Source organism: Hyalangium sp. (assembly GCF_045802625.1).
GTDB lineage: Bacteria > Myxococcota > Myxococcia > Myxococcales > Myxococcaceae > Hyalangium.
On record NZ_JBJMQP010000065.1, the window covers coordinates 1 to 57,159 of the forward strand.

The following is a 57,159-nucleotide window of genomic DNA, read 5'->3' on the forward strand; positions in this document are numbered from 1 at the left end:
CTCCGGGCGCGGAGTGCGCGCCGGCCTCTGCTTCGCTGTGAGCGCGGCCAGAGCCCCTCGCACGAGCTTGGAAGCCCGCTCAGCAGTGGCACCGAGTGTCCGGGCGAGCGCCACTCGTCCTCCTTGAGCTGTTCCCAACTGTGTCCGGCTGCCTCCTCAAGATGCCCCCGTGAGCACCTTCACGGAGATGCACCAGCCAGAGGCGTCGTCATGACAGAGCCAGAGAAGAAGTGGGACGCTGCCGAAGAATTCCCCGGGGAGCAGACGCCCAAGGAAGCCCCATCGGACCGCCCGGACACGGAGCCCTCCACCTCGGGAGGGAAGGCCCCGACGGCCCCCGCCGAACAGATCACCCGGTGCGCGACGGACACCATCGACGACGGCGATGGCTCCTACCTGGAGCCGCCAGACTGAGCGGCTTGCCGCTCCTCGGCTGTCCAACCTCGCAGGCGGTACACCCACCGCCCTGCCATCTCCCGCAGCACGTCCGAGCTGGCGCTCAGGTGATAGACCCTCGGCAGCCAGCTCGGAGGCCGCTTCCCAGAAGGCGCCCGGACATCCGCCACGAAGGTGTCCGGCCGGATTCCCAGCGCCGAGAAGCACCCATACGCCCTCGGCAGGTGCGCCGCGCTCGTCACCAGCAGGAGCGTCTTCCACCCCTGCTGTTGGATGATCTGCTGTGAGCCCAGCGCGTTCTCGCGCGTGTTGCGGCTCTTGCCCTCGGTGAAGATGCGCTGGGGCTCGATGCCCCACTCCCGAAGCTGCCGCGCGAGCACATCCGCCTCGATGACAGCCTCCGGCCGCGGATCCAGCGTGCCTCCGGAGATGAGCACGTTGCGCGCGTGGCCCTCCCGCAGCAGCTCGTAGCCGCGCACGATGCGATCCCCGGCTGAGTTGTACTCGACCCGCCCGGACACCTCGGTCGCGTCGAGATCCACCCCTCCGCCCAGCACGATGACGGCGTCGTAGACCACATCAGGCTGGTACGTCGCCTGCACCCCGGCCTCCTGCCACCGGAGCAGCGCCCCGGCCACGGGCTCGATGGAGAAGACGTAGAGCACCGCCAGCCCCAGCACCTGCAGGCCAATCGATAGCCGGGCCCGCCGGCGCAGGACCAGCCCCACGACGATGAACAGCATGGCCCACGTGAGCGGCCCGAGGAACAGATCCAGGATCTTGGAGAGCAGCAGGAACATGAGGCGCCCGAGCGAGGCCCCTCAGCGCTCGCCCCAGTGGAGCTTCTGCCGGAGGATGGTGAAGTAGGCCATGTGCGGGTTGCGCACCAGGTTCACCCGGTTGGGCGAGCGCACCACCTCGATGCAGTCATTGCCCTGCAGCGAGTGGCCCGTCTGCCCATCCAAGGTGAGGAAGGTGTCCGCCGTCTCCTTGCGCAGGACGACGCGGATGGTGCGGTCCGCCGGCACCACGATGGAGCGCTGAGTCAGCGCGTGCGAGCAGATGGGCGACAGGATGGTGCAGTCCACCGAGGGGTGGACGATGGGCCCTCCGGCCGACAGCGAGTAGGCCGTCGAGCCCGTGGGCGTCGCCAGGATGATGCCGTCCGCCTTGTAGGTGGTGATGGGCACCCCATCGATGGACGTCTCGTGGTCCGCGATGCGCGCCAGCGCGCCCTTGTTGATGACCACGTCATTGAGGACCTCGTCCTCCATGACGACCTTTCCATCGCGCACCAGCCGGCAGGCGAGCTTCATGCGCGAGTCCACCTTGAAGCGGCCCGCGAGCACCTCGTCTAGGGTGGAGAACAGCTCGTCGACAGGCACCTCGGTCATGAAGCCCAGGCTGCCCAGGTTCACCCCGAGGATGGGGACTCCTCGGCCCGCCAGCAGCCGCGCCGTGTAGATGAGCGTCCCATCTCCCCCGAGCACCACCACCAGGTCCGCTCGACTGGCCAGCTCGCGATCCTCGACGCGAGTCCAGCCCAGCGCGTGCGCCAGATAACGCTCTCCGAGCACGGTGAGGTGGCCGTAGCGCTCACGGATCTGCCCCGCCAGCGCTATGGCTTCCTGCTTGTCCCTCTTCGCGACGATGGCCAGGGTCTGCACGGTGGCGGATGGTTCTAGTCCAGGCAGGCAAGGGGTGCTGGAGGAAATAGAACCAAGCGATAGGTTCCCGCCATATGGACCTCTTTGAACATGCCGGCCAGAAGGATCAGCAGGCCCAGGCCCCCCTGGCCGAGCGCATGCGCCCCACCACCCTGGCCGAGTTCGTCGGGCAAGAGCACCTGACGGGCGAGGGCCGCTTCCTGCGCCGGGCCATCGAGCAGGATCAGGTGCCCTCGCTCATCCTCTGGGGCCCGCCGGGCACGGGGAAGACGACCCTGGCGCGCGTCATCGCCCACTCCACCGGCGCTGCCTTCGAGTCCCTGTCCGCCGTGCTCTCGGGCGTGAAGGACATCCGCGAGACGGTGGCCCGCGCGCAGGATCGCTGGAAGATGAACCGCCAGCGCACCCTGCTGTTCATCGACGAGATCCACCGCTTCAACAAGGCGCAGCAGGACGCGCTGCTGCCCCACGTGGAGAAGGGCACGGTGACGCTGATCGGCGCCACCACGGAGAACCCCTCGTTCGAGGTGAACGCCGCGCTCCTGTCGCGCAGCCGCGTCGTCACCCTGCGCGGGCTGGAGGAGGAGGAGCTGATCACCGTCATGCGCCACGCGCTGGCCTCTCCGAAGGGCCTGAACGGCAAGGTGCAGGTGGAGGACGAGGCGCTCCAGTTCATCGCCGAGGCCGCGGGAGGAGACGCGCGCCGGGCGCTCACAGCGCTCGAGGTGGCGGCCGCGTACGGGGGCTCGCGCGTGGACAAGAAGGCGGCCGAGGAGGCGCTCCAGCAGAAGATGCTCCTCTACGACAAGGCCGGCGAGGAGCACTACAACGTCGTCAGCGCCTTCATCAAATCCATGCGCGGCTCGGACGTGGACGCGGCGCTCTATTGGATGACGCGGATGCTGGAGGCGGGCGAGGATCCCGTCTTCGTGTTCCGCCGCATGGTGATCTTCGCCTCGGAGGACATTGGCAACGCGGATCCGCGGGCGCTCGCGGTGGCGGTGGACGCGCTCCAGGCGTTCCAGTTCGTGGGCATGCCCGAGGGCGTGCTGCCGCTCACCCAGGCGGTGACGTACCTGGCGCTGGCGCCCAAGTCGAACACGGTGCTCACCTCGTACGGTGAGGCCCGAGCCGCGGTGACGCAGGAGGGCGCGCTGCCGGTGCCGCTGCACCTGCGCAACGCGCCCACGAAGCTGATGAAGAACCTGGGCTACGGGGGCGGCTACAAGTACCCCCACAACTTCGAGGGCAACTACGTCCCGGAGGACTATCTGCCCGAGACGCTCAAGGCCCGGCGCTTCTACAAGCCCGGCACCAACGGGCTGGAGCGAGAGCTGTCCGAGCGCTACCAGGCCATCCAGCGCCAGCTCGCGGACAGGCCCCGCGAGCCGGGAGAGGACGACTGAAGCGCGCGGCTACTGCTGGATCTGCTGGAAGATGACGTCGATCTGATCACCCAGCCCGCCCCAGTGCTCCACGAACTTCCCATCCTTGACGCGCAGCACATCCATGCCCGAGACGTGGATGGGCTTGTTGGTGGCGTTCACCCCGAAGAAGTTGCCCTTGTGGGTGGCGTCGATGGTCCACTGGATGACCACGCGGTCGCCCTCGCCGAAGATCGCGTCCTCGTGCGACACCATGTCCGGGAAGGCGGTCCACACCGACTGCATGAACTGCGTGGTGGGCTCCACGCCCTGAGGAGCGCCATCCGGCAGGGCGTGGCTATGGAAGTCCTTTCGCGTCCAGCTCCGTGGTGCCCGTGCCACAGCCCACCATCAGGCAAAACACCAGCATTCCCAGGACCTGGGTTCCAAGACGAGACATCATGTGGGTACTCCTCGTGTGCGGTTGTAAGAGAGGGGCTCGGCCCCACGGGGCCGCGAGCCATCCGACGCTTCCCTTATAAAGCAGCCCAGCTCCGGACAGCCGTTCCATGTTTGGAACGGCACTTCCCAGAATCAGGAGGGCTCGGACGTGGCGGACTCCAAGCCCGAAGCGCGCGGCAGCCGGGCCTGGAGGCGCTCCTCGAGCTGGGACAGCTTGCGGCTGACGGTGGACTTGGGGAGCCCCAGGGCCCGCGCCGCCGCGCTCAGGCTCTGGTGCTCCGCCACCTGAAGAAAGAGGGCGACCTCGTTGAGATCCGGAAGCGGAGGGGGCATGAGGGCCTTCCGCCGGGGCCCGCTACGCCACCTCTAATGGCGAGTCGTCGTTGCCGTTCTTGCGCTGCTTCATGGTGCGGCCCGCCACCTCGTACTGCTTGAGCAGGCGCCGGAAGTTGGAGCGATCCACTCCCGCGGCGCGCGCCGCGCTGGAGACGTTGTTGTTGTTCTTCTCCAAGAGCGCCGTGAGGTAGCGGCGCTCGAAGGCGCGCATCGCCAGGCGCTTGGCCTGCGCGTACGGCAGGTGCGCCAGGCTGAACACCTCCACCGGCGAGCCCGCCTGCGGCGACTCCTGGAAGCCGGGCGGCAAGTCCTCCACGTCCAGCACCTCGTTGGAGGTGAGCACCACCGCGCGCTCGATGACGTTCTCCAGCTCGCGCACGTTGCCCGTCCACCGGTTCACCGTGAGCGCCTCCATGGCCCGCGGCGTGAACCCCGTCACCTTCTTGGCCAGCTTCGCCGAGTACATCTTCAGGAAGTGGTGCACCAGCAGCGGCACGTCCTCCGGCCTGTCGCGCAGCGGCGGCAGATCAATCGTGATGACGTTCAACCGGTAGAAGAGATCCTCGCGGAACTTGCCCTCGGACTTGGCGCGCGACAGATCCACGTGCGTGGCGGCGATGACGCGTACGTCCACCTTCACCGGCTCGTTGGCGCCTACTCGCTTGACCTCGCCCTCCTGCAGCACGCGCAGCAGGCGCACCTGGGTGGCCGGGGGCACGTCGCCGATCTCGTCCAGGAAGATGGTGCCGCCGTCGGCCGCCTCGAACAGGCCCTTCTTGTTGTTGGTGGCGCCCGTGAACGCCCCCTTCATGTGGCCGAACAGCTCGCTCTCCAGCAGCGTCTCCGTCAGCGCCGAGCAGTTCACCGCCACGAAGGGCTTGTCCTTGCGCGAGCTGCGGTAGTGGATGGCGCGCGCCACCAGCTCCTTGCCCGTGCCGCTCTCCCCTTGAATCAGCACGGTCGCCGTGGAGTGGCTCACCGTCTCCACCAGCTTGAACACGGCGCGCATCTGATTGGACTGGCCGATCAGATCCTCGAACTGGCTGCGCACCGTGAGCGCCTCCTCCAGCGCGCGGGTGCGATCCTTGAGCGCCTTGCGCTCGGCGGCCTTGCCCACCGTGAGGCTCAAGTCATCGATGTTCTCGAAGGGCTTGGTCAGGTAGTCGTACGCCCCCGCCTTCACCGCCTCCACCGCCGTCTCCACCGTGGCGTAGGCCGTCATCATGATGACCTCCACGTCCGGCCGCTCGGCCTTGATGGCCTTGAGCAGATCCATGCCGGACAGGTGGGGCATGTTGATGTCCAGCACCGCGACGTCGATGGACGGGTCCTTCGCCGCCGCCAGCCCCTCCACCGCGTCATCGATGGCGACCACCGGGTAGCCCTCGCGCTGGAGAATCTGGTTCACGGCCTTCAGGACGACGGTGTCATCATCCACGACAAGAATCTTGGCGCGCTTGGGTGGGTTCACGGCAACCTCTCGAGCTGCAGGGGAACGGGGAGATAGACGGTAAATCGGGAGCCCTGACCGACTTTGGTGTCCACCTGAAAGACACCCCCATGGTCCTGAACGATGCGGTAGGCGATGGACAAACCGAGTCCCGTGCCCTCGCCGGGCGGCTTGGTGGTGAAGGACGGCTCGAAGATGCGGTTCAAGTGCCGCTCCTCAATGCCCGTCCCCGTGTCGGAGACCGCGAAGAAGCACCGATCTCCCTCGCGCCCCGTGTCCACCTTCAGCAAGCCCTCCAGCTCGTTCTCGACATGCGGCAGGGCCTGCAGCCCGTTCTGCAGCAGGTTGAGCACCACCTGCGAGAGCTGGGCCGGATCCCCGAACAGCTTGGGCAGCCCGTTGGCCAGGTTCAGCTCCAGCTTCACCTTTGGGTTGGCCTTGAGCTGCGCCTTGAACAGCACCGCCGAGTCCTCCACGCACTTGGACAAGTCGAAGTGGCGCCGATCATCCGGTTTGCTGTGGCGGCTGAACTTCAACAGGCTCTCGACGATGCGCTTGCACCGCAGCGCGCTCTCCTCGATGAGATCCAACGACTCCTTGTCCGCCTCGCTGCGCCCCGAGTCGCGCTTCATCAGCTGCGCGAAGGCGAGGATGCCGCCCAGCGGGTTGTTGATCTCGTGCGCCACCCCGCCGGCCAGCTGGCCCACCGCCGCCATCTTCTCCGTCTCAATGAGCCGCTTGGTGAGCGCGTACTCCTCGGTGACGTCGCGGTAGCTGCACACCACGCGCTTGTCCCCCGGCATCGGGAAGGCGGCCACCACATAGGTCCGCCCCTTCTGCGTAATCTCCCCCCGCGCGCTCTTGCCCGTCTCCAGCGCCTGCGGCAGCGGGCAGCCCTGGCACGGCGAGTCCCGCCCGAACAGGTACTGGTAGCACGTGGCCGCCGAGGCGTTGGCGCCCTCGCCCACCGCGGCCACCTTCAGGTACGCCAGGTTGGCCCGGCGCACCATGTAGTCCGACTGCATCACCGCCAGCGGAGACTCGATGCAGTCGAACGTCTGCTCCCAGTCGCGCTTGGCCTGGCTGAGCATCAGCGTGCGCGACTCGACGCGGGCCTCCAGCTCCGTGTTGAGCTTCTTCAGCTCCGCGTTCTGCTCCTGCGTCACCCGCATGAGCCGCTGGTTCTCGGCCACCAGCGCGTACTGCTCGAAGGCGCTCTTGACGGTGAGCACCAGGTGGCTGTCGTTCCACGGCTTGGAGATGAAGCGGAAGATCTCCGAGCGGTTGATCGCCTCTTCAATGGCGAGCTGATCCGCCTGGCCGGTGAGCATGATGCGCTGCGCCAGCGGCACCTGCTCCTTTACCCGGGTGAGGAACTCCACCCCGTTCATCCCCGGCATCCGGAAGTCCGAGATGACCACCTGCGGCGCGAACTGATCCAGCCGCTTCAGGCCCTCCTCGGCATCCGTGGCGGTCTCGATGTCCCAATCCCCCCGGCGCAGCACCCGCCGGATGGACTTGAGGATGTTCTCCTCATCGTCGACCAACAGCAGTCGCCCGCGGGAACCCGCCTCTTGTGTATGCGCAAGCCCCACTCGCAGCCCTCGCCTATCTTTCCCCGTCAAACATTTGCAATGCTGTGGCCACTGACCCAGGGGGAAACCGGTACGCCAACCTGTTGATTCTTTTATCTTTTCGAATTCGTAGTGACTGGTACTGGAGGGTCATTCTATACCCCCGAGGTGACAAAGGGTCAAGAATGACTCCCACCGCAAGAAGAATGACCCGGGTGATTTGGACTCGGCCACCCGGGCGCTAGAGCCGCTGGGAGCCGGACAGCATGGGCACTGGCGAGTGGAGGCAGATGCGGTTGCGCCCCTCGCGCTTGGCTCGGTAGAGGGCCTCGTCCGCGGTGAGCAGCAGCTGATCCGGCGAGAGCACGGTGCGGTGAGGGAAGCCGGAGAGGCCCAGCGAGGCCGTCACCTGCAAGCGATCGTCCGGTCCCACGCGCAGCAGGCCCAGCTCCTTCCAGATGCGCTCGGCCACGGTGATGGCGCCGGCCAGGGGGGTGCGCGGCAGGAGCACGGCGAACTCCTCGCCCCCGTAACGGGCGAGGATGTCCGTCTCTCGCACGCTCAGCTGGAGCGCTCGGGCCACCTTGCGCAGCACGTCATCTCCCATGGGGTGGCCGTATTGAGCGTTGATCTGCTTGAAGTGGTCCAGGTCCAGGAGGATCAGCGAGAGCGCGTCATCATAGCGCTGGGCCACGCGGAACTCCTCGCGCAGGCGCTCCTGGAAGTAGCGGTGGTTGTGCAGCAGCGTGAGCCCGTCCAGCACAGAGAGCTTTTGGAGCTCCGATACTTGGGACGCCAAGGTCATTAGGATCTGGTGGGCCGAGAAGGCGCGCTGCATGCGGGCCCGCAGCTCCTCGTCATCCCAAGGCTCGGCCACCACCTCCACGCCCAGGCGGAGCGCGGCCAGCCGCAGCTCGCGGGCCTCGGCGGGCGCAATCACGAGCACGGGCGCGCCCCTGCCTGGCCCCTCGACATCCATCAACCGGCGCAGCGAGCTCAGCCCCGTGTCCGTGGAGGGCTCGAGGCACAGCAGGACGAGATCCACCTGCGTGGCGAGCCCTGGCACCTCGGGGCCGGCGGGCACCACCCGGGGAGCGTACTGCTCGGAGCCGAGAGCCCTGGCCAGCTTCGTCGCGGTCGACCGGGAGTCATCCACCAGCAGCAGAACGAAGGGCTTCTCTCCCACAGTCTCCCCATCGAAGGTCGGCGCGGGACCGTAGCATGAGGGCTCCTTAAGGAGCGACCCCGGCGATTGCGCGGGACAGCGCCCTCTGCTACCCAGCCGTCGCATACCGCCCGTCGTGAGGACCGTCCGTGGCCAACTACCCGAGCATCAGCCTCTTCTTCCCCGCCTGGAATGAGGAGGACTACGTCGAGCGCGCCGTCACTCGGGCCTTGGACGTGCTGCCGCAGCTCACGGATGACTTCGAGATCATCGTCGTCAACGACGCGTCCACGGACCGCACCCGGGAGATCGCCGAGGAGCTGGCCGCGCGCATTCCGCAGCTGCGCGTCATCACCCACGAGGTGAACCTGAAGCTGGGCGGGGCGATGCGCACGGGCCTGTCGGCGTCCACCAAGGACATCGTCGTCTACTCGGACATCGATCTGCCGTGGGACTTGAGGGAGCTGGAGCGGGCGCTGCACCTGATGGACTACCTGGAGGCGGACATGATCTGCGCCTTCCGGTTCGATCGCACGAGCGAGGGGCCCAAGCGCATCATCTACTCGTTCGTCTACAACCTGCTGATCCGCTCCCTGTTCGACATCAACATCAAGGACGTGAACTTCAGCTTCAAGGTCATGCACCGGCGCGTGCTCGAGGCGATGGAGCTCAAGAGCCTGGGCTCGTTCATCGACGCGGAGCTGGTGGTGAAGGCCATCCGCAAGGGCTTCCGCGTCTTCCAGATGGGCGTGGACTACTTCCCGCGCACCCGCGGCGTGTCCACGCTGGCCTCACCCTCGGTCATCATGAAGATGGTGAAGGAGCTGGCCAACCTCTACCCGGAGACGCGCTCGCCGCCCGCGCCGCTGAAGCCGGTGCGGCTGCCTCCCTCGGTGGCGCCGCTCCACTCGGCCAGCGCCCCCAAGCGCCGGCACCACGGCTAGAAGGAGCAGGCTGTGGGCCGCGGCACCACGCGCCTCATCGTCAACGCGGATGATCTCGGGCTGCACCCTTCCGTGGACGCCGGCATCCTCCGCGCGCACCGCGAGGGCATCGTCACCAGCGCCACGTTGCTGGTGACGGGCCCCAGCGCCTCCGAGGCCATCTCCCAGGCCCGGGCGCAGGGGTTGGCGCTCGGCGTCCACCTGGCCCTCTCCACCCGGCTGCCCTGCGCGGCGCCTCCGCTCGAGGTGCCCGCGGTGGCTCCGGGCGGAAGGCTGCGGGCAAGCTGGGCGGAGTTTGCTCGCGCGTGGCTCACCGGCCGGGTGCGCCGCGCGGAGGTGGAGCGAGAGCTGGAGGCCCAGCTCGCTCGGGCCCGGGAGCTGGGCGCCGAGGTGGACCACCTGGACGCGCACCAGCACCTCCACCTGCTGCCCGGAATCCGCCCCATCGTGGAGGCCCTGGCGCGGCGCGAGGGCTTGCCCGTGCGCTGGCCGGATCGGCTCCCGAGCGCCTCGTGGCGCCGTGCTCCCGGCCCCGCGTTGAAGACCCTGATCCTGACGGCCCTGGCGCGCACGGCCCCGCGTCCTCCTCCGGGCGTGCGGCGGGTGAGCGCCGGGGGCGTGTTCGAGGCGGGCCGGCTGGATGAGCCCACCCTGCTGACCCTGCTGGACTCGCTGCCCGAGGGCGACTTCGAGGTGGGCTGTCACCCCGGCGAGGGCACTCCCCATGTGCCCGAGGATCCCGCGTGGACCTATGGCTGGCAGTCCGAGCTGGAAGCCCTCACGAGCCCACGGGTGAGGGCGAGGCTCCAGGAGCGCGGCATCACGCTGACCACCTACGGCCACCTTCGCTCCGCGCTCTGAGTTCTGAGTTCCTTCGAGGCACAGCACGTGTATGGGTGGCGCCACACAAAGTCCGCATCCGAGGGCTTGAGGCATGGAGGGCAGTCCTGAAAACGGTGATCTTCGCCTGTGTTCACAACGCCGGGCGCTCGCAGATGGCAGCCGCTTTCTTCAACGCGATGGCCGACCCACGGAAGGCACGTGCGGTGTCGGCGGGGACGCAGCCGGGAGAGCGCATCCACCCGGAAGTGCAGGCAGCGATGGGAGAGGTGGGGATCAATCTGTCGGGCGCGAAGCCTCAGCGGCTCACGGACGAGCTGGCGCAAGGCGCCCACTGGCTGATCACCATGGGCTGCGGGGACGCCTGCCCCTACGTGCCGGGCCTCAAGCGCGATGATTGGCCGCTGGAGGATCCCAAGGGCAAGCCGGTGGAGCGGGTGCGCCAGATCCGGGACGACGTCCGCGCCCGCGTGTCGAAGTTGCTGGAGCGCGAAGGCTGGGCGCCCTAGATCTCCTCTCTGGAGGATCCTTTCCAGACTGGACGCCAAGACAGCGTCCAAACCAGAGTACACACCCGTCCCACTCACCCCACCTTGGGAGACACCATGAGCGATCCGCAGCCCTCTCCTCCTTCACGCAAGCCCCTGTATGGAGCCATCGTCGCCCTCGTCGTGGCGGGAGCCGCAGGCGTTGGCGCCTATGTCCTGCGCGGCCGATCGACGTCCACCCCCCCGACGGCCACTCCCACCGCGCCCTCCGCCACCGCGACGAATCCCCAGCCGTCTGGCAGAACGAAGGAGGTGACGGGGGCCAAACCCCTGCCCTCCGTGGATCAGAGCGACACGCGCACCCGCGAGCTGGTGGGCCTGCTGTCCAACGAGCCCGAGCTCAAGAAGTGGGTCGCCGCCGAGGGCCTGGCCCGGCGCTTCACCGCGGCCGTCGCCAACATCGCCGAGGGAGAGAGCCCTCGCGCCGTGTTGCCCTCGATGGCACCCCAGGGCGCCTTCCAGACCGTCGAGCGCGACGGCAAGCACTTCATCGCTCCCGAGAGCTTCGCCCGCTACGACAGTGTGGGGCGCATCTTCAACTCGCTCGACACGGAGATTACCGTCAACACCTACAAGGCGCTCAGGCCCATCTTCGAGCAGGCCTTCGCGGAGATCGCCCGCCCCGGCCAGCGCTTCGACGAGACGCTCTCGCGCGCCATCCAGCGGATGCTGGACACCCCCGTGCCGGACGGTGACATCGAGGTGGTGGCCACGCAGGGCGTCAACTACGCCTACGCGGACCCGAAGCTGGAGCAGCTCAGCGCCGCCCAGAAGCACCTGCTGCGCCTGGGCCCCACCAACGCCAAGGCCGTCCAGGCGAAGCTGCGCGAGTTGCAGACCGCGCTCGGCCTGCCCGCCGCCGGGCACTGAGCGGCAAAGCGCCCGCAAAAAGAAACGGCGGGCCTCCGTGAGGAGACCCGCCGTCTTCAGCCACGAGCCCGCCGAAGGGCTCGCGCGGCCAGGGAGACTAGAAGCTCTTGGCGCAGAAGCCGGAGCCGGAGTTCACCCAGTTCTGCTGGATGTACCAGTTACGGCCGCCGAACGTCATGTTGTACTTGGCGCCGTTGGAGGCGGTGGACGTAGAGCCGAACGTCCAGGCGCACTTGTCGGCGTTCTCCGCGCCGCTGCTGTCGTACCACGCGTTCAGGTCCGGGTCGGAGGCAGTCTCCTCCAGCTCGTGGGCGATGATGGACGCCATGCCGTCGGCGCCCGCGTTGCTGTTGGGACCCACGCTCTGGCCCTCGCAAGCCGACGGGCAGCGGTCGGGGTTACCCACGAAGCTGTACTTGATGTCCAGGCCCGAGATGGTGCCGTGGGTGTGCCAGCCGCAGTACTGGGTGCAGAAGCCCGAGGACGCCGTCACGTCCGAGGAGGTCAGCACGAAGTAGACGCCGTTGGAGTTGGCCGGCAGGCGGCCGCTGGTGATGGCGCTGGAGACCACCGTCTTGATGGCCGCGTCGCTCAGCGAGGTGCCCTGCGAGTAGCTGTCCGTGGTGCTGCCACCGTAGCTCACCGAGTTGCTGACCGGCGTACCGGCGCTGGTAGTGTAGGTGGTGTTGATATTGAAGTAGGAAGATCCACCGATGCCCGAGAACAGGGAGGGCAGGATCGTGGTCGCGGTGTTGCCAGACCAGTTGCCGTACCAAATGACGTAGGCGGTCTTGGTAGCGGTCATCACCGCGCCACCGTGGAACTGAATTCCGGCCTGGACCACCTGGCCCGTGGGCTTGGCCGCGAAGGCCTCGGCGGTCAGGTTGCCCTTGCCGTTCGGCTGCACATCCACAGACTGCTGCGGCTCATTGGACAGCTCCTCCGCACCGCCGCAAGCGGCCAGGGCCAGGAGGGACGACATGACAGCGAAACGAACTCCACGCATGGGGGAACCTCGTTTTGCCTCGGAGGACCGGTGGGGGAATTGTCCGGTCACGGGCGAGCGCTAATTAACATTCATTGATTCATTGGAAAAGATGTTTCCATTGGTTTCATGCGTTTTTTTGGTTTGCTGGTTTTTATCGCATTGCACAAATCTTTGAGTTCACAGGAGTTTGTTTCGTTCGAACTCACACCCCATTTGCTGATTCACCGCGCCGCATCAAACCTTGAGTCCCGATGTAGTAGTTTGAAACCAAATTTCACACCGGGCTGAAAAGAAAAACGGCGGGCCTCCGAGAGGAGACCCGCCGTCTCTGCTTCAGCCACTCGCCCGCGCAGGAGCGAGCTGGTCTGGAGGCTGGACTAGTTCATCGAGCAGTAGCCGCCGGACGCGTTCACCCAGTTGCGCTGGATGAGGTAGTCACGGGCGCCGAGGTGCACGTTGGCCAGAGCGCCGCCCGAGCTGTAGGTGGTGCCGAAGGTCCAGGCGCACTTGTCGGCGTTCTCCGCGCCCTTGGTGTCGTACCAGGCGTTCAGGTCAGGATCCGTGGTGGCCTCCTCAAGCTCGTGGGCGACGATGGACGCCATGCCGTCCGCGCCCGCGTTGCCGTTGGGGCCCACCGTCTGGTCCGCGCAAGCGGAGGGGCAGCGGTCCGGGTTACCCACGAAGCTGTACTTGATGTCCGAGCCGGAGATGGTGCCGTGGGTGTGCCAGCCGCAGTACTGGGTGCAGAAGCCCGAGGAGGCCGTCACGTCCGACGAGGTCAGCACGAAGTACACCGCGTTGGTGTCCTTGACCAGGCGGCCGCTGGTGATGGCGCTGGAGACCACCGTCTGGATCTGGGCGTCGGTCAGCGACGTGCCCTGCGAGTAGGCATCCGTGGTGCTGCCCGCGTAGTGCACCGCGCCGGTCACGCCGGTATAGGTCTTGTTGATGTTGAAGTACGGAGATCCACCGATGCTGTTGGCGAAGTCGGTGAGGATCGTGGTGCCCGTGTTGCCGGACCAGTTGCCGTACCAGATGTAGTACACGTTGACCGTGCCCGAGATGATCGGGCCGCCGTGGTTGGTGATGCCGTTGGCGCCCGGAGCAGCGCTGCCCACGGGCTTGGCCTCGCCGAGGTAGGTGCTGGCCAGACCGCCACCCTTGCCGTCCGCCTGCACATCCACCGACTGCGACTGCTCATCGGCCTGCTGATCCATTCCACCGCAAGCAGCGGCAGCCAGGAGAGACGACAGAAGAACGAAACGAACTCCACGCATTGGGGGATCCTCGCTGTTGCCTCGGAGGACCGGCGGGGGAAAATTTTCCGGTCACGGGCGAAAAGATTTGTAGCACTTCCTGAGAATGCTGGGAAGCCCTCTATTCAGCCAAGGTGCTTTTTTTATGTTTTACCTGAATATTCATATTACGTATTCATAGTTCGGGGCATTTTGCCCCGAAAGAGATACGCGTTGACCCAGTCCAGACAGGAAAAGGTGAGGAATCCTCTTCCTTCAGCCGCCATGTCTTGTCAGGATTTGAGCACCATGACCCCCTCCCCCCCCCCTTCTCGCTGGCTTCTGCTGGCGTGTTCCTGCGTGGTGCTGCTCGCGGCCTGCGGGAAGTCCACCCCTCCTCCTCCCCCTCCTCCCACTCCCGTCACTGCGGATCAGTTCGCGCAGCAGTACGCCGAGGCCCAGTGTGATCGCCAGGGCCGGTGCGATCTGCTCGCGCCCTATCTGGTGGATCAGTGCAAGGCGAAGACCGCCGACCTGATCCACGCCGAGGATGTGACGCGAGCCATCGCCGCGGGCCGGCTCGTCTATGACGAAGCGCAGGCCCGGAGCTGTCTGGACGGCATCCAGAACACCCGCTGTCTGGCGCAGGCCGAGGATGAAGCGGTGAAGGCTTCCTGCCAGGCCGCGCTCCATGGCACGGTGCAGCCGGGCGCCGCGTGCTCGTTCCTCTACGAGTGCGCCGCGGGGCGCTGTGGCGGCAAGGAGGACACGACGTGCCCCTCCACCTGCCCCGAGGTGCTGAACGCAGGTGACACCTGCTCCACGTTCCGAGGGTTCCCGTGCAATGACAGCGCCGGGCTGCGGTGCTCCGGAGGCATGTGCGTGCTCCCCGGGGACCTGAATGCGGACTGCGTGGACAACAACGGCTGCAAGACCGGGCTGCTCTGCGTGGACAGCAAGTGTGTACCACTGGCCAAGGAGGGCTCGGGCTGCTCGCAGGACTCCTCGTGCGCCGATGGCCTGTACTGCGAGGGTGACGTCTGCGTGGCGCGCAAGCGCGAGGGAGCCAAGTGCTCGGGCTCGCCGCAAGAGGTGGACGCCGCGCTCCGAGGCTCCCAGTGCCAGGAGGGGCTGACCTGCCAGGGCGCCGGGCTGGACAGCGAGGGCAACTTCCTGCCGGGCACCTGCGTCAAGCCTACGAAGGAGGGCGAGGCCTGCCAGAACACCCCCGCGGACGTGCAGGTGTACCTGACGGGCTGCCTGTCGGGGCTCAACTGCACCAATGGCCGGTGCACGCTGCCGCCCAGCACCGGCTCGTGCGACCCGAATGACTATTACTCCTGCCGCCCCGATCAGACGTATTGCTCGTTGTCCGCTAGCACCTGCCAGACCCTGAAGCCGGACGGGGCCGCCTGCGACATTCCGCCCGAGTGCGCGAGCGACAACTGCCCGGACGGTACGTGCGTGCCCGCGCTCGTCTACTGCCACGAGTGACGTAGCCTCCTCGGACGCACCCTGCCAGTGTGGGCGCTCCAAGGGCGGCAGGCCCCCGGGTTGACCGGGGGCCGTCTGCTTCCTCTACACTGCGCCCCCGTGCGAACTCTGCGGAGCCTGAAGCGATTCGGTGCGGCGGCCCTCACGCTGGGAGCCCTGGCGTGTGGTGGCACGGATCCGAACAAGCTGGACGTGCGGGCGGAGGATGGAACGGATCTTCCGCTGCGCGCGGTAACGCCCGAGCTCCAGGCCCGCTTCAACGAGGGGGACAAGCTCTTCGACGTCACCTATGGCGAGGCGGACGGGCTGGGGCCGCTCTACATCCGGGTGGCGTGCTCCTCCTGCCACCAGGGCGCCTCCCGAGGCCCGGGCTCGGTGCAGAAGATGGCGGTGGTGGGCGCGGATGGGGTCACCCCGGCGGAGGATCAGAGCGCGCTGGCCTATGGCCACACGGTGCGCCCCTTCAAGGCGGCGGGGGCCACCCAGGCCATCCAGGCGCCGGCGAACGCGACGAACGTGAAGCTGTCGCTGCGCGTGGGCCCGGCGGTGTTCGGCCGCGGCTACCTGGAGGCCATCGCCGACTCGGAGATCGAGCGGATGCAGGCCGAGCAGTCCACCCGGGATGACGGCATCCACGGGCGGGTGAACCGCGTCACCTACCACTCCCAGGCCAACCCCGAGCAGGCCTTCCAGCACTACCAGCCGGGGCAGACGAACCTCATCGGCCGCTTCGGGGTGAAGGCCCGCATCGCCTCGCTGGACGAGTTCACCGCGGACGCGATGCAGGGGGACATGGGCATCACCTCGCCCATGCGGCCTACCGAGGCGGCCAACCCGGACGGCCTCACCGACGACGGCAAGCCCGGCGTCGACGTGGATCTCACCCGGGTGAACGCGGTGGGTGACTACATGCGCCTGCTCGAGATTCCCAAGCGTGCCGAGCCCAACAGCGACGGGGTCCGGCTCTTCTCGCAGGCCCGGTGCGACGTGTGCCACGTGCCCTCGCTGAGGACGCGGGCGGACTACCCGTTCGCGCCGCTGGCCGGCCGGGACGCTCCTGTCTACTCGGACCTGCTGCTGCACGACATGGGCCCCGCGCTGGCGGACGGCATGGTGGACGAGAGCGCCGGCTCGCGAGACTGGCGCACCGCCCCGCTCATCGGCCTGCGCTTCTTCAATGACTTCCTGCACGACGGGCGCGCCAAGACGCTCCAGGACGCCATCCTCGCGCATCAAGGCCCCGGCTCCGAGGCCAACGACTCGGTCCGCCGCTTCCAACAGCTCTCCAGCGCGGAGCAGACCGCGCTGATCGACTTTGTCTCCTCGCTGTAACCCTCCCCCCAGAGGCTTCATGTACCGCCGGCTCATTCCCCTCCTCCTTGTGTGCGCAACCTCCTGCGGAAAGGACCCGCAGGAGCAGGCCCTGCTCGACGTGAAGAGCTACATCCAGTCCAACCTGGACTCGCTCCAGGAAGCCGTGGTGGCCCTGCAGAAGGATGCGCCTGCTCCCGACGCTGACGGCTGGAGCGCCACCCAGGACGCCGCCGCCGTGCAGAAGATGAAGACGGACTGGAAGAAGGCCCGCACCGCCTACGAGCACGTGGAGGGCGCCATCGCCGTCCTCTTCCCCGAGCTCGATATCTCCACCGACCAGCGCTACGACGGCTTCATCGCCACCGGCCCGGATGATGATCTCTTCGACGACCAGGGCGTCACCGGCATCCACGCCGCCGAGCGCATCCTCTGGTCCGACTCCATCCCGCAGCGGGTGGTGGACTTCGAGAAGGGCCTGCCCTACTACGTGGCCGCTGCCTTCCCCGCCAACGAGAACCAGGCGCGCGAGTTCAAGGAGAAGCTGCTCGTCCGGCTGGCCAACGACGTCCAGGAGATGCGGAACCAGTTCGGCCCGCTCGCGCTGGACAACTCCTCGGCCTTCCGCGGGGTGATCGGCTCCATGAAGGAGCAGGTCGAGAAGGCCAACAAGGCCGCCAGCGGCGAGGAGGAGTCCCGCTACGCGCAGTTCACGCTGGCGGACATGCGCGCCAACGTCGACGCGGGCGTCTACACCTACGAGGCCTTCAAGCCCTGGCTGCTGTCGCTCGACGGCGGCAAGGCGCTGGACACGAAGATCGCCGCGGGCTTCAAGCGCGTGCAGGACCACTACGCCACGCTGCAGGGCGACGCGCTGCCCGAGGTCCCCGCCCACTGGAGCTCCCAGGAGCCTTCGGCGGAGGATCTCGCCACGCCCTTTGGCCAGCTCTACCAGGTGCTGTCCGACGAGTCGGAGCCCGAGCACGAGGGCTCGCTGGTAAGCTCGATGGAAGCCTCCGCCGATCTGCTCGGCATTCCCCGCCTGCCATGACCCCTATGCGTACCCTCCTTCTCCTTGGCATCCTCGCCTCCGCCGGCTGCGGCGGGAGCGATACGACCGATCCCTCTGAAGAGCCGCAGACCTTCATCGCCCTGGAGCGTGACTTCCAGGGCTTCACCTCGTGGGAGCTCTTCCACCGCGAGGCGGACGGCTCCGGCGGCATCCACACGGGTGTGGACCGGGACATCTACCTGAAGAGCCGTCCCCGCAAGGGTGCCAAGGAGTTCCCCATCGGCACCATGATCGTGAAGCACACGGATGGTGTCGGGGACCCGGACATGCAGGGGCCGCGGACCTTCGGGATGGTCAAGCGGGGCGGGAACTTCAACGTGGCGGGCGCGGTGAACTGGGAGTGGTTCGAGCTGGTGCAGACCAACTCGGATGATCCCACCAGCCCCTGGCAGATCGTCTGGCGCGGGCTGGGGCCGCCGATCGGCAGCGGCTATGGCGCTGGCGGCTCCGAGTGCAACAGCTGCCACACCGAGGCCGTGGCCAACGACTACGTCGAGGCCGAGCCGCTCCAGCTCTCCACGCTGGCCAAGTAGCCAGCACGTGAAGCTGGCGCTGCTGGCCCTGGTCCCCTTCGGTAAGCTCGTGCGCGCAACGTAAAGGAGAGACCGTGAGCACCCTCGCAGGAAAAGTCCTGTTCATCACCGGCGCGAGCCGAGGCATCGGCAAGGCCATCGCGCTGCGGGCCGCACGGGATGGAGCGCGGATCGTCATCGCGGCGAAGACGGCCCAGCCCCACCCCAAGCTCCCCGGCACCATCTACACCGCCGCGCAGGAGATCGAGGCCGCGGGCGGCAAGGCGCTGCCCCTCATGGTGGACATCCGCTCCGAGGAGCAGCTCGCCCAGGCGGTGGCGGAGACGGTGGCGACGTTCGGCGGCATCGACATCTGCGTGAACAACGCCAGCGCCATCAGCCTCACCGGGACGCTCGAGACGCCGATGAAGCGCTTCGACTTGATGCACCAGGTCAACACGCGAGGGACGTTCGCCACCTCGCAGGCGTGCCTGCCCCACCTGAAGAAGGCGAAGAACCCGCACATCCTCAACCTGTCGCCCCCGCTCAACATGGCGCCCAAGTGGTTCCAGAACCACGTGGCCTACACCATGGCGAAGTACGGGATGAGCATGTGCGTGCTCGGCATGTCCGCCGAGTTCAAGGACGAGGGCATCGCCGTCAACGCGCTCTGGCCGCGGACGACGATCGCCACCGCGGCCATTGAGATGCTCGGCGGCGAGGACATGATGCGCCAGAGCCGCAAGCCGGAGATCATCGCGGACGCGGCCCACGCCATCCTCACCAGCGACAGCCGCACCTGCACCGGCAACTTCTTCCTGGACGAGGACCTGCTGCGCTCGCGCGGCGTCACCGACTTCGAGCCGTACGCCATGGTGAAGGGCGCGGACCTGCTGCCGGACTACTTCCTGGACTGACAGGGCCGGGGCTCGGCGGCTCGGGCCTACGTGGCCTCCGCCACATAGAGGATGTGCGGGGTGGTGTAGCCCGCATCCAGCTCCACCGTCTCGCGCACCGTGAAGCCCGCGTCTCGCAGCAGGGCCTCCGCGGTGCTCCGGGGCTCGAGCACCAGCCCTCCGCCCGCCTTCGTCCGGCCGAGCATCTTCACCATCACCCACTCCTGCGCGAGGCACTTGTAGTGCTTCCAGGAGCGGTCCCCCTCCGCCTCCTTCAGCAGGAACCGCCCGCCGGGACGCAGCACGCGCCGCACGGTGCGCAGGAACTCCGGCCACCGCTCCCGAGGCAGCAGGTAGAGCACGTCACACACCACCGCGGCGTCGAACCCGCCCGGGTGCTGCTCCGCGAGGCGCTCCACCGTGCCTATCTCGAAGCGGGCATTGGGGAGCCGGCCGGGCCCCTGGGAGGCCCACATCACCTTGCGCGGATCCGGATCCACCCCCTGCACGGTGCGGCTCGGATCCTCCAGCGCGAGCAGCGCCGAGAGCAGCCCATGACCACAGCCGATGTCGGCGACAGTGCCTCCGGAGGGCACTCGCCCGGCGACGGCCTCCAGCGGAGCGGAGAAGGCTCGGGCGCGCACGTGGAAGCGCTCGGCGGGCGGGAGCTCCGAGAACAGGGCCAGCGTCTTGTCGAGGAGGGCGCTCACGAGATGTACAGCTCCCGGCCAAAGGCCCACGAGAGGAGGACGACGCCCACCGCGCTCACGGCCAGAATCGCCTGGCGCAGGCGGGGGCGCTCGCGCAGCAGCAGCGCGAGCGTGAGGAACAGCGGGAAGGCGGCGATGAGGTAGCGCCCCATGCCCATGAAGTCCTTGGTCCCCACGGCCGGCAGCCCGACCACCGCGAGGATGAACAGCCCGTACCCCCACCCCAGCAGGCGGATGGTTGGCCTCACCAGCAGGAGCGCGATCACGGCCAGCAGCGCATGGCTGGTGTAGCGCAGCACCACCTCCGCGTTGTTGCCCTCCATGAAGACGACATGGAACCAGTGCACCTTGAGCCACGTGTTCCACCCGGGCGCCTGATCCCACCCCGGAGCCCCCTGCGTCTCCACGAAGGCGAAGGGCGCACCGAACTTCTGCCTCAGGTAGAGCACGTAGCAGGCAAAGCCGAGCCCGGAGAGCACGGGCAGCAAGTCCAGGAGCGTCCAGCGCTCGCCCCGGGCGTGCTTCCACTCGAGCCGGCGGGCCAGCAGCCCCAGCACCACCGCGGGCGCGATCGGCCGCGCCGCCGTCGCCATGGCCCCGAGGATCACCGCGGGCACCAATTGCCCCTTCTCCAGCAGCAGGAAGGCGCTCACCACCAGCAGCAGGAAGAGCGCGTCCGAGTACATGACGCCATACAGATAGAAGGAGAACGGATAGAGCGCCAGCAGCAGCCCGGCTTGGAGCGCGGTGCGTTCATCCACCCAGGTGCGCGCCCAAGCCGTGAAGAGCACTACCGCCACGGGCCCGCAGAGCAGCGTGACGAGGATGCCCCCGGAGTAGACGGAGGCGCCCAGCGCCATGAGCGCCCGGATGGCCAGGGGATAGAGCGGGAAGAACGCCACCGGGCTCTGCACGCCCGGCGTGTACGAGTACCCCTGCTCGGCGATGAGCTTGTACCAACCTGAATCCCAGCCCACCCAGCCCATGGAGAAGTAGTCGGCGAGCCGCAGGACAGCCCCCCCCGGCACCTTGAGATGCAGGCGCCAGGCCCCCACCGCGGCGGCTGCCGCGCAGAGCGCCACGACGGGGACGAGGATGAGGGCCATGACCCGAGGGGCGGAGCGCGACATGTGGGGTGTGGAATCGTTCACCCTCCCGCTCGGGTCAAGCGCCTTCGGGCCACGCTGCATCGCTCCTTCGTGGCGAGTCCATGTCGTCCGAGTGCGTCATGCAAGGGCCAGCAACCATCAGGAGACGTACTCCGCGGCGCCGTAGGCGAACGCCAGCAGGAGCATGAGCCCTCCGCTGGTGGCCATCACTCCGAGCCTCAGCCGTGGCCGCTCGCGCAGTATGAGCGCGAGCGTGACGAAGAGCGGGAACGCGGCGAGCAGGTATCGCCCCATGCCCATGAAGTCCTTGCTGGAGAGCGCGGGCAATCCCACGATGGCGGCCGAGTAGAGGCCATAGCCCCAGCCCAACCTCCGCGCGGTGGGCCACACCAGGGCGAGCGCCCCCAGGGTGACGGCCGCGTGACCGGCCAGGCGCAGGAAGTCCCCCGGCTTCATGGCCGCGTTGAAGCCCTGGAGCCAGCGGACCTTGAGCCACGTGCGCCAGCCCGGCATTTGATCCCACCCAGGCGCGGACTGAACCTTCACGAAGGCGAACGGCTCACCGAAGGTGCGCCAGAGATAGAGCATGTAGAGCAGGAAGCCGGTGGCGGCGAGCACCGGGAGCAGATCCACCCCACTCCAGCGCTGACCGCGCTCGTGCTTCCACTCCAGCCTGCGCGCGAGCAGCCCCAGCACGAGCGCCGGAGCCACCGGGCGCGCGGCGGTGGCCACCGCTCCCAGCAGCACGGCGAGCCCGAGCTGGCCGCGCTCCAGCAACAGGAAGGCGCCCACGACGAGCAGCAGGAAGAGCGCGTCCGAGTACATCGCGCCATAGAGGAAGAACGTGAAGGGATACAGGGCGAGCAGCAGGCCCGCATCCCGCGCCGTGGCCTCGTCCGTGCGAGTGCGCGCCCACGAGACGAAGAGCACCAGCGCCAGCAGGCCGCACACCATGGTGAGCAGCACCCCAGCCAGGAAGGTGTCCAGGCCGAGCGCCCCCAGCCCTCGCACCCCGAGCGGATAGAGCGGGAAGAAGGCCACGGAGCTCTGCTGCCCGGGCGTGTAGCTGTAGCCCTGGGTGGCGATATGCGCGTACCAACCCCCGTCCTCGCGCACCCAGCCCAGCGGCGCGGGCAGCGTGGGCCAGGTGGCCCGTGCCGGGCTGTAGCCCTCGGGAAACGCCCTGGAGGCCACCGCCACCGCCGCCGTGCACGCCAGGAGCGCGCCCACGGCGGCCAGGGCCACGATACGAAGGGCGGAGCGGTTCATGGCGCTGGGACTTCGTCCAGAACCGCTCCGGGGTCAAGTCAGCGCGAGTGGAACCCCTTGCCCTCCTTCACCATGTCCACCAGGAGCGGCGCCGGAGTGAAGCGCTCGCCGTACTTGTCCTGGTAGTGCTCCAGCCGCTTGAGCAGCACCGCGGGCGTGAGGCTGTCCGCGTACCGGAACGGGCCGCCGAGGAACGGGGGGAAGCCCAGGCCGAAGATGGCGCCCACGTCCCCATCCCTCGGGCTGCGCAGGATGCCCTCGCCCAGGCAGCGGATGGCCTCGTTCACCATCTGCAGGGCGCACCGCTCCGCCATCTCGGCCCGGTCGAAGCGCTTGCGCTCCACTCCGCTCGGCAGCAGCGCGTAGACGGTGGTGTCCACCTGCTTCTTCTTCCCGGTGTACGTGTAGAAGCCCTTCTGGTTCTTGCGGCCCAGGCGTCCATCCTCGATGACCTTGTCGAGCGTCTTCGGCGCCGCCAGCCGCTTGCCGAACGCGGCCTCCATGATGGGCCCCACCTTGTGCGCGACGTCGATGCCCACCTCGTCGAGCAGGGTGATGGGGCCTACCGGGAAGCCGAACTCCACCAGCGCCTTGTCCAGCTCGGCGATGTCCGCGCCCTCGGCCAGCAGGTACGCCGCCTCGTTCATGTACGGCGAGAGGATGCGCGAGGTGTAGAAGCCCACCCCGTCGTTGACGACGATCACCGTCTTGCCCTGCTTGCGGCCCACCTCCACGCAGGTGGCCGTCACCCACTCGGCGGTGCCCGGGTGGGTGATGATCTCCAGCAGCGGCATCTTGTGGACCGGGCTGAAGTAGTGCATCCCGATCACCTGCTCCGGCCGCTTGCTGCCCTTGGCCAGCTCCGTAATCGGCAGGCTGGAGGTGTTGGACGCGAAGATGCAGTCCTCGCGCGTGACGGCCTCGGTCTCGGCGATGACGCGGTGCTTGAGCTTGAGGTCCTCGAACACGGCCTCGATGACGAGGTCCACGTTCTTGAAGCCGCTGTAGTCCGTGCCCGCGGTGATCAGGGCCTGCTTCACCGCCACCTCGCGCCACGTCAGCGAGCGCTTCTTCACCCGCTCATCCAACACGCTCTGCACCTGCTTGAGCGCCCGGCCCACGCCCGCGTCGTCCTTGTCCTTCACGCGCACCGGCACGCCCTGGAGCGCCGAGGACACGTAGGCGATGCCTCCGCCCATCAGCCCGCCGCCGAGCACGCCGATCTTCTTCACCTCGCGCGCCTTCACGCTCGGGTTGGAGGTGCCGTTCTCCTTCTTGAGCGCGGTGGTGGCGAAGAAGATCTCCACCAGCCGCTTGGAGACATCCGACACCACCAGCTCCCCGAAGAGCCGGGCCTCGGCCTCCAGGCCCGCCTTGCGGCCGGACTCGACGCCCACACGGATGGCCTCCAGCGCCTTCTCGGGTGCGGGGTACTTGCCGCGCGTCTTCTTCAGCAGCTGCTTGCGCGCCTGATCGAAGAGGATCCTCCGGCCCAGCGGGTTGGCCTCCAGCGCCACCTGGGCCCACAGCTCCTTGTCGGCCAGGCTTTGCAGGACACCCGCCAGCCCTTTCTTCGACTGCGCCGTCACCGCCTTGAGGCGCTGGCCGTGCGGGCGCTCCACCTTCAGCGCTCCGGCCGCCAGCTCCCGTGCGCGCTGGAGTGCCACCGAACGGAGGATGGGCACCGGCACCACCTCGTCCATCAGGCCCAGGCGCTTCGCCTTGGAGGGCTTCACCGTCTTCCCGGCGAGGATGAGATCCAGCGCCGCCTGGATGCCGATGAGCTCCGGGAGCCGCTGGGTGCCGCCCGCGCCCGGGAGCAGGCCGAGCTGTACCTCGGGCAGGCCGAGCGACGTCTTCGGGCTGTCCGTGGCCACGCGGTAGTCACAGGCCAGCGCCCACTCCAGGCCACCGCCGAGACACGCGCCGTGAATGGCCGCCACCACCGGCTTGGGGAACGCGTCCAGGCGGTCGAAGCCCTCCTGCCCCTGGCGGGAGATCTCGGTGGCCGCGGCCGCCGTCTTGATCGTCTGCAGGAAGTCGATCTTCGCCCCGGCCACGAAGTTGTCCTTCTTGCCGGAGGTGAAGACCACGGCCTTCACGGCCGGATCCTTCTCCGCGCGGCCGAGCAGCTCGACGAACGCCGCGCCCGTCTCCGGCGAGAGCGTGTTCACGGACTCGCCCTGCTGATCGATGGTGAGGACGGCGATCCCGTCCTCGACCTGGTAGGTGAAGCCCTGCTTCGCCTCGAGCTCTTCCAGTTTGATGGCCATTACGCACGCTCCAGGACCACGGCGGCTCCCAGGCCGCCAGCGGCGCAGACGGTGCACAGCACCGTGTTCTTGTTCCGACGCTTCAGCTCGTTGAGAGCCTGGGTGACGATGCGCGCGCCCGTGGCCCCGAACGGATGACCGATGGAGATGGAACCACCGTTCACGTTGAGCCGCTCGCGGTCCACCTCGCCCACGGGAGCGCTCCAGCCGGCCTTCTTCGCGAAGGCGGGCGAGGCGAGCGCCTGGAGGTTGCTGGCCACCTGGGCGGCGAACGCCTCGTGCATCTCCACGAGCTCGATGTCCGCCAGCGTCATGCCCGCGCGCCGGAGCGCGACGGGGACCGCATAGGCCGGCCCTTGCAGGAGCTGGTCGCCGGGGTCCGTGGCGGCGTAGGCATGAGCGCGCAGGTAACCGAGCGGCTCGTACCCGAGCGCCTTGGCCTTCTCCTCGCTCATCAGCAGCAGGGCGGCGGCGCCATCGGTGAGCGGCGAGGCATTGCCGGCGGTGATGGTGCCGTACTTGCGATCGAACACCGGCTTGAGCTGGCCGAGCGCATCCAGGCTGGTGTCCTCGCGAACGATGTTGTCCTTGGTGGCCACGTCCTCGAACTTCGGCGGGACGACGACGTGCATCACCTCGCCCTCGAAGCGGCCCTCCTTCCAGGCGCGAGCGGCGTTCTGGTGTGAGGACAGGGCGATGCGATCCTGCTCCTCGCGCGAGATGCCATTCTCCTTGGCCATCTTCTCGGCGCTCTCGCCCATGGTCTGGCCGGTGGAGTACTCGGCGATGGCGGGCGGCACCGGCAGCAGATCCTGGGCCTTGAGCTTCTGGAAGGGCTTGAGCTTGTCCGGCAGGCGCTTCGCCTTGGAGGCGGCCACCAGCGCATGAGCCAGCGGACGGCTGGTGAAGATGGGCGCGTCCGACATGGACTCGGTGCCGCCGGCGATGACGATGTCCGCCTCACCCACCGCGATGGCGTTGGCCGCCGTCGTCATGGCCTGGATGGAGGTGGCGCAGGCTCGCGCCACGGTGAACGCCTCGATCTTGCGAGGCAGCCCCGCGGCGAGCACCACCTCCCGAGCGATGGAGGTAGCTGTCAGCGAGGGGATGACCTGTCCGAAGACGACCTGGTTGATCTCGTTCGGATCGAGCTCCGCGCGCTGCACCAGTTCCTGGACCACCATCCGTCCGAGATCCAGCGCGGTGAGCCCCCCGAAGACGCTGCCCGCCTTGACGAAGGGGGTCCGCAGCCCGCGGACGATGGCCACCCGTCGGTGACCGTTGTTCTGTGCCATGTGCCTCACCCTCCTGACATCGAGTGAGGTTCTTCTAACGGCCTCTAATGCAGCGCGTCAACGAAAATTGATTCTAGAGTCAACCGGCGAACTTCAAGCCGGGTTGCCCGGGTGCTGAGGCTGCGAGCCCCCAAGCAAGTCAGGTGCTGCTATCGCTGGGGCACGGCGCTCCGACGAAGCGCGATGCCGTGACGGTGCACCGCGTCCACCAGGAACTTCGCCGCCTCCGGATCCGTGGGCGGGAGGATCCCGTGGCCGAGGTTGAAGATGTGCCCCACCGGCCCGGCGCGGTTCAGGATGTCCACCACGCGCGCCTCCAGCTCCTCGCGCGGCAGGAACAGGTGCAGCGGATCCAGGTTGCCCTGCACCGCCACGTCCGGCCCGAGCACGCGGCGGGCGTCGTCCATCTGGATGCGCCAGTCCTGGCCAATCACATCCGCGCCCGTGCGCTTGAGCAGCGGCAGGTGCGTGGACATGCCCGTGCCGAACAGGATCACCGGCACGCCCGTGGCCTGCAGCTCCTTCACCATCCGCGTGAGGTACGGGAGGCTGAAGCGCTCGAAGTCGTACGGGCCCAGCTCTCCGCCCCACGAGTCGAAGATCTGGACGATCTTCGCCCCCGCCTCCACCTGCATCTTCAGGTAGGGAATGAGCGTGTCCGTGAGCTTCTGGAACAGCGTGTGCGCCAGCTTGGGCTGCTCGAGGAGCAGGCGCTTGATGAGGATGTAGCTCTTGGAGCCGCCGCCCTCGACCATGTACGCGGCCAGCGTGAACGGCGCGCCCGCGAACCCAATCACGGGCACCGAGTCATTCAGCGCCTTGCGCGTGCGCCGGATGGCCTCGGCCACGAAGCCCGTGCCCTGCACCGGATCCGGCACCCCGAGCCGCTCGATGTCCGCCGCCGTGCGCACGGGGTTGGGGAAGTGCGGCCCCTTGTCTCCCAGCTCCAGGGCAATGCCCATGGCCTCCACCGGGATGAGGATGTCCGAGAAGATGATCGCCGCGTCCACGCCCAGCCGGGTGACGGGCTGCACCGTCACCTCGGCCGCCAGGTCCGGGTGCTTGCACAGATCAAGGAACGCGATGTTGCCGCGGATGGCGCGGTACTCGGGCAGGTAGCGGCCAGCCTGACGCATCAGCCACACCGGAGTGGTGTCGGTGGGCTGGCGACGCGCCGCCTTCAGGAGTCTGTCGTTCATGGAGGAGCCCTCCGGCGCCACCGGGCGCCGTCATGCCGCCCATACCGGACTTCGCCGCGGAAGTCCTGCCTCTCGCGCCGGACTGCCGCGCAAATGACGAGGCCGGACCCGCCTCCTGGGCAAGTCCGGCCCCTGGCGCCAGGGGAAGCGGCCTTACGCCCCCCGAGCCGTGTCACCCCTGCCCTACTTGGCGATCAGCAGCAGCAGGCCTCGGCCGCACACGCTGTAGTTGGTGAACTCGCCGCCGATGAGCCCCTCGGAGCCGGGGGCCGCCACCTGGCTGGGCCCTTCCGCCCAGGTGCAGGTGTCCGTCACCCGGTACCAGGTCTTCCCATTGCCCGGCCACGGCAGCACGAAGTTCACCGCGCCCGACCAGCCGTTGTAGGCCACGTAGAGGGCGCTGGCCGTGTCCCCGAGCTCGGAGCCGTCCACGCGGAAGGCGATGGCGTGGTTGTTGCCATCGTTGAAGTACGTCGAGTCCGCCACGTTGCCGTCGGGCTTGAACCAGCGGTGCTGCTCCATCACGTTCGCGTTGTTGTCCACCGTGCTGTAGAAGTTCGCCGGCCGCAGCGCCGGGTGGGCCTTGCGGAACGCGATCAGCCCCTGGGCGAACGACTTGAAGTTCGTCTGGTTGGAGTCCAGCGTGTAGTTCAGCCAGTTGGCGCTCGAGTCCAGGTTGTACGCGTTGTTGTTGCAGGACTGGGTGCGCAGGAACTCGTCGCCGCCGGTGAGCATGGGCGTGCCGGCGCTGAGCATCAGGAAGGCCAGGCCGTTGCGCGCCGCCTTGCGCTGATCCGCCGCCACACCCGCCTGGTCCCAGCTGTTGTTGTTGTCCTCGCCGCCGTCCGAGGGCCCATACGGCCACGCCTGGGTGTTGTTCTTCACGTTGCAGGAGTAGAGGTCCTTCATCGTGAAGCCGTCGTGCGCCACCATGAAGTTGATGGAGTTCTGCGGCTTGCGCCCATCATCCCCGTACAGGTCCGACGAGCCCGTGAAGCGCGTGGCGAGCTGCCCGGGCGTCACCACCGCCGAGCCCAGCTTGTTCTGATCCTGGCGGAACGTGTCGCGGAAGATGCCGTTCCACTCGCCCCAGGTGCCCGGGAAGTTGCCCACCTGGTACGAGTTGCCGCCAATGGCCCACGGCTCGGCGATGAAGTCCGTGCCCGAGCCGCCCGCGGCCGGCCGCGGCGCCAGGTCGCGCATGATGCGGTTGATCGCGTTGGCGCTGTTGGTCTTGTCGTAGTTGTAGCAACCGTGCTGGCAGGTGTTTCCGAGCACCGAGGCCAGATCGAACCGGAAGCCATCCACCCCGAGCGTGTCCCGCCAGTACGCCAGCGAGTTGACGATCAGATCCTGCGCCACCGGGTTGAAGGTGTTGTAGTTGCCGCCCACGCCGGTGTTGTCGTAGTTGAACTGCATGTCCGACGTGAGGCTGTAGTACGTGGGGTTGTCCAGGCCGCGGAACGACAGGACGTTGTAGGTGCTCGAGTCGTTGGCGTTCCAATTCCCGCCCTCGCCCGTGTGGTTGTAGACCACGTCGATGAAGACCTTGATGCCGTTGTCGTGGAAGGCCTTCACCATCGCCTTGAACTCGCGCGTGGGGCCGCCCGCCGTCTTGTCGGACGAGTACCGCCGATCCGGCGCGAAGTAGTTCAACGTCATGTAGCCCCAGTAGTTGTCTCCCGCGGTGCTGGCCACCAAGTCGTTGGTGTCGTTCTGCGTCTCCTGCACGGGCAGGAACTCCACCGCCGTCACGCCGAGCGCCGCCAGCGCCGCGGCCTTCTGGCCCGCGCCCTGGTAGGTGCCCTGGGAGGCCGCGGCAATGCTCGGGTCCTGCTTGGTGAGGCCGCGGACGTGGACCTCGTAGATGACGTCATCCTTGAGCGAGCGCGTGGGCTTGGTGCCAATGGACTGGGTGTCCCCGGCCAGCACGATGCCCTTGGGCGCCTTCGCGCCGCTGTCGAGGTTGCGGTAGGTGGGCCCCGAGGCGAACACCGTGCCGTCCGTGTTGCTGGCGTTCGTCGGATCGTGGCTCATCTCCAGCGCGTAGGGATCCAAGAGCAGCTTGTTGGGGTTGAAGCGGTTACCGCTCGCGTCGACGTCCGAGATGAAGCCGACACCCGAGCCCTTGGTCCAGCTCGTGCTGTACGGCCAGTTCGGGCCCCACGCGCGGTAGCCGTAGTACACGGTGCCAGTGACGCCGTAGGTGGTCTGCAGCGTGGAGACCGAGACCGTCTTCGACCAGATGTTCGTGGTCGTGTCCTTGGTCATCACGTAGTTCACCACCTCCTGGGCGCCGTACGCGGTCTTGTAGATGTAGAGCTCGATGCGCGTGGCTCGCGAGGAGTAGACATGGAAGTTGATGTTGGACTTCGTCCCGTCGTAGCTGGCGCCCAGCGTCCAGGTCACCGCGGCCTGTTGCTGGACGGCGGGGTTCGCCAGCTCGTCGGCGAGCAGGGAAGCGTTGGGATCCGAGGTACCGCAAGCTGCCAGCACCACGGCAATGCTGGCGGCGAGGAGGGGGCGCCACCGCAGGAGCCCAAAGGCCCCTCGGGGGATGTCAGTGGCAGTTCGCATGGGTTCAGCTCCGGCGCGGCTCAGTCGGCGCTACGAGCGGGCCCGCGCTTGCCCGTAGAGCGACCTTCCAGCACTTCCGAGGCAACGGAGTCAACGCGTCCAGCCTGGGAAGAGCCGAATTGTCATGCGGGGGGTTCCATGGTCGTCTGGGACCCAGGAGGCATGGCGCAGTGCGTGGGGAATGATCGAGCCTCGAAAAACGTAGGCTTGACAGTGGCGGGAGCGGTCGATACAAGGCCGCCTCGTTGAAACGGCGGACGCCCAGGGCGGATAGCTCAGCGGTAGAGCGTCGCCCTTACAAGGCGAGGGTCACAGGTTCGATCCCTGTTCCGCCCATGGTTGTGGGGAGTTAGTTCAGTTGGTTAGAACGCCGGCCTGTCACGCCGGAGGCCACGGGTTCAAGTCCCGTACTCCTCGCCAATAGAAGGGCCTGGAATCGAGAGGGAAACCTCAAAGATTCCAGGCCCTTCGTCTTTTCAGCGCTCGGGCTTCTCCTTCGGCGCGATCTCCGTCTCCAGGATGTCTCCAGAAATCCGGGAGGCCGCCTCATCGAGCAGGCTGATCGCCGCGTCCTTCGCTGCCGGGCTCAGGTGCATGTAGCGCTGGGTGGTGGAGAGGTTCTCGTGCCCGGCCAGCTCTTGGATGGCCTTGGCGGGCGCTCCTCGCATCGCCAGCCGTGAGCAGAAGGTGTGCCGGAGGACGTGGAGCGCTCGTGTCACCTGGCCGACCAGCCAGGACGTCAGCGGGGATGACCGCCAAGATCCTTATGCCGAGAAGCGTGCAGCTTTAACGGGTGACACTCACGGAGCAGAAGGTGAAGGCGCCGTGCCGCGAGCACACGCCAGTCCCCCTCCGGCAGGACGAGCAGCAGGCGCGAGCTGAGGCCCAGCAATGCCAGGAAAAGAAGGCTCGTCTCCAGGCCGAGTGCAGAGCATAGGCGGCATTGAGCATAGGCGGCATGGGAGCCCTGTTGTGGGCGAGGGCCGGGGTAGGTGGTCGTCCAGGAGGGCCGCGCGACACGCATTGGACGGTGCAGGAGGGCTCGGAGGAGGCCCGCCCGTCGCGCTCCAGACATACCCCTCCCCTGCGCAGGCAACCGGTCGCCTTGGGCTCCGCGAGAGAGTGCATCCCTCAGCCGTGCGTCACTCCTACAACGCCTGCTGGGCTGGCCCGATGGCAGGTGCCTGGGGTGGGGGCAGCTCGGGCCAGGTGCAGGTGGCAAAGAATGCGCCGGATGACGCTGCCCTGGGTGAGCTACGCCAGCACCCGCCGCCTTCCTCCGCACCTCGGGCAGTAGAAGACGTCCACTGCGAACGTCTTGCGCAGCAACCCCGCCCAATCCAGCCTCCAGGCGCGCTGACGCTTCCGGCACATGGCCCGAGCTGACGCATCTGAAGCTGGTGCCTCCTCCTCGCCCGGGGCCGCCGCCGCAGAGAGCAGATCATCTTGATATCCATGGCCGTCTGGGTCGACAAAGCTGTGCGTATACATGAAGCCGTAATCCTCCGGCTTGTCGTAGGTCGAGCTACCCCCGGCGACCGCTCTGGCGACGAGATCATCTACCTGCTCACGGCTCTCGCAACTCAGCGTGAGCAAAACCTCGACGGCCTTGCTTGTATCGCAGATGTCTTTGGGCGTGAAGCCACGAAACTTGGCGTGCGTAAGCAACATAACAAGACAAGAATCGTGTCGCTGACGAGACCGGGAGGTTGATGATGATTTGTTTGCTCATGGATTTCTCTGTTGTGTCGTAGGTTATGATATGTAGCTCACCGCGCTCCGACAAGGAACCGGGCAGGTAGGATGCCCCTTGCCTACCTGCGACGGCAACCTCAGGGGCGGGAGCAGAACCGGAACTGGGAACGGGCCCTGAAGACCGAAACAGACACACTGCGGCGCAAGTGCACGAACTCTCTCTCCTTCTGCTCTCCGCAACCCCTGACTACGAATCAGGCCTAGCCTGTCACCCCGGGTGCTGCTGGTGGAGAGAGTCAGCCAAGCCCCCGTCACGGATGCGAGCGCCCATGGGCAGCGTTGTGAGCCCGCGGTGATTGCAATAGGAGCACATTGGAGCGAGCATGGACCGGCGTGCAGGGCTGTCTGTATACTGAGGTCTCCGCTTCCCAGATGATCGCCACAGGACGCGGGCCTATTGCGCTTGAAAGGGGCGCCAACCCAATGCCCACCATCAACAAGGCAGTCAATATCCAGCAAGTCCTCGTGCGTCTCCTTGAGATCCATTCAGAGACGAAGGAGCTGCTCAATGATTTTTTGGACGCGAAGAAAAAGGATGCGAACGTGGACAAGCTCGTTCAGAAAGCCAACGCATGGGTCACTGAGCTTGGCGACGCGATGGATAAGATCAACAACCTCGGCAAGGGGAACTCGGAGGCGGCGATCTGCGAGGACGTACTCGGGGGCAGCGTGGCAACGCTGCTGCACATCCGGGATACCTACAAGCCCAAGGGGTTGTTGCAGAATAACAATGTTCTCAACGTCAGTCCGATCGATCTATCGCCCCGCATGCAGGACTTGATTGCGGCCTACAAGGAAGACACCGCGGAGGACCGGGTCTGGGGTGGCGACCTCGAGGCGCACACGGTGGCTGACGTCCTCCAGTTCCGATGCAAGGTCTTCACCGTTTCGGACCAGAGGTTCACCTACGTCACGACGGTGGGCAGGCCGGGCGACGAGATGGCTTATTGGAGTCTGCTCCACCGGGGCAATCACTATGACGTGGTAAAGAGAGACATCCAGGGCGACGAGGCCTTTAACCTAACCTGGGTCGAAGACATCGCGCCCGACGGTAACTGCCTGTATGCCTCAATGCAGCGGATCTACATCCGTTGTTTCCGCACAGCCTCGCCGGATCTGGCGCACCTCCGGCAGGCGGTGAGGGCACGCATTTCCGACGAGGACGTGCGAATCGCCATCACCGCGATCGCCATCAGCCGGGAATGGAGCGGCGTCGGCCCGCGGCTGGGAGCGCTTCTCGACGAGATTGCGGGCAAAACCATGAACCATACCAATCAGGCCCCGCGCCGCGCGGAGTTGCTTTGGGCTCTGTCTGTGATGATCCTGGCTTTTGCCAAGAAACAGGGAGGCAAGGCAGAAGAAGTACAGGCCATGAACCTCGACGGTCAGATCGTGGTCGCATCGAACAGCGCGGTCGAGGTCGGTGCCATCGCCGATGCACTCATGCCGAAGAGGCGCGAGGAGGTGAAGATTGAGAAGCAGTTCGACGAACTATGGAATGAACAGAACGTGGAATCGCTGCAGAAGGGGGTATTCAAGGGTTTCACAGAGCGGCTGAAAGTGGTGCTCGATGCCTATTCACGTGAATGCCCAATGGTTCATTCTAAGAAGGACCCCAAGAAAGCGCACGAGTGGTTCCAACCGGGCGACCGAGAAGCGCTGTACATTTTGGAAATCCCTGATGGAAATGCATATATCAAAGTGCATGCGGAGCAAAAGCTGCTCGTGGCGCTCGCAACCCGCCTGAAGAACGGCCAAAGACCCAGGCGCAATGTGGTCTTCTGGGGAACCAAGCCCCCGTGCGACGCCTGCCGCAAGGTATTCGAGAAATTCCAGGAGGTGTTCGCGAAGGAGCTCGGGCCTGCAAGGCTCATCTACAGCCCCTACGCGGGCCGGAAGACCGAGGGTATCGACATCGGGGAAGAACTCGAGAAAGGCGACAAGAAGGTCTATGCGTTGGATGTTGAGAAGCTTGCGAAGGACTGACCGGAACGGACTCGTGCTGGCTGCGAGCCGGTCCAACTGACGTTCCAGGCGTTCATGGAGCAGTTGCTCTCAGCAACTTCCGACAATGAATCAGGCCTGCCCTGCATCCCTTGCGTCGACACGATCATCCGGGGCGCGTGCTGGGTGTACGTGGGTGCCATGATGCCCCCTGCGGCAACAACGCTTTCGACTGGGAGGGCAAGTGCTACAACCCGCCTCAACAGCCCACCTCGAATCCGCCGGATTGAAGAACTGCTTGGACGGTCCCCCGCCCTGGCTTCCGGGGCCCGGTAGCGAAGCAGGCATGCGTCAGCTCCGACCCTTAGTTCGAGTTTCGCAGTTTTGAAGCCGGTCACGCGGCCACCGCCCGCAGGGTATCAGGCAGCAGGACCAGGAGGTTTTGACGCTCCAGGGTGCCGGCCGGGGTCGCAGAAACCGGCGGCCGCAGGCATGCGTAACGAAGGGTGGCAAGTATGTCGGCGAAGGAAGGGCGCACCTTGTGGTAGTACCAAGGAGAAGGGCCCGGAATCGCAAGGTTCCGGGCCTTTCGCTTTTCCCTAGCACACCATCCATCGCCTCGGCCTTCACGGCAAGGTCGGCGCTTGCCTCGTCAGCGCCCACCCATCAGCGGCCAGGCTTCATGGGACGACGCGGGGCTACCCGCCCACTGTCCTCGGCGATGGGAACGAACCCACCGCCGGGCGGAATGGAGCCCGCGCAAGACTTCCCGCAGCGTCTCCTGCTGATTGGCCAGGTGGAGCAGGTAGCGCCACGGCGGCCCTCCCCGGCGATTCAACAGGGCGTAGGCAAAGGATGTGGCGTGTTGATGGACGTGGCTCGGAACGCGCTCGAACCACTCGGCGCTCATGCGCGCCGCATTCTGCAGAGGGTGCAGCGCCGTGCGCCGCTCCTCGTCATAGGCCTCGAGTGCGGCTTGAAGGTCCGCGCTGTCCCGCAGCTTCCCGGCGAGCCCAATCGCATCCTGGATGGCGAGCTTCGTCCCTGAGCCAATCGAGAAGTGCGTCGTGTGGGCCGCGTCGCCCATGAGCGCCACATTGCCGTGGTACCAACGCTCGTTGGTGAGGCGCCTGAAGTTGCGCCACTGCGCCTTGCTGTGGCCACGCATCTGGTTGATCAGCGAATGGCCCGCGAGGTGGCGCTGGAAGATGTCCTCCAAACGCCTGAGGGTCTCCTCGGAGCCGAGCGCGTCGAAGCCCAGCCCCCTCCACGTCTCCGGCGAGCACTCGACGATGCAGGTGCTGGTCTCGCCATTGAAGCGGTAGGCATGGAACCAGATCCAGCCGGCCGCGGTCTCCTCGAAGGCGAACGTGAAGGCATCAAACACCTTGTCCGTGCCGAGCCAGATGTACTTGTTCCTCCCCTCCTCGATGTTCGTCTGGAAGTGGGGGCCATGAAGCTGGCGCACCTGGCTGTTGGCGCCATCGCTCGCGATGATCAAGTCAGCGTCAGCGAACTCGGACAAGTCCTGGGCCTCGCACTGGAACCGGACGTCCACGCCCAGGCTCACCGCTCGCCGGGTCAGGATCTCCAACAGACGATCGCGCCCCAGGCTGAACCCGAATCCGCCGACGTATGACGCCTGCTGGCCTCGGAGATACACCTCCTGCGTATCCCAGCGGGCCGCAGCTTGCGCTATCTCCCTCGCACTCGCGGGATCGTTCCGGAAGAGAGCGTCCAGCAGGTCCTCCCAGAACACGACGCCCCAGCCATACGTCACCCCGGCCGGATTGCGCTCGAGCACGGTGATGTCGTGATTGCGATGGGACAGCTTCGCCAGGATGGAGAAGTACAGCCCCGCGGGGCCACCACCGACACAGACGATTCTCACGGGCTCTCCTCCTGCTTCCGCGGCTGGCTGGCAGCGCTCCGTGCAGCGCGGGCGGCCAAAGGTTGAGCCTCTGACGCTGAGGATCAACCTGCCCCCGAAGGAGGGGGCGGTGTTCGCCAGTGATGACGGCCCGGTCAGGCGCCGCGCCGCGCGCTCCCCCCGGCCAGCAGGGGGACGAGATCGACACCGCGCCAGAGCCGCTCGCGCATCTCTCGCGAGTCCGCCAGCGCACGCGCTCCCCGGGGAGTGACGGCGAACAGCCGCCGGGAACCTCCGGCGCCCGCTTCGCCTCGCTCCGACGCGGCCAGCCCCTTCGCCTCGAGCCGATCCAGCGTGGCGTACACCGCGCCGATCGTCACCTCGCGGCCCGTCACCTGCTCCAACTCCCGGCGAACGGCCATTCCGTAGGCGCCGCCTTCGTCGGGCGCACGCCCGGTGCGCACCACGGCCAGCAGCACCTGCTCCTCGAAGGTGCCCAGGGGCGCGTCGGACGTCGTGCTGGATGGGGACGGCACGGGGGTTCCTCCTCTTGCGACGACGGTCAACAGCGGGTGGGACGGGCGGGACTCTATCCCTCGCGGAACACGGCGGCGGGATCCAAGCGGCTGGCGCGCAGAGCGGGCAGCAGCGCCGCGGCGACGCCGACGGCCAGCAGCGCCAGGGTGGCCCCCGCGAGCGACAACGGGTCCACCGCGCTCACCCCGTACAGGAACGCGGAGAGCAACCCCGCCAGGACGAGCGCCGCGGCGGTGCCGATCACGCCTCCCAGCAGCACCATCGCTCCCGCCCGGCCCACCACCTGTGCCACCAGGCGTGACGGGCGCAGCCCCAGGGCGATGCGGATCCCGATGTCACGCTGGCGCCGGCGGACGAAGTGGGAGGTGACGCCGTAGACACCGACGGCGCCGAGCGCCACCGCGAGCGCCGTGAGGAGCGCCAGGACCGTCATCACCTGCCGCGCGGGCCCGATCGCCTGCGCGAGCACCGCCTCCAGGGTGGTGGTGCGCTGCACGGCCACAGCGGGAGCGATGCGGCCCAGCTCCCGGCGGGCGTCCTCGAGCAGCGCCGCGGGCTCGTGGCCCGGCTGCGCCCGGAGCACCAGCGTGTGCCGCGTCGGCGTGTAGTCCGCCATCTGCGAGTAGAGCATGTAGCGCGCCGGGACCGGGCCATCCGTGAGCCCCGCCTCCGCCACGTCCTCCACGACTCCGACGACCCGCGGCCACTGTCCACTCCCCGAGGCGATGCGGCGCCCGATGGGGCTCTCTCCGGGGAAGTACTTGGCAGCGAGCGCGTGGTTGATCACCACGACGAACTCCGTGCCCTCCCGGTCGTCGGCGCTCAGCAGACGGCCCTCGAGCAGCTGGATGCCCATCGTCTGGAAATACCCGGGCGTCACCAGCCGCACGTAGGTGGTGCTGGACGGCAGGTCTGGCTTGTCCTCCAGCGCCATGCCCCAGCTGTCGCCAGAGCCTCGCAGGGGCAGCTTCTGGGTGGCGCCCGCCGCTCGGACTCCCGGCAACACCGAGAGCCCCGTCTCCAGATCCGCCACCAGCCGCCGCCGCGCCTCCGGGGCGACGTTCCCCTCCATCACCACATCCAGGACGGCCACGCTGTCGGTGTCCACCCCCGGATCGATCGCGCGCAGGTTCGCCACCGAGCGCACCAGCAGCGCGGCCCCCGCCGTCAGCAGCACCGCGAGCGCCACCTGCGCCACCACCAGCGCTCCCTCGGTCCTTCCCCCGCGTGCGCCAATCCCGCCGGTCCGCGAGCTCGCCAGCGCGCGCTGCGGGTTGGACTTCCGCAGCGAACGAGCCGGCAGCAGCGCCACCCCGAGCGCCGCGGCGAGCGCCAGCACGAGCGCGGCGAAGAAGATGCCCCAGTCCAACGAGCCGTGGGGGGCCAGGGCTCCTAGCGGCAGCGCCTCGGTGAGCACCCGGAAGCCCTGGGCCGCGATCACCGCGCCCACCCCGGAGGCAGCCAGCCCCAACAGGAGCGCCTCGGAGATCAGCTGCTGCGTCATCCGGCGGTTGTCGGCACCGAGCGCCATGCGGACCGCCAGCTCCGTGGAGCGGCTGTCCACCTGCCCCAGCATCAAGGCAGCGACGTTGGCGCATGCGATGAGCAGCAGCGCCGCCATGGCCGCGAGCGTGGCGAGCAACGGCAACTGGAGGGGCCCCAGCAGGTGCTCGCGAAGAGGCGTCAGGGCGGGCGCTCGCGTCTTGTCCCATTGCGCCGGGTAGTGGAAGCGCTCGCCCAGACGCGAGGCCAGGCGCTGCATGGCCAGGCTGAGCGCGGGGCCCTCTGTCCCAGGCGCGCGCCGTCCCACCAGCGCGTAGTTGCCGGAGCCGTCCTCTTCGTTCTGTGGCTCCGCCACCCAGGCGCGCACCGTCGGGTTCGGGAACCAGAAGTCCCTCGGCATCACGCCCACCACCGTGTACGCGCTCCCATCCAGCTCCAGCGTGCTTCCCACCAGCGACGGCTGGCCGCCGAGCTCCTCGAAGAGCGCGTGGCTGATCACCACCACCGGCGCGGCACCCGGGCGATCCTCGTTGGGCTCGAAGCCGCGACCGAGCTCGGGGCGCCTGCCGAGCACGTCAAAGAGTCCGGCGGTCGTGCGCACGGCCGACACCAGCTCTGGAGATGCCTCTGGCCCTCGCCGCAGCGGGAGCTCCTGTAGGTAGTAGGCCGCGACGGAGCTGAAGCCGGACCAGTCGGGCGACAGGTAGAGGAACTCCCGCTCGGACCAGTCGCCATTGTCCCAGAACAGGCCCAGCTGCTTCTCGGCGGCATACGGCAGCTTCGTCAGCAGCAGCCCTCGCACCAGCCCGAACGCCGCCGCCGTCCCGCCGATGCCGAGCGCCAGTGTGAGGATCGCCAGCAGCGCGTAGGTCGGACGCGAGCGCAGCCGGCGCGCCGCGTACCGCAGATCCATGATGAAGCTCTCCATCCGAGGCCCTCCAGGCCGAAGACGGCTGGAGGCAGGCTCGAAGCCCGTCCAGCCGCGCGAGAACGTCCGCCGCACCAGCGGCGGCACCGAGCCGAGCACCTGCCTCCACAGCCACGCGCGCGCGGCCCGGCGGCCCTCTCGGGCCTCCCGAGCCGTGAACTCGGCGGAGAGCTCGGCCAGCACCTCGTCCCGCTCGGCGTACGGAAGCCACGCCCGCAGCAGCACCAGAGGCAGACGGGGCACCTGCTGGGGGCCTCCCTTCCTCGGGATGGACTGCGACACGCGCACCTCCACTCGCTGGCGGGACCCTGATTACTACAATGTAGAATACGGGGCCAGCGGAGGACGATTGCGTGGGGATTTCGAGAGCCCGACTTCTCAGGACTCTGGCTGAGGAAGTCTAGGCGACCGGCTTGCCCTCATAGGCGCGCTTGAGGGCCGCGATGTCGATCTTGCCCATCTGCATCATCGCCTTCATGACGCGGCCGGCGGCCTCTTGGTTGGCATCCTTCAGCAGCCTGGGGAGGATGCGCGGGACGATCTGCCATGAGACACCGAACCGGTCCTTGAGCCAACCACACGGCCCCGGCGAGCCGCCCCCTTGCGTCAGCGCCCAGATAAGCAGGCGGGGCGTTGAGCCTCAAGCCGTGGGCTCGCTACCGGCGTTTGAGGGCCACGAAGGTGTCGTACTGCGTGCCTTCGAGCGTCCTCGGCTCCAGGCGCGCCTCCAGCCCCACCTCCTGGAAGAGCCGCAGCCACGTGGCCCTTGAGTGCAGGCCGCAGTGGTGCGTGTCGTGCACGGAGCGCACGCTCCCATCCCGCTCCTGCAACAGCATCGCGAAGTGGGTCACCGAGAAGCTCGCGCCCGGCTCCGGTGGCAGCGTCCACATCAGGTAGCGCAACGAGCGCGCACGCCCCTCCGGGCTCGCCGGCTCGTCTCCCCCCTCGATGTGCGCATCCGCCGCGAAGGTCTCTCGCGTGGCATCCGGTGCCACCAGCGCCACCCCGCCGGGCCGCAGGTGCGTGGCCACCGTCTCCAGCGCCGCCCGCAGGTCCGCCTCCGTGGTCATGTACTCCACGGCATCGTGCACGAACACGGCGTCGAACTCGCGGCCCAGGCGCACCGTCCGCATGTCGCCCGGGAGGTGCTCGCACTCGGGGTTCAGCGCGCGGCTCACCTTGCGCATCCCCTCGGAGGGCTCCACCAGCGTGAGCGTGAACTCGCTCTTCAGGTGGCTGGCGTTGTTGCCGCCGCCACTGCCCAGCTCGAGCACGTTCTTCAGCGGCCCGGCCGCGGCGGACCGGAAGAGCCGGAGATATTCGTCCGCCTCTTCGCGATAGTCGGCCGGGGCCGAGACCAACGGCCACCACTCGGCCAGCTCTTCATAGAGTTTCATGACAGCGCCCCTCGAGCGTGCTCACTCAGAGCTGGCCGCATCCTCGGATGGCTCCTCGGCCTCGCGCTGCGCCTCGGCCTCGCGCTGCGCCTGAGCCTCGCGCTGCTTCGCCTGGGCGGTGACCTTCTTGCGCTCCAACATCTTCAGCTGCCGCTGCTCCTTCCGGCGTTTGCGCAGCTCCTGCAGCGCGTCCAGCCCACGGATGAGCAGATCCCTCCAGGTGGAGTGCCGGGCCCGAGGCAGCTCCCGGCTGTTCAGGCCCCACTTCTGGCGCGCGAGCATCTTCGCGTCGTAGCCGAAGAGCGCCTCGTAGAAGCCCTCCCAGTGATCGCCGCTGTAGGTGCACACGAACTGGCGGATCGCCCCCTCCTCCAACCCCCGCAGGCGCATGGAGCGCAGCATCTGCTCCACCTGGCTGATCGGCGGCCGGCGCTCGGCCTCCACCTTGCGGTCCACGAAGACGTAGAAGCCGATGGCGAACAACAGCCCCAGCCCCAGCAGGAACACCGTGGGCAGCAGCAGCTGGAAGTGCGAGAGGCCATACAACACGCCTCCCAGCACCAGCGCCCAGATCCCCCACGTCACCAGCGGCGCCTGGAAGACGTACTGGCGGAAGCGCAGGAAGAGCGCCCCCTTCTCGAACAGCCCTCGGGTGACGAAGGAGCCCACCCACGCGGCCGCGGTGAAGCCCGCCACCGCCACCCCGAACGGGGAGAACTTCCACTCGAGCAGCCCGGTGACGACCGCCGACAAGGCCGTGAACAGGAGCACCAGCCACCGGCGCCGCCGCGCCCAGCGCGCCTCGTTGTACTCCTGGACGCACTGCTCCAGCAGGTTGGCGTGCTGCTCGCGCGGAGAGAACGTCGAGGTGCCCTCGAAGCCCAGGAACGACTCGAGCGCCTGGATCACCTCGCCCATGCTCTGGAACCGCTCGTCGGGGCGCTTGGCCATCATCCGCATGACGATGGCCGACAGCGTCTCGGGCACCTGCGCGTTGCGCTTGTTGGGCGGCACCGCCGGCTCTTTGACGTGCATCTCCATCACCGTGGACACCGAGTCCGCCAGGAACGGAGCCCTCCCGGTGAGCAGGTGATAGAGCGTGCACCCCAGCGAGTAGATGTCCGCCCGCGAATCCACCTTGGACGAGTTCTCCACCTGCTCCGGCGCCATGTAGGCCGGCGTCCCCATGGCGTACTCCTGGGGATTCTTGCCGATATAGGTGACCGGGCTCTGGCTCCCGGACTGGGACCGGCGAGAGCGCGCGCTCTTGGCGAGCTTCACCAGCCCCATGTCCGCCACCTTGACGATGCCGTTGTTGTTGAGCAGCAGGTTGTCCGGCTTGATGTCCCGGTGGACCATGCCCCGCTCGTGGGCGAACTTGAGCCCGCGCGCCGCCTGGAGCACGTAGCCCGTGGCCTCCTCGGGCTCCAGCGCGCCCGCGCGCTTGAGCAGCGTCTGCAGGCTCTGCGCGTCCACGTACTCCATGCTGAAGAAGTGGTACTGCTTGTCCGAGCCGCAGTCGTGGATCTGCACGATGTTGTGGTGGATGAGCTGCGCGGCGGCGAAGGCCTCCTGGGTGAAGCGGTAGACGAACTGCGGATCCGTGGCGAAGCCGGGCCGGAGGATCTTCACGGCCACCTCGCGATCCAGCGAGAGCTGCGAGGCCAGCCACACGGTGCCCATGGCCCCCGCGCCGATCCTCTTGATGAGCTGGTAGCCGCCCAGCTTCATGCCCTCGGCCAGCTCGTTGGCATCCTCCGACTGCTGGACGATCACCGCCGGCTCGGGCTCGGGCGGCTCGGTCTTCAGGGAGCCTGGCAGGGTGGTGGAGACGCCTTCCCAGTCGCCCTCGCCTTCCGGCTGCGCTTCGGGCTCCGGCTCCGGCTCCGGCTCCGGCTTCAGGCGAGGCTGGGGCGCCTTCCCCCCAGAGGCCGCCGGGAGCCGCGCCTCCTGCCGCGAGCTCGCCACGGGGAGGGGCTCGGGGACCCTGGCGATGACCGTGGGCTCGACAGGGGGCGTGGGCAGCACATCGTCCGTCTCCTCGAGCGTGGGGAAGGGCACCATGACGGTGCGCTCGACAGGCACCAGCCCTTCGTCGTCCTCGTGGGGATCCCCCGGCAAGGTGCTGAAGGGGGACTCATCGGCGGCGTTGGCTCCCGGCCGAGAGGCGGTGGGAGCGCCAGGCTGGGTGGACACCGCGGCCGCCGCCTCCTTCCCCGCCTGGGAGGGCCGGACGGCCAGCTGCGAGGAGGTGAGCTTCCTCTCACTGGGTTGAGCCTGAACGGCCAGCTGCGAGGAGGTGGACCTCCTCACGTCGGCGGAGGACTCCGAGGCTTTGGACCGGGCCGACGTGAGCTTGCGCTCGCCGGTCTGGGTGCGAGCCCCTCCGGCCTGCGGCGGCTTGGCGGGCGTGAGCTTGCGCTCGCCCGTCCGAGTACGCGCGGCGCCCTCCCTCGGCTTCTCAACCGGGGCGGGGGCAATGAGGGTCTTGTCTTTCGCCTCGGGGGGCGGCTTCTCCTCCTCGTCCATCGGGGCGGGAGTCTCCTCATCATCGTCCGAGGCAACCACGCGCTCGGAATTGCTCAGGCACCAAGTCCTGAAGATCTCTGCGGCAGGAGTTGGAGCCTAGCACAGCCCTCCCGGGCATCGCCCAGCCACCCCTCCTGCCCTCCGGGCCGTTCCTTCGTGCTCAAACGAATCCAGGTGGGATAGATCCTCGGTGGATCCTGGGGCGTCGACGTGCCAACAAAGGGCCTGGGCCCGCTCGGAGGACGAGTCGGAGGACGATGGACTGGTGGAGTCAACACGGGGCGAAGACACGCCTCGTCATGCTGGGGTTGCTGCTGGCGCTGCCGGGACGGGCCTCCGCCGAGGAGCCGGCTCGCCGCAACCCTTCCCTCGTGTTCAGCGGCAACGTCGTCATGATCGACGAGGTCTACCTGGCGATCCTGGATCTGCCGCCGGACTTCGTGGCCGACAAGAGCGGAGCGGCCCTGGTGCGCTCCCGGCTGCTGACGTTCCTGCACCGCGCGGGGTACGAGCTGGCGCGCGTGGAGACCGCGGCGGAGGACGGCCGCATCATCGTGGACATCGACGAGGGCCGGGTCGAGAAGATCGTCCTGCGCGGCCAGAGCTCGCTGCGCACGGTGCAGGTGCTGATCCGGCTGAGCCTGCCCCAGAACGTCTTCAACCGCCCCTACCTGGAGCGCCAGCTGGCGAACCTGCGCGCCGAGAGTGGTGTGGAGGTGGAGCACTACGAGCTGGTGCACACCACCGAGGTGAAGCACATCGGGCCACAGGTGGAGGACCTGGGCCCGATCGTCAATGAGCTGGGCCAGTTCGTGGGCCACCCGCTCATCCCGCCCCAGGCCGACTATGAGCTGCACATCGTCTTCAAGCAGCGCGAGTGGTCCACGGGGCTGGGCCTGGTCGCCGTGTTGAGCGGCGTGGACGGGCTGCGGCTGGGGCTACAGTACCGGGGAGCGAACCTGTGGCGCGCCAATGATCGCTGGAGCGCCAGCGCGCAGGTGGGCTCGAAGATCCGCTCGCGCATCGCCGATGGGCAGGCCTATCCGGCGCTCACCCGCGCGCTCGCGGAGGTGCAGTGGTACACGCCTCCCCTGGCCCTGGGGCTCAGGCCGCTGCTGTTGGCGCGGGGGGATCTCTCCAGCCGCCAGCGCCCCGACATCAACCTCGAGAGCTACATCGCCACCCGGGTGCAGCTCACGGTCGGGTTGAGCTACGACATCTCCCGGAGCGCCACGGTGGCGATCGGCGTGGGAGGGGAAGAGCTGGATGTCTTCGCGCTCCAGCCCGTGAATGGCCTGAGCCTGCCGGCCGGAGTGGGCATGAGCTCGACGCTCAAGCCCTACTTGAGCGGCGGGGCCCTGTTCGTCTTCGACGCCGATGACATCCGCCGCGACCGCCACCATGAGCTGGAGTTCACCGGGCGGCACTACCCGGGGAGCTCCACCCGCGGCTATGGGCTGACCACCTTCCGCTATCAGCACGTGTCCGAGATCGGCTGGCATGACTTGTGGGTCACGAGCAACGGCGCCTGGCTCTGGGGCAACGCGCCCTTCATCGAAGAGCAGCCGGTGGGTGGACAGTACGTGCGCGGCGTCTTCGGCGATCGCTTCTACGCCCGGCATGTCGCCAGCGGCGGGCTCGAGGCGCGCTTCTCGCTGACTCGCGACGTCTACAAGGTCGGCGGCTTCGCGGATGTGGCCGTCTTCGGCCAGCTCGACCGGGACGGTGGCCATGAACACCCCGCGGTGGTCGCCAGCACCGGACCGAGCTTCCACGTGCTCATCGCCGACGCCTTCCAGTTGGATCTCTATTACGCCATCGGGCTCACCGGCGACGGCAAGGTCGACCGGGGCTTCACGGCGTCGCTCAAGCAGGCCTTCTGACATGCCCCCCAAGCCCCGCGTCTGGCGCGAGCGCGTGCTGTTGTTCGCCGCCTACGTGGCGATCCTGGCGGCCTTCCCCGTCAACACGCCGTTCGACTCGAAGCTCACCCCGCTCACCACTGTCTCCCTGCTGCGCGAGGGCAACCTCACCCTGGACGAGTACGCCCCCACCTTCGAGAAGTACCACCACGGCGTCTACGAGCAGGACGGCCACGTCTACAACTTCTTCCCCCTCGGGCCCTCCCTGGCGGCGCTGCCGCTGGTGGGGCTCACGGAGCTGACCGTCCGGGTGTGCACGCCGCTCGGCCAGCTGCACCCGTCGCTGGCTCGGCCCCTGGAGCGCTGGCGCTCGCTCTACGACACCACCGGGGACATCAACCTGGAGACCTGGAACGATGCGCAGCGCCTCATCGCCTCGGTGCTCGTCGCGCTGGCGGGCGTGGTGATGTACGGGGTGGGCACGCTGAAGCTGTCCCGCCCTCGCGCCCTGCTGCTGGCCACCGTCTTCATCTTCTGCACCCCTGCCCTGTCCACGGCCAGCCGCGCGCTGTGGCAGCACGGGCCTTCCATTCTCTGCCTGTCGCTGGTGCTGCTGTGTCTGGTGAAGGCCCAGATGGAGCCTCGGTGGGCCGGGTGGGCCGGGCTGCCGCTCGCGCTCTCCTACGTCATGCGGCCCACCAACAGCCTCTCGGTGCTGCTGCTGTCCGCCTATGTCCTGTGGACCCATCCCCGGCAGGCGCTGAAGTTCTTCGCGGGCGCGCTCGCCGTGGCCGTGCCGTGGTGCGCGGTGAACCTGGCCCACTATGGCGAGCTGCTGGCGCCCTACTACCACTCGGATCGCCTGGAGACGAACACCGCCCTCTTCAGCGAGGCGCTCGCCGGCAACCTCGTCTCCCCCGCGCGCGGGCTGCTGGTGTTCACCCCCGTGGTGTTGCTGAGCTTCTGGGGCCTGGTGCTGGAGCTCCGAGCGCGGACCTTCACCCGGCTGCACGCGTTCCTGCTGGCCGTGGTGGTGCTGCACTGGCTGGCCATCTCCACCTTCCCCCACTGGTGGGCCGGGCACTCCTACGGGCCGCGCTTCTTCACGGACATGGTGCCCTACCTCGTCTTCTTCCTGGTGCCGGTGGTGCGCGCGCTCGGCTGGAGCGGAGCGGGGGCGCGGCGCTCACTCACGGCCACCTTCGCGGTGCTGGCGCTGGTCAGTCTGTCCATCCACATCCATGGCGCCAGCTCCCGCAAGGTTTACCAGTGGAACAGCACTCCCGTGGACCTGGACTTCCACCCGGAGCGGCTGTGGGATTGGACGGATCCTCAGTTCCTGGGCCGGCGACCTTGAGCTCACCATGCGTCCCTTCTCTTTCTTGCTGTGCGTGACCCTGCTGGCGGGGTGTGAACGTGGAAACGATCTGCACCGCTACTCCGGGCGGGTGCTGCGGGTCGGCATCACAAACTCCTCGGGAGGGTTTCTGGCGACGCTCGTCCGGAACAAGCCCGAGTCGGGCTGCCTCCAGCTCCACCCCGAGGTGACGGCCACCTTCGACGGCATTCCCCTCCAGGTGTTCCCTGGAGCTCCCATCATCGATCCGGATCTCTGCAACAGTCCCGACTCGCCGCCGGCCTTCACCGGCAGGCTGGATCCCCAGCTGTTCCTCGGAGCGCCGAGGAATGGGGTGATGGAGATTCGTGATGGCGACGAGAGCATCATCGCCGAGTTCCGCAACTTCTTCGGGCGGCACACCTTCGCGCAGCTCAACCCGCCTCCGTCCGTGAAGCCGGGCGAGGAGCTCTTCCTCCCGTGGGATCCGCCCACGGATGATCTCTCGGTCATCGAGAAGGTGACTTTGCTCGAAACGGACGTGCCGGCGAGACCTGAAGCGGGCGGGGTGCGCTTCACCATCCCCTCGGACACACCCACGGGCCGCGTGAAGGTCATCGTCCGAGGCTCGGACATTCCCGTGGAGCGCTGCGAAGGCGTGGCCGGCTGCACCGCGGACTCCCTGCTCATCCTCGACAGGTCCACGCTGGTGAACGTCCAGCCCTGAGCCTGGCGGCCACTGCCGAGTCAAGTGGATCCTGGGGCTCGGGATTTCCTGAAGAACCGGCAGCAAGATCCCTCCTCGCTGCCTGGCCGCTTCATTCCCGTGCGATCGTTCCGCTCCATTGGAAAAAGGAACTGCCGGGTCCTGGTTCCCGCCCGCCGCGCCGCATGACAGACTGCGCCGCTCTCCGCAGCCGACTCGCGGAGTCCCGGGTGACCTTCCGAATGAGCGAACAGGCCAACGCGCGCGGGGAAGTCTCCAAGAGCCCCTCGAAGCGGGACATCCTCGAGCGAGCCTGGTCCAAGTACTGGTACTTCGCGCAGGAGGCGCTGCCGGCCCGGGTGGAGGAGCTGCTGCGGCTGCTGCCCGCCGCGCGGACGTACGGCATCGCCGCTCCGCTGGAGAACTTCCTCAAGCGCCACACGGGCGAGGTCGTCTCCATCACCATCGACGCCTCCACCGTGAGCCCGGATCGCGGGGCCGACTCGCTGCGGTGGACGCGCAAGCTCATCTCCGCGTGCACGGCGGATCCGCACGGCGGCGAGCAGTTCTGCATCCCCGCGCTCCCGCAGCCGTACATGGGGTGGCTGCAAGGAGACTCGCTGCTGCGGGGCTTCTCCTCCTCGTGGGAGGGCTCGCTGTACGGCGCGTGGCTGAACCAGTACCTGGATGATCCGTTCGCCTCGCTCGGCTTCGTGCGGGCCCGGGTGCTGCTGGAGAAGCTGCACCGGCGCCCGGTGCGCCCGCCGGACTTCTCCCGAGCGCTGCGCCGGTTCCGGGCGTACCTGCGGCTCACCCTGCCCAAGGGGAGCCTCATCCCCACCACGGCCCAGCTCGAGCGGTTCGCCGACGAGCACCTGGAGCCCCGCTTCGATCAGTACCGCGAGTTCCTGATGCCCATCGCCGAGCGCGACAGCGGCGTGTTCACCTGGGAGTCCAAGTACGGGTGAATGGGCCGGGCCTGGGCGCTACGGCAGCTGACACAAGGGTTGCGGCCACACCGGAACGAAGAGTCACGCTGCGTCCGTGCCGCAGTTGGATGCTGCGCCGAGCTACACCTCCTTGAACTTCGCCCCCGTGGTCCCTATGCGCTCTAGGGCCTCCTTGATCTCCTCTGCGACAATGAGGGCCACGGTCCATCCCCAGGTGCGGAAGACCTCGGCGTCACCCACCTTCGAGGGGTCGATCCCCATGCGATAGACGGCCCGGTACTGCCCCGTCTTCTCTGGTCGACCGTCCTCCGGCCTCCAGTACCGAACCTCTCCAGAAGCCTTGTCATCAATGCACCGGACAAGGCGGGTGGCGTTCAGGATGCAAAACTGATCCGGTTGCCCATCGATCCCCACGGGGATGATCTCCACGTCGTTCGGAGCCATCTCCGCGAGAAGGGATGCCACCCTGACGTGGACGACGGGGATACTGAAGGCTGCGTGCGAGAAGCCGAGGGGAGTGCCGGGTTTCTTGATCGGGATCTGAACATGGCCCTTGAACCGGGCAGGCTCTCCCACCCTGAACTGCCAGGGGTCTTCGAGCGGATGGCCGTTCTGGTCAAGGGGATGGCCCAACTCCCAACGCCCCGGCAGGTAGACATCGTCTGCCAGATCGAAGTACCGCTTCGGCATAGGTTCCCTCTTACCGTCATAGGTCCCGGGTCACCAGCCGGTTGAGCCATGTACCCGGTGTGGAGATCTCCTCGGCCAACGCGCGAAGCTCTGCTTCCAGTGCCTGCCTGCACCTCTGAACAGTCCGGCACCCGGTCGTTGCTTCATCCAGCCGCCTGTAGACCTCCTCGTGATACTCCTGTGGGTGGGGACCAACGTGGCCCCTGACGCGCACCTTGTTCGCCGGATCGTCCAACGACATGCCTGCTCGGTCGAAGATGTCCTGGAAGCGGGGCGTCCATGGTCCACCACTGTGGGTGGCATCAGTCCACTTGTCGGTGGCGATGTGGTGCTCGGGCCCCTCCACGTCCACCGGCCTGAAAGCCGCCCCGCTCAGGCTCTGGGCTGTCGCAGCGACCGCATTGGGGGCCAGAGCGATGGAGACCGTATCGGCCGTCACGGCCACCACTTCCACCTGCGCCACCTCCGTCAGTTGGATTCCCACCCGTGCCGCGCCCGCCACTGATGCTTGTGCCGAGCCGGGCAGCGTGGGCACCTTGGCCGAGAAGCTGGCGGCCGTCTGACCGATGGCGACCGTGAGCAGCAGGGCGAATGCCCGCGCCGCATTCTTCCCCATCACCTTGCCGTACTTCTTCCCGGCCTCGCGGATCGCCGCGAACGCGGTGGCGTGATCCAGTTCCTCCACCAGCCGCCGCCAGCCCTGGATGAGCGTCCAGAACGTGTCCACTCCGATGTAGCAGACGAAGCTGGCCGTGAGCACCGTCGCCAGCCCCTTGGAAAACACCGGTTCGGGCACCAGCCACATGGCCGCGTAGATCGCCATCGTCCAGTAGAGCGAGGCCTTGATCGCCTCCGGGTCGGCCATGTCCTTGAAGGACTCCATCATCTCCGGGACGATCTCTTCGATGGCGAAGGACATGCCGAGGGCATAGCGGCCATCCCCGGTGAGGATGGGGCTGTTCATCAGCGCCTTCCGGCAATCCCCAGGCTTCCCGAGGGCCGCGCAGAACCGCAGGTACTCCTGGGTCACTCGCGCATCCACCTCGGCCCACTGCGAAGCCGAGGGCGGCCCGTCCAAAGGAACGACACCCTCGCGCTGAGTGTACCGGTACCAGCCATTGCGCGGAGGGACCTCGAACAGTTCCCTCGCGGCCTTTTCGGGGTTGAGCGAGGGCCTCTTCTGCCGAATCTCCTTCGCGATGGCTCGTATGAACTCTTCCTTCTCCAACTCCACCGGCTTGACATCGTCTGTGCGGGGGACGTGGATGAGGGGCTGGCCCTGTCCCGTGTCGAGGCGTACCACGCGCGAGGGGCTGCACGTGGTGGACAGGGCCAAGAGCAAGGCCGCGACGACCAGACGCCGAGGAGCCACGAGACGCCCTCCAGTTCGAAGAGGGTTCGAGTCTACGGGCAGGGCACTCCAGAGACGATGACGCCCCAGGTTCTATACGCATCCCACCATGGGAGAGTGAGGCTGCCCGGCATACCCTTCACGGCGCTACGGCAGCTCGGGCAGCCGCTCCTTCAGCGAGGGGAGCCGGATCCGCTCGTCCCTCATTCGCTGATCGAACACGAAGTCCTCCGTGGGCTCCACCTGCCAGCGGCCTCCGTGACGGGCGTTGAGCGCACGGGCGATCTCGTAGAAGGTCCACCGCTCGTTCGAGTCGAGCATGTAGAGCCCCGGCTCGGCCTGGGAGAGCGCGTGCAGGGCCCGCACCGTGTCGTCCAGCATCGAGCAGGCCGGGTACCAGCGCGTGCTCACGCGCGCCCGGCCCTCCTGGCGCATCTTGTCCTCCAGGAAGGCCACCATGTTGTTGCCCGTGGGCTCCTCGCCAATCTGCCAGCCCAGCCGCACCACCCGCGCCTCGGGGTTCTGATGGAAGACGCGCTCCTCGGCCCGGCGCTTCTCGTAGCCGTAGCCCTCGGCGGCGTCCGGCTGTGAGTCCCGCGTGAAGGGGCCTCGCGCATCGTTCGAGAACACCATCGCCGTGCTGGAGAACACGAAGCGGATGCCCAGCGTCCGGGTGATCCACGCCAGCTCACTGGGCCACTCGTAGTTGATCAGCCAGGACTCCCCGGGCCTCCCCGTGGGCCGCGAGGCTATGGCCAGGTGGAAGAGCACCTCCGGCGCGGACTCGCGCACGAAGCGCTCCATCGCCGCGTAGTCATCCACCGGGACCCGGCTCCGGTCCCACGGAATCACGTCGAAGCCCTGCTGCCGCAGAAAGTGGGACAGGCGTGCGCCCACCGTGCCGTTCGCGCCCGTGATGATCACCCTGCTCGCCATGGTTCGCGCCTGCCGCCTCGCCGAGCGCTACCGCAGACGCCAGACAGCGGTGGAGTACGCGGGGATCGCCAGCTTCCAGGAGCCCTTCTTGCCGGGCTCGGCCGTCGCCGTCACATCCGGATCCGCGAAGAGGAGCTCCCGGGGCGCTGCGGCGAGCGTCTGGCTCACCGTGGCCGGCTCGGCGCCAAGGTTGTGGACCACGAGCACCCGCTCTCCCTCCGTCTCCCGGAGGAAGGCCACCACGGAGGGCGCCTCCTTGCTCCGAGGCAGCATCCGGACCGTGCCCAACCTCAGCGCGGGCGAGGCCCGGCGCACGTGGATGAGCAGCCGGTAGCGGTGCAGCAACGAGCCGGTGTCGCCCAGCTCCGCCGCCACGTTCTGCTTCTTCCATCCCTCCACGAGCGGCGCCCACGGCTTACCCTGGGTGAACCCACCCTTCTCCGAGCCATCCCACGGCAGCGGGCGGCGCTTGCCGGGATCGCCCTCTTCCTTCGGGCCGTTGGGCAGGCCGAGCTCCTCGCCGTAATAGAGGAAGGGCGTGCCGGGCAGCGTCAGCAGCAGCGAGGAGGCCAGCCGGATCTTCCCCTCCTGTCCATCGAGCTGGGTGGCGACGCGGAGCTGATCGTGGTTGGCCAAAAATGGCGCCTCCAGCACTCCCGGGGGATAGGCGGCGCTCAGCTCCGCCAGCTGCGAGCCGAGGCGGGCCGCATCGCCCGACTGGAGCGAGCCCAGCATCGCCTCGGCCATGGGGAAGTTGAAGAGCATGGGCAGCTCATCTCCGCCGGGCAGCCGCGCCGTGGAGCCGTAGTAGGGCACGATGTGCTGGGTATCGCTCCACACCTCCCCCACCAGCAGCGCGTCGGGGCGGACGCTGCGCACGTACGCGGAGAACTCCCTCCAGAAGGCGTGCGTCTCCGGGGTGTCGTTCTGCTGATCGCCCGGGCCCTTCTCCACGATGTGGCGGGCGGCATCCAACCGGAAGCCGTCCACGCCGCGCGAGAGCCACAGCGAGGCCAGCCGCTTCACCTCCGCGCGGACCTCGGGGTTGCGGAAGTTCAGGTCCGGCATGCCGCCCCAGAAGATGCCGTAGTAGTACGCGTCTCCCTTCTGGTGCCACGTGGCATGGCTGCCGCCCCACGGCTGCGTCCAGCCCGGATCATCCTTCCGCCACACGTACCAGTCGCGCTTGGGCGAGCTGGGCGACGACGCGGACTCCACGAACCACGGGTGGTCCACGCCCGTGTGGTTGATCACGAAGTCCAGCACAATGCGGATGCCTCGCCGGTGAGCCTCGCGCACCAGCCGATCGAAGTCCTCCTGCGTGCCGTACTCCGAGTCCACCTTCTCGTAATCCACGGTGTCGTAGCCGTGGTAGCTGGGCGACTCGAAGATGGGCATGAGCCAGAGAGCCTCGACGCCCAGATCGCGCAGGTAGTCCAGCTTCGAAGTGAGCCCGTTGAAATCCCCCACCCCATCGCCGTTGGAGTCCGCGAAGCTGCGGACGAAGACCTCATAGAAGACGGCGCCGCGCGCCCACTCGAGCTGCCAGCCACCAGGGGCCGCCGGAGCCGGTTGAGCAGGAGGAGCCGCGCTCGCGACGAATGCTCCACACAGAAGGGCCAGGGTACAGAGGGCAGGAGACCGGATCATGAGCGCGCACCTTACCCCCTTCAGGCGTAGGTGGCCGAGGTTCCGCCATGCCGTGGCTCATGCGAGGCTGCCGCGCCCATGAGCGTCCAGATCGAGAAGAGCGGCCCCATCACCACCGTCATCCTCCACCGCCCCGAGGTGCGCAACGCCGTGGACGGCCCCACCGCGCAGGAGCTCGCGGAGGCCTTCCGCGCGTTCGACGCGGATCCGGACGCGAAGGTGGGCGTCTTCTTCGGAGAGGGAGGCACCTTCTGTGCTGGCGCGGATCTCAAGGCCGTGGCCGAGGGGCGACTGCCACGGCTCTCACCCGAGGGGGACGGGCCCATGGGCCCCTCGCGCATGGTGCTGAGCAAGCCGGTGATCGCCGCCGTCTCGGGTCATGCCGTCGCGGGCGGGCTGGAGCTGGCGCTCTGGTGTGATCTCCGCGTGGCCGAGGAGGATGCGGTGCTCGGGGTCTTCTGCCGCCGCTGGGGCGTGCCGCTCATCGACGGAGGGACGGTGCGGCTGCCGCGGCTGATCGGCCTGTCGCGCGCCATGGATCTCATCCTCACCGGGCGTCCGGTGTCCGCGCAGGAGGCACTGGGCATGGGGCTCGTCAACCGGGTGGTGCCCCGCGGTCAGGCCCGCCAGGCGGCCGAGGCCCTGGCCCGGGAGCTCGCCGCCTTCCCCCAGGCGTGCATGAACGCGGATCGCCGGTCCGCCTACGAACAGTTCGGCCAGCCCCTGGAGGCCGCGCTCCTCCAAGAGTTCGCCGGAGGCATCCAGGTCCTCCACTCGGAGTCCATCGCCGGCGCCCAGCGCTTCGCCCAGGGTGCGGGCAGGCACGGCTCTTTCGAATAGGCCCGACTGGCGCTCCAAGGCCCCTTGCAACCTTGGCACCCCACATATACTCTATATGCCGTAGACCTCATGAACTTATATAAATAAGGTCTTCGGCCACATGGACAGTCTCGATTACCGCATTGTGGACATGCTGCAGCGCGACGGGCGGGCGACCCAGTTGGAGATCTCCCGCTCGATCGGCCTGTCGCAGCCCGCGGTGGCCGAGCGCATCCGCAAGCTCGAGGAGCGCGGCGTCATCCTTGGCTACACGACCCGGGTGGACGCATCGAAGCTCGGCAAGGACATCACCGCCTTCATCGGGGTGACCATCGAGCACCCCAAGTTCTTCGAGGGCTTCGCCAAGAAGGTCATGGCCTTGCCCGAGGTGCTCGAGGCCCACCGCGTCGCCGGGCAGGACTCCTACATCCTCAAGGTGAGGACGGCGAACACGAAGACGCTGGATCAGCTCCTCGTGGAGACGCTGCGCACCATCTCCGGGGTGACCCGGACGCACACCACCATCGTTCTGACGTCCATCAAGGAGGAGACGCACGTCCAGGTCTCCGCCGAGTTGCTGAAAGGAGACTGATCGTGACCCTCGCCACCAGCACGAAGCTCGTAACTCCTCCCGTCTCCCTGCCACTGGCGCAGCGCATGTCGCGGATGAAGACCTCCGCCGTGCGGGAGATCCTCAAGGTGGCCGAGCGCCCCGACATCCTCTCGTTCGCGGGCGGGCTGCCGGCCCCCGAGCTGTTCCCGGTGGAGGCCATCGCCCGGGCGCACGCCGAGGTGTTCGCCAAGGAAGGCCCCGCGGCCATGCAGTACAGCACCACCGAGGGCTACGGCCCGCTGCGCGAGTGGATCCGCGAGTACAACGCCGAGCGCGGCCTGCACACCTCCGTGGAGCAGGTGCTGATCACCGCCGGCTCGCAGCAGGGCATCGATCTGGTGGCCAAGGTGATGCTGGATCCGGGCGACGTGGTGGTGGTGGAGAACCCCAGCTACCTGGCGGCGCTGCAGAACTTCGACGGGTACCAGGCCCGGATCGAATACGTGGGCAGCGATGATCAGGGCATGCGGGTGGACGAGCTGGAGGCGCTGGCCGCCAGGTGCAAGCCCAAGCTCATCTACATCGTCCCCAACTTCCACAACCCCAAGGGGACCACGCTGTCGCTGGAGCGGCGGCACGCGCTGGTGCGCTTCGCGCAGCGTCACCGCGTGCTGATCCTCGAGGACAACCCGTACGGCGAGCTGCGCTTCCGGGGCGAGGCGCTGCCGTCGCTGGCCTCGCTGGATGACATGGGCGTGGTGGTGCAGCTGGGGACGTTCTCGAAGACGCTGGCGCCCGGGCTGCGCATTGGCTGGGCGGTGGGCTCGCGGGAGCTGACGCGCAGCCTCACCATCGTCAAGCAGTCCACGGATCTGCACACCGCCACGCTGGCGCAGCGGGCCACGGCGAAGCTGCTGTCCTGGTTCGACTACAACAGCCACCTCGCCCAGCTGCGCGCCACGTACGGGCAGCGCTGCCAGGCGATGATCGACGCGCTCGAGGCGCACATGCCCGAGGGCATGCGGTGGACGAACCCGGATGGCGGCATGTTCCTGTGGGCGGAGCTGCCTCGCGGGCTGAGGGGAGAGGACATTCTCCCGCGCGCCATCGAGCAGAAGGTGGCGTTCGTGCCGGGCAGCCCGTTCTTCGCCGCCAACCCGAAGGCCGAGTGCATCCGCCTGAACTTCTCCAACCGCCCGCCCGAGCTGATTGAGGAGGGCATGCGGCGGCTGGCCTCGGTGCTGGCGGCGCAGTAGGCCACTGCCCTACCCCCAGTCGTTCCAGGCAGTTGCGAGCGGGGGGCCGTTGCTCACTTCCCGTCGACGAGAAGTGAAAGCACGGTTTCGTTGGCCGGAAGTCAGCCATCCCGCCTACTGGCTGAAGTGGTGAGCCCGGCCTCTTGACTGGTGCACAAACGCCTCTGGCTCCTCTTCCAGAAGAGGAGCAAGTTCGTTAGCTCCGCGCGGACACTCCCTGAGCAACAGGGGCCAGTGCTCACGGGCAGACGGTGGCACTGCCGCTGCGCTGCTCTTCATCTCGCCTGGAGGAAGTCATGAGCCGTACCGAGTCCACCGGGGCTGTGCCCTCCCTGGCTGAGCGGGTGGCGTCGCTGAAGACCACCGCGAAGCCCTCCTCGATTCAGTTCGAGCCTCCCGTGGGACGCGAGGTCCTCGCGTGGGACCCCGTCAGTGGCTGGCGTGGACAGGTCCTGATGTTCGCCTCGAACAACTATCTCGGCCTCTGGGCGCACCCTCACGTCAGCGAAGCCGTCCAGTCGGCCATCAGCCGGTTCGGCACGGGGGGAGGCGGCTCGCCTCAGGTGACCGGCCGCTACACCCCTCAGCGAAGGTTGGAGGAGAAGTTCTCGGAGCTCCGCAAAGCCGAGGCCACCATGCTCTTCAACAGCGCCTATGCCGCCAACCTGGGGCTGGCCAGCGCCCTGGTGGGCGGGCCGGATGTGGCGCTCGTGGACGCGGACATCCACACCTCGTTCATGGATGGGCTCCTCCTGGGGAGAGGCACCACCCTCAAGCTGGCGCACAACCAGGCGGCTGATCTGGAGGAGAAGCTCCGGCTGGCCAAAACCCGCTCGGGCGGAAGCGTGGTGGTTGCCGTCTCGGGGCTCTACGGGCTCGATGCCACACTGGCGCCGCTGAACCGGATCGCTCCGGCCTGTACCCGGGCGGGGGCCTACCTCGTGCTCGATGATGTGCACAGCATGGGCACCCTGGGAGAGCATGGCCGAGGTGCCGCCGAGCACTTCGGCGTGGAGGAGCAGGTGGCGCTGACCGTCACCTCGTTCAGCACCCTCTTCGGTGTCGCGGGAGCCGCCGTCTCCGGGCCCGCGGATCTGATCGAATATCTGCGGCTGCGGGCTCACTCCTTCACCAACTCGACGGCGCCTTCTCCGCTGGTGGCGGAGACGGTGCTCGCGGGCCTGGAGGTGATGGAGCGGGAGCCCGAGCGGTTGCGGCAGCTGAAGCAACACGCCGCGGCCTTGAAGGCCGGCCTGGCCGCACAGGGCATCGCCGCCACCGTCGCGGGGGGCATCGGGATCATCCGCGTGCCGCCCGGAATGGACGTGGACTGGGCGCGCGAGTTCTTGCTGCGCGCGGGTCTCTACGTCCACTACCTGCCGCACCCGGCCGTCCCACGCCATGAGGAGCGCTTCCGGGTGAGCCTGTCCGCCATGCACCGCCCCGAGGATATCCAGCGGCTCATCGCGTGCATGGCCCAGGTCTGGCGCACCGCCGCGCCCGCCAGCGCCCCCCACTGACGCCCTGGGAAAGAGGGGGAGCTCGTTACGCGCGCCGTGGGAAGGGCGGCTCCCGATAGGTCGCGGAGATCGCGTCGAACTGCTCGAGGATGGGATAGGAGGGCAGCTTCGCGGAGCCCATGATGCGGCCCAGGTTCTCCGGAGCAAAGAACTCGTAGGTCATCAGCGTGTCGCTGTAGACGGCCGCGAAGTCATCCGCCCACTCCTGGTTCGTGCTGAGCGCGGCGATCAGCTGCAGTTGCTCGCGCTTCATCGGCTGCATGGTGGCCATGTCCGTCACGAAATCGAAGTACGGCGCGGAGTCGGCATGCCGCCTGGTGGCGTACTCCTGGAGCGCCGCGTCGAGCGGCTTGGCGCCGCTGAGCCCCTCGTGGACCGTGGCCGAGAGCAGCTCCGCATCGCGGAAGGCGTGCGTCATGCCCATCGCCGTACACTGGTCCTTGTTGTACGCCGCGTCGCCCGCCAGCAGCCAGCCGGGGCCCGCGGCATGCCGCATGTAGTTGGGCTGGTCCGCGGTGCCCATGAAGCGCTCTTCGCGCTTGCCCTGGGTGCGGGCCAGCTCGGCGATCTCCGGCGAGACGAACGCCAACCCCTTGAAGTAGTTCTCCTCGATGTCCGCCTTGAAGTCGCCGAACCACGCGGCCGGGCCGAAGACGAGCAGCTGCATCAACCCGTCGCTGGTGGGGAAGAACGAGAGCGACATGCGCCCGCGCTGCTGCATGGTGGCGGGGTGGGGGATGCCGCTGAAATAAGCGTAGTACGCGAACGTGCAGTCGGACTTCTCGGCCAGGTTGGGGACCTTGAGCGTTCGGGCGACGAACGAGTGCCGTCCATCAGCGCCGATCACCACGCGCGCCTTCTCGGTGACGGGCGCTCCGCTCACCACGTCGCGCCCCTTGATGCCCACGACGCGGTCGCCCTCGAACAACAGCTCGTCGACGGTGAACTCCGTTCGCACCTCGGCTCCGGCCTCGGAGGCGGCTCGGAGGAGGATGTCATCCAGGACGACGCGGCGCGGCGCGCAGAACTTGCGGATGGCGTGCGCATCCCCCTCGCCGTGGGCCTGCGCGAAGCGGCGCCGGATGCGCTCCAGGGTGGGCGCGCCGCCGCCGGGGATCCCGTCGATCAGGGTCGCGACGCGATCGAACGAGGGCGTGCGCGAGAGCACCTTGTCCAGCACGCCCCAGCGATTCAGGTACGACGTGCCTCGCGGGTGGAAGAAGTGCGTGGAGAGGGTGTCGCTCGGGAAGCGTGCGCGATCGACGAGCAACACCTTGTGGCCCTTCCGGGCGAGGAGCATGGCAGCCGGTGAACCCGCGCAGCGCGCGCCGATCACGATAGCGTCGTACATCTTTGGGGCCTCCGCGAGTCTAGGACGGTGCTCGCGGCGGCATTGTCGAGCGCCACGCGGCCCACCGCAAGAGGGGCGCCTCTCGGTCAGCGTGCCGCGGCCAGCTGTCGCAGCGCCTGCTCGAAGGCCTCCGGCGGCTGGCCGCCCTGGAGCACGTGGC

General features: G+C 67.7%; 50 protein-coding genes and 2 tRNA genes (1 of these 52 only partly in view). 22 read left to right on the plus strand and 30 right to left on the minus strand.

Annotated features, from left to right (window positions below; translation table 11 throughout):
* Positions 1–210 precede the first annotated feature (210 nt).
* Positions 211–414: a hypothetical protein gene (locus ACJ8AT_RS13150; protein ID WP_407738050.1), complete on the plus strand. Its 204-nt coding sequence runs from the start codon at positions 211–213 to the stop codon at positions 412–414.
* Here ACJ8AT_RS13150 and ACJ8AT_RS13155 read toward each other — a convergent pair.
* Positions 393–1,196, minus strand: a complete 804-nt coding sequence (locus ACJ8AT_RS13155; protein WP_407738051.1) for a YdcF family protein — start codon at positions 1,194–1,196, stop codon at positions 393–395. The two genes, ACJ8AT_RS13150 and ACJ8AT_RS13155, sit on opposite strands and share 22 nt — an antisense overlap.
* A gap of 21 nt (positions 1,197–1,217) precedes the next feature.
* Positions 1,218–2,063, minus strand: coding sequence for an NAD(+)/NADH kinase (locus ACJ8AT_RS13160; RefSeq protein WP_407738052.1), 846 nt, complete (start codon positions 2,061–2,063; stop codon positions 1,218–1,220).
* 74 nt (positions 2,064–2,137) lie between these two features.
* Between ACJ8AT_RS13160 and ACJ8AT_RS13165 the strand changes: the two genes are divergently transcribed.
* Positions 2,138–3,469, plus strand: coding sequence for a replication-associated recombination protein A (locus ACJ8AT_RS13165; protein WP_407738053.1), 1,332 nt, complete (start codon positions 2,138–2,140; stop codon positions 3,467–3,469).
* 9 nt (positions 3,470–3,478) lie between these two features.
* On the opposite strand, the gene ACJ8AT_RS13170 is transcribed toward ACJ8AT_RS13165, so the two are convergent.
* The 5 genes from ACJ8AT_RS13170 to ACJ8AT_RS13190 all read right to left on the minus strand — a co-directional run bounded on the left by ACJ8AT_RS13170 (position 3,479) and on the right by ACJ8AT_RS13190 (position 8,435).
* Positions 3,479–3,754, minus strand: coding sequence for an ester cyclase (locus ACJ8AT_RS13170; protein ID WP_407738054.1), 276 nt, complete (start codon positions 3,752–3,754; stop codon positions 3,479–3,481).
* 267 nt (positions 3,755–4,021) lie between these two features.
* A complete protein-coding gene (locus tag ACJ8AT_RS13175; RefSeq protein WP_407738055.1) occupies positions 4,022–4,222 on the minus strand; it encodes a LysR family transcriptional regulator in 201 nt (66 codons plus the stop codon).
* A 22-nt stretch (positions 4,223–4,244) separates the two neighbouring features.
* A complete protein-coding gene (locus ACJ8AT_RS13180) occupies positions 4,245–5,696 on the minus strand; it encodes a sigma-54-dependent transcriptional regulator (protein ID WP_407738056.1) in 1,452 nt (483 codons plus the stop codon).
* Positions 5,693–7,270 carry an ATP-binding protein gene (locus tag ACJ8AT_RS13185; RefSeq protein WP_407738057.1) on the minus strand — a complete coding sequence of 526 codons (1,578 nt, stop codon included), beginning with the start codon at positions 7,268–7,270 and terminating at the stop codon, positions 5,693–5,695. The genes ACJ8AT_RS13180 and ACJ8AT_RS13185 overlap by 4 nt, the downstream gene beginning before the upstream one ends.
* 220 nt (positions 7,271–7,490) lie before the next feature.
* The gene (locus ACJ8AT_RS13190) at positions 7,491–8,435 is read right to left on the minus strand and encodes a diguanylate cyclase (protein ID WP_407738058.1); all 945 of its coding nucleotides are present in this window, start codon (positions 8,433–8,435) and stop codon (positions 7,491–7,493) included.
* 128 nt (positions 8,436–8,563) lie between these two features.
* Here ACJ8AT_RS13190 and ACJ8AT_RS13195 point away from each other — a divergent pair, with 128 nt between their 5' ends.
* From ACJ8AT_RS13195 to ACJ8AT_RS13210, 4 genes are all read left to right on the plus strand, one after another.
* Positions 8,564–9,358 (plus strand): glycosyltransferase family 2 protein, encoded by a 795-nt coding sequence (locus tag ACJ8AT_RS13195; protein WP_407738059.1) that lies wholly within the window; start codon positions 8,564–8,566, stop codon positions 9,356–9,358.
* A gap of 12 nt (positions 9,359–9,370) precedes the next feature.
* Complete coding sequence (locus tag ACJ8AT_RS13200; protein WP_407738060.1) at positions 9,371–10,219, plus strand: carbohydrate deacetylase; 849 nt, start codon at positions 9,371–9,373, stop codon at positions 10,217–10,219.
* 86 nt (positions 10,220–10,305) lie between these two features.
* Positions 10,306–10,707 carry a low molecular weight phosphatase family protein gene (locus ACJ8AT_RS13205; protein ID WP_407738123.1) on the plus strand — a complete coding sequence of 134 codons (402 nt, stop codon included), beginning with the start codon at positions 10,306–10,308 and terminating at the stop codon, positions 10,705–10,707.
* 96 nt (positions 10,708–10,803) lie between these two features.
* Positions 10,804–11,616 carry a DUF3014 domain-containing protein gene (locus ACJ8AT_RS13210; protein WP_407738061.1) on the plus strand — a complete coding sequence of 271 codons (813 nt, stop codon included), beginning with the start codon at positions 10,804–10,806 and terminating at the stop codon, positions 11,614–11,616.
* A gap of 97 nt (positions 11,617–11,713) precedes the next feature.
* Here the strand turns inward: ACJ8AT_RS13210 and ACJ8AT_RS13215 are convergent, their stop codons facing one another.
* Both ACJ8AT_RS13215 and ACJ8AT_RS13220 read right to left on the minus strand, forming a co-directional pair.
* The gene (locus ACJ8AT_RS13215) at positions 11,714–12,598 is read right to left on the minus strand and encodes a hypothetical protein (protein WP_407738062.1); all 885 of its coding nucleotides are present in this window, start codon (positions 12,596–12,598) and stop codon (positions 11,714–11,716) included.
* 383 nt (positions 12,599–12,981) lie between these two features.
* The gene (locus tag ACJ8AT_RS13220; protein WP_407738063.1) at positions 12,982–13,821 is read right to left on the minus strand and encodes a hypothetical protein; all 840 of its coding nucleotides are present in this window, start codon (positions 13,819–13,821) and stop codon (positions 12,982–12,984) included.
* Positions 13,822–14,148: 327 nt separating this feature from the next.
* Between ACJ8AT_RS13220 and ACJ8AT_RS13225 the strand changes: the two genes are divergently transcribed.
* The 5 genes from ACJ8AT_RS13225 to ACJ8AT_RS13245 all read left to right on the plus strand — a co-directional run bounded on the left by ACJ8AT_RS13225 (position 14,149) and on the right by ACJ8AT_RS13245 (position 19,145).
* Complete coding sequence (locus ACJ8AT_RS13225; protein ID WP_407738064.1) at positions 14,149–15,333, plus strand: hypothetical protein; 1,185 nt, start codon at positions 14,149–14,151, stop codon at positions 15,331–15,333.
* A gap of 99 nt (positions 15,334–15,432) precedes the next feature.
* Positions 15,433–16,665 carry a di-heme oxidoredictase family protein gene (locus ACJ8AT_RS13230; RefSeq protein ID WP_407738065.1) on the plus strand — a complete coding sequence of 411 codons (1,233 nt, stop codon included), beginning with the start codon at positions 15,433–15,435 and terminating at the stop codon, positions 16,663–16,665.
* 100 nt (positions 16,666–16,765) lie between these two features.
* Positions 16,766–17,695: an imelysin family protein gene (locus ACJ8AT_RS13235; RefSeq protein ID WP_407738066.1), complete on the plus strand. Its 930-nt coding sequence runs from the start codon at positions 16,766–16,768 to the stop codon at positions 17,693–17,695.
* Between the two features lie 5 nt (positions 17,696–17,700).
* Positions 17,701–18,249 (plus strand): hypothetical protein, encoded by a 549-nt coding sequence (locus tag ACJ8AT_RS13240; protein ID WP_407738067.1) that lies wholly within the window; start codon positions 17,701–17,703, stop codon positions 18,247–18,249.
* Positions 18,250–18,323: 74 nt separating this feature from the next.
* Entirely contained in the window at positions 18,324–19,145 is an 822-nt protein-coding gene (locus ACJ8AT_RS13245) for an SDR family oxidoreductase (RefSeq protein ID WP_407738068.1), read from the plus strand.
* A gap of 26 nt (positions 19,146–19,171) precedes the next feature.
* Here ACJ8AT_RS13245 and ACJ8AT_RS13250 read toward each other — a convergent pair whose 3' ends face one another.
* The 7 genes from ACJ8AT_RS13250 to ACJ8AT_RS13280 form a co-directional block, all read right to left on the minus strand.
* Entirely contained in the window at positions 19,172–19,834 is a 663-nt protein-coding gene (locus tag ACJ8AT_RS13250) for a class I SAM-dependent methyltransferase (protein WP_407738069.1), read from the minus strand.
* On the minus strand, positions 19,831–20,964 hold the full coding sequence (locus tag ACJ8AT_RS13255; protein ID WP_407738070.1) for a mannosyltransferase family protein: 1,134 nt from the start codon (positions 20,962–20,964) through the stop codon (positions 19,831–19,833). The genes ACJ8AT_RS13250 and ACJ8AT_RS13255 overlap by 4 nt, the downstream gene beginning before the upstream one ends.
* 117 nt (positions 20,965–21,081) lie before the next feature.
* The gene (locus ACJ8AT_RS13260; protein ID WP_407738071.1) at positions 21,082–22,212 is read right to left on the minus strand and encodes a mannosyltransferase family protein; all 1,131 of its coding nucleotides are present in this window, start codon (positions 22,210–22,212) and stop codon (positions 21,082–21,084) included.
* 38 nt (positions 22,213–22,250) lie between these two features.
* Positions 22,251–24,485, minus strand: coding sequence for a fatty acid oxidation complex subunit alpha FadJ (gene fadJ, locus ACJ8AT_RS13265; RefSeq protein ID WP_407738072.1), 2,235 nt, complete (start codon positions 24,483–24,485; stop codon positions 22,251–22,253).
* Positions 24,485–25,780, minus strand: a complete 1,296-nt coding sequence (fadI, locus tag ACJ8AT_RS13270) for an acetyl-CoA C-acyltransferase FadI (RefSeq protein WP_407738073.1) — start codon at positions 25,778–25,780, stop codon at positions 24,485–24,487. The genes fadJ and fadI overlap by 1 nt, the downstream gene beginning before the upstream one ends.
* 149 nt (positions 25,781–25,929) lie before the next feature.
* A complete protein-coding gene (gene hemE, locus ACJ8AT_RS13275) occupies positions 25,930–26,979 on the minus strand; it encodes a uroporphyrinogen decarboxylase (RefSeq protein WP_407738074.1) in 1,050 nt (349 codons plus the stop codon).
* 183 nt (positions 26,980–27,162) lie between these two features.
* The gene (locus tag ACJ8AT_RS13280) at positions 27,163–29,556 is read right to left on the minus strand and encodes an alpha-amylase family glycosyl hydrolase (protein ID WP_407738075.1); all 2,394 of its coding nucleotides are present in this window, start codon (positions 29,554–29,556) and stop codon (positions 27,163–27,165) included.
* A 264-nt stretch (positions 29,557–29,820) separates the two neighbouring features.
* Between ACJ8AT_RS13280 and ACJ8AT_RS13285 the strand changes: the two genes are divergently transcribed.
* Positions 29,821–29,892 (plus strand) — tRNA-Val (locus ACJ8AT_RS13285).
* Between the two features lie 7 nt (positions 29,893–29,899).
* A tRNA-Asp gene (locus tag ACJ8AT_RS13290) sits at positions 29,900–29,976 on the plus strand.
* Between the two features lie 56 nt (positions 29,977–30,032).
* Here the strand turns inward: ACJ8AT_RS13290 and ACJ8AT_RS13295 are convergent.
* Together ACJ8AT_RS13295 and ACJ8AT_RS13300 are read right to left on the minus strand one after the other, a co-directional pair.
* Positions 30,033–30,275: a tyrosine-type recombinase/integrase gene (locus ACJ8AT_RS13295; RefSeq protein WP_407738076.1), complete on the minus strand. Its 243-nt coding sequence runs from the start codon at positions 30,273–30,275 to the stop codon at positions 30,033–30,035.
* A 535-nt stretch (positions 30,276–30,810) separates the two neighbouring features.
* Entirely contained in the window at positions 30,811–31,227 is a 417-nt protein-coding gene (locus ACJ8AT_RS13300) for a VOC family protein (protein ID WP_407738077.1), read from the minus strand.
* Between the two features lie 507 nt (positions 31,228–31,734).
* On the opposite strand from ACJ8AT_RS13300, the gene ACJ8AT_RS13305 reads away from it, so the two are divergent.
* Positions 31,735–33,297, plus strand: coding sequence for an OTU domain-containing protein (locus ACJ8AT_RS13305; RefSeq protein ID WP_407738078.1), 1,563 nt, complete (start codon positions 31,735–31,737; stop codon positions 33,295–33,297).
* Between the two features lie 610 nt (positions 33,298–33,907).
* Here the strand turns inward: ACJ8AT_RS13305 and ACJ8AT_RS13310 are convergent.
* The 6 genes from ACJ8AT_RS13310 to ACJ8AT_RS13335 form a co-directional block, all read right to left on the minus strand.
* Entirely contained in the window at positions 33,908–35,146 is a 1,239-nt protein-coding gene (locus ACJ8AT_RS13310) for an FAD-dependent monooxygenase (RefSeq protein WP_407738079.1), read from the minus strand.
* 134 nt (positions 35,147–35,280) lie between these two features.
* The gene (locus ACJ8AT_RS13315; RefSeq protein ID WP_407738080.1) at positions 35,281–35,661 is read right to left on the minus strand and encodes a PadR family transcriptional regulator; all 381 of its coding nucleotides are present in this window, start codon (positions 35,659–35,661) and stop codon (positions 35,281–35,283) included.
* A 53-nt stretch (positions 35,662–35,714) separates the two neighbouring features.
* Positions 35,715–38,375 (minus strand): ADOP family duplicated permease, encoded by a 2,661-nt coding sequence (locus ACJ8AT_RS13320; RefSeq protein WP_407738081.1) that lies wholly within the window; start codon positions 38,373–38,375, stop codon positions 35,715–35,717.
* 118 nt (positions 38,376–38,493) lie between these two features.
* Positions 38,494–38,718 (minus strand): VOC family protein, encoded by a 225-nt coding sequence (locus ACJ8AT_RS13325; protein WP_407738124.1) that lies wholly within the window; start codon positions 38,716–38,718, stop codon positions 38,494–38,496.
* 31 nt (positions 38,719–38,749) lie between these two features.
* A complete protein-coding gene (locus ACJ8AT_RS13330) occupies positions 38,750–39,490 on the minus strand; it encodes a class I SAM-dependent methyltransferase (RefSeq protein ID WP_407738082.1) in 741 nt (246 codons plus the stop codon).
* Positions 39,491–39,511: 21 nt separating this feature from the next.
* A complete protein-coding gene (locus ACJ8AT_RS13335) occupies positions 39,512–42,058 on the minus strand; it encodes a protein kinase domain-containing protein (protein WP_407738083.1) in 2,547 nt (848 codons plus the stop codon).
* Between the two features lie 218 nt (positions 42,059–42,276).
* Between ACJ8AT_RS13335 and ACJ8AT_RS13340 the strand changes: the two genes are divergently transcribed.
* The 4 genes from ACJ8AT_RS13340 to ACJ8AT_RS13355 all read left to right on the plus strand — a co-directional run bounded on the left by ACJ8AT_RS13340 (position 42,277) and on the right by ACJ8AT_RS13355 (position 46,891).
* Positions 42,277–43,902 (plus strand): hypothetical protein, encoded by a 1,626-nt coding sequence (locus ACJ8AT_RS13340; RefSeq protein ID WP_407738084.1) that lies wholly within the window; start codon positions 42,277–42,279, stop codon positions 43,900–43,902.
* 1 nt (position 43,903) lies between these two features.
* On the plus strand, positions 43,904–45,238 hold the full coding sequence (locus ACJ8AT_RS13345; protein WP_407738085.1) for a hypothetical protein: 1,335 nt from the start codon (positions 43,904–43,906) through the stop codon (positions 45,236–45,238).
* A gap of 7 nt (positions 45,239–45,245) precedes the next feature.
* A complete protein-coding gene (locus tag ACJ8AT_RS13350) occupies positions 45,246–45,944 on the plus strand; it encodes a hypothetical protein (protein ID WP_407738086.1) in 699 nt (232 codons plus the stop codon).
* Between the two features lie 221 nt (positions 45,945–46,165).
* Positions 46,166–46,891 (plus strand): hypothetical protein, encoded by a 726-nt coding sequence (locus ACJ8AT_RS13355; protein WP_407738087.1) that lies wholly within the window; start codon positions 46,166–46,168, stop codon positions 46,889–46,891.
* A 102-nt stretch (positions 46,892–46,993) separates the two neighbouring features.
* Here the strand turns inward: ACJ8AT_RS13355 and ACJ8AT_RS13360 are convergent, their stop codons facing one another.
* The 4 genes from ACJ8AT_RS13360 to ACJ8AT_RS13375 form a co-directional block, all read right to left on the minus strand.
* Positions 46,994–47,563 carry an imm11 family protein gene (locus ACJ8AT_RS13360; RefSeq protein WP_407738088.1) on the minus strand — a complete coding sequence of 190 codons (570 nt, stop codon included), beginning with the start codon at positions 47,561–47,563 and terminating at the stop codon, positions 46,994–46,996.
* Positions 47,564–47,579: 16 nt separating this feature from the next.
* Positions 47,580–48,935 (minus strand): AHH domain-containing protein, encoded by a 1,356-nt coding sequence (locus ACJ8AT_RS13365; protein ID WP_407738089.1) that lies wholly within the window; start codon positions 48,933–48,935, stop codon positions 47,580–47,582.
* Positions 48,936–49,061: 126 nt separating this feature from the next.
* A complete protein-coding gene (locus ACJ8AT_RS13370) occupies positions 49,062–49,850 on the minus strand; it encodes a sugar nucleotide-binding protein (RefSeq protein ID WP_407738090.1) in 789 nt (262 codons plus the stop codon).
* A gap of 27 nt (positions 49,851–49,877) precedes the next feature.
* A complete protein-coding gene (locus ACJ8AT_RS13375) occupies positions 49,878–51,500 on the minus strand; it encodes an alpha-amylase family glycosyl hydrolase (RefSeq protein ID WP_407738091.1) in 1,623 nt (540 codons plus the stop codon).
* Between the two features lie 78 nt (positions 51,501–51,578).
* On the opposite strand from ACJ8AT_RS13375, the gene ACJ8AT_RS13380 reads away from it, so the two are divergent.
* The 4 genes from ACJ8AT_RS13380 to ACJ8AT_RS13395 all read left to right on the plus strand — a co-directional run bounded on the left by ACJ8AT_RS13380 (position 51,579) and on the right by ACJ8AT_RS13395 (position 55,648).
* Positions 51,579–52,340: a crotonase/enoyl-CoA hydratase family protein gene (locus ACJ8AT_RS13380; RefSeq protein ID WP_407738092.1), complete on the plus strand. Its 762-nt coding sequence runs from the start codon at positions 51,579–51,581 to the stop codon at positions 52,338–52,340.
* Positions 52,341–52,440: 100 nt separating this feature from the next.
* Positions 52,441–52,911: an Lrp/AsnC family transcriptional regulator gene (locus ACJ8AT_RS13385; protein WP_407738093.1), complete on the plus strand. Its 471-nt coding sequence runs from the start codon at positions 52,441–52,443 to the stop codon at positions 52,909–52,911.
* 65 nt (positions 52,912–52,976) lie between these two features.
* Positions 52,977–54,128: a PLP-dependent aminotransferase family protein gene (locus ACJ8AT_RS13390; RefSeq protein WP_407738125.1), complete on the plus strand. Its 1,152-nt coding sequence runs from the start codon at positions 52,977–52,979 to the stop codon at positions 54,126–54,128.
* 296 nt (positions 54,129–54,424) lie between these two features.
* Positions 54,425–55,648: an aminotransferase class I/II-fold pyridoxal phosphate-dependent enzyme gene (locus ACJ8AT_RS13395; RefSeq protein ID WP_407738094.1), complete on the plus strand. Its 1,224-nt coding sequence runs from the start codon at positions 54,425–54,427 to the stop codon at positions 55,646–55,648.
* A 25-nt stretch (positions 55,649–55,673) separates the two neighbouring features.
* Here ACJ8AT_RS13395 and ACJ8AT_RS13400 read toward each other — a convergent pair whose 3' ends face one another.
* Both ACJ8AT_RS13400 and ACJ8AT_RS13405 read right to left on the minus strand, forming a co-directional pair.
* A complete protein-coding gene (locus ACJ8AT_RS13400; RefSeq protein ID WP_407738095.1) occupies positions 55,674–56,999 on the minus strand; it encodes an NAD(P)/FAD-dependent oxidoreductase in 1,326 nt (441 codons plus the stop codon).
* Between the two features lie 86 nt (positions 57,000–57,085).
* On the minus strand, positions 57,086–57,159 hold the end of the coding sequence (locus ACJ8AT_RS13405; protein ID WP_407738096.1) for a DsbA family oxidoreductase. The gene runs 562 nt beyond the window's last position; only the last 74 of its 636 coding nucleotides appear in the window; its start codon lies beyond the right edge, outside the window — the gene reads right to left on this strand; its stop codon occupies positions 57,086–57,088.

Bases quoted from the DNA above. Each gene is read 5' to 3' on its own strand.
- ACJ8AT_RS13150 (WP_407738050.1), top strand. From the start codon at position 211: ATGACAGAGCCAGAGAAGAAGTGGGACGCTGCCGAAGAATTCCCCGGG.
- ACJ8AT_RS13155 (WP_407738051.1), bottom strand. From the start codon at position 1,196: ATGTTCCTGCTGCTCTCCAAGATCCTGGATCTGTTCCTCGGGCCGCTC.
- ACJ8AT_RS13165 (WP_407738053.1), top strand. From the start codon at position 2,138: ATGGACCTCTTTGAACATGCCGGCCAGAAGGATCAGCAGGCCCAGGCC.
- ACJ8AT_RS13175 (WP_407738055.1), bottom strand. From the start codon at position 4,222: ATGCCCCCTCCGCTTCCGGATCTCAACGAGGTCGCCCTCTTTCTTCAG.
- ACJ8AT_RS13210 (WP_407738061.1), top strand. From the start codon at position 10,804: ATGAGCGATCCGCAGCCCTCTCCTCCTTCACGCAAGCCCCTGTATGGA.
- ACJ8AT_RS13215 (WP_407738062.1), bottom strand. From the start codon at position 12,598: ATGTCGTCCCTCCTGGCCCTGGCCGCTTGCGGCGGTGCGGAGGAGCTG.
- ACJ8AT_RS13220 (WP_407738063.1), bottom strand. From the start codon at position 13,821: ATGGATCAGCAGGCCGATGAGCAGTCGCAGTCGGTGGATGTGCAGGCG.
- ACJ8AT_RS13225 (WP_407738064.1), top strand. From the start codon at position 14,149: ATGACCCCCTCCCCCCCCCCTTCTCGCTGGCTTCTGCTGGCGTGTTCC.
- ACJ8AT_RS13240 (WP_407738067.1), top strand. From the start codon at position 17,701: ATGCGTACCCTCCTTCTCCTTGGCATCCTCGCCTCCGCCGGCTGCGGC.
- ACJ8AT_RS13255 (WP_407738070.1), bottom strand. From the start codon at position 20,964: ATGTCGCGCTCCGCCCCTCGGGTCATGGCCCTCATCCTCGTCCCCGTC.
- ACJ8AT_RS13260 (WP_407738071.1), bottom strand. From the start codon at position 22,212: ATGAACCGCTCCGCCCTTCGTATCGTGGCCCTGGCCGCCGTGGGCGCG.
- fadJ (WP_407738072.1), bottom strand. From the start codon at position 24,485: ATGGCCATCAAACTGGAAGAGCTCGAGGCGAAGCAGGGCTTCACCTAC.
- fadI (WP_407738073.1), bottom strand. From the start codon at position 25,780: ATGGCACAGAACAACGGTCACCGACGGGTGGCCATCGTCCGCGGGCTG.
- hemE (WP_407738074.1), bottom strand. From the start codon at position 26,979: ATGAACGACAGACTCCTGAAGGCGGCGCGTCGCCAGCCCACCGACACC.
- ACJ8AT_RS13280 (WP_407738075.1), bottom strand. From the start codon at position 29,556: ATGCGAACTGCCACTGACATCCCCCGAGGGGCCTTTGGGCTCCTGCGG.
- ACJ8AT_RS13300 (WP_407738077.1), bottom strand. From the start codon at position 31,227: ATGTTGCTTACGCACGCCAAGTTTCGTGGCTTCACGCCCAAAGACATC.
- ACJ8AT_RS13305 (WP_407738078.1), top strand. From the start codon at position 31,735: ATGCCCACCATCAACAAGGCAGTCAATATCCAGCAAGTCCTCGTGCGT.
- ACJ8AT_RS13330 (WP_407738082.1), bottom strand. From the start codon at position 39,490: ATGAAACTCTATGAAGAGCTGGCCGAGTGGTGGCCGTTGGTCTCGGCC.
- ACJ8AT_RS13340 (WP_407738084.1), top strand. From the start codon at position 42,277: ATGGACTGGTGGAGTCAACACGGGGCGAAGACACGCCTCGTCATGCTG.
- ACJ8AT_RS13345 (WP_407738085.1), top strand. From the start codon at position 43,904: ATGCCCCCCAAGCCCCGCGTCTGGCGCGAGCGCGTGCTGTTGTTCGCC.
- ACJ8AT_RS13350 (WP_407738086.1), top strand. From the start codon at position 45,246: ATGCGTCCCTTCTCTTTCTTGCTGTGCGTGACCCTGCTGGCGGGGTGT.
- ACJ8AT_RS13355 (WP_407738087.1), top strand. From the start codon at position 46,166: ATGAGCGAACAGGCCAACGCGCGCGGGGAAGTCTCCAAGAGCCCCTCG.
- ACJ8AT_RS13360 (WP_407738088.1), bottom strand. From the start codon at position 47,563: ATGCCGAAGCGGTACTTCGATCTGGCAGACGATGTCTACCTGCCGGGG.
- ACJ8AT_RS13370 (WP_407738090.1), bottom strand. From the start codon at position 49,850: ATGGCGAGCAGGGTGATCATCACGGGCGCGAACGGCACGGTGGGCGCA.
- ACJ8AT_RS13375 (WP_407738091.1), bottom strand. From the start codon at position 51,500: ATGATCCGGTCTCCTGCCCTCTGTACCCTGGCCCTTCTGTGTGGAGCA.
- ACJ8AT_RS13380 (WP_407738092.1), top strand. From the start codon at position 51,579: ATGAGCGTCCAGATCGAGAAGAGCGGCCCCATCACCACCGTCATCCTC.
- ACJ8AT_RS13385 (WP_407738093.1), top strand. From the start codon at position 52,441: ATGGACAGTCTCGATTACCGCATTGTGGACATGCTGCAGCGCGACGGG.
- ACJ8AT_RS13390 (WP_407738125.1), top strand. From the start codon at position 52,977: ATGTCGCGGATGAAGACCTCCGCCGTGCGGGAGATCCTCAAGGTGGCC.
- ACJ8AT_RS13395 (WP_407738094.1), top strand. From the start codon at position 54,425: ATGAGCCGTACCGAGTCCACCGGGGCTGTGCCCTCCCTGGCTGAGCGG.
- ACJ8AT_RS13400 (WP_407738095.1), bottom strand. From the start codon at position 56,999: ATGTACGACGCTATCGTGATCGGCGCGCGCTGCGCGGGTTCACCGGCT.